The sequence below is a fragment of the Oceanobacter kriegii DSM 6294 genome (assembly GCF_000422845.1).
GTDB classification, from domain to species: Bacteria; Pseudomonadota; Gammaproteobacteria; order Pseudomonadales; family Oceanobacteraceae; genus Oceanobacter; species Oceanobacter kriegii.
Genome location: NZ_KE383935.1, coordinates 117318 through 169880, shown reverse-complemented (window position 1 = coordinate 169880; position 52563 = coordinate 117318). Strand labels below are relative to the sequence as shown.

The following is a 52563-nucleotide window of genomic DNA, read 5'->3' as shown; positions in this document are numbered from 1 at the left end:
GAGTCTGCGCCACCGCAGTCTTCAGCCAGCAGGTCTGCTTTGTTCAGGAATACTACGATGTAAGGTACACCAACCTGACGGGACAGCAGGATGTGCTCACGAGTCTGAGGCATTGGGCCGTCAGTAGAACCACATACCAGGATCGCGCCGTCCATCTGAGCGGCACCGGTGATCATGTTTTTAACATAGTCAGCGTGTCCCGGGCAGTCTACGTGCGCGTAGTGACGGTCAGTGGATTCGTACTCTACGTGGGAAGTAGAGATGGTGATACCACGCTCACGCTCTTCTGGAGCGTTATCGATACCGTCAAAAGCAACGGCTTGGCCGCCGAATACTTCTGCACATACGCGAGTCAGCGCAGCAGTCAGAGTAGTTTTACCATGGTCAACGTGACCGATAGTACCTACGTTTACGTGGGGTTTGGAACGCTCAAACGTTTCCTTAGCCATGACCTTCTCTCTCTTACGTGGTGGTAGATTTCAGACCGACACATACACAAAAAGGCAGGCCTATGGCCTACCTTTTTGCTGTTTAAATAATGGTGCTGATGGGCAGAATCGAACTGCCGACCTCATCCTTACCAAGGATGCGCTCTACCGACTGAGCTACATCAGCGAAACTTCTTGTTTCGACTGCCTGAAAACTGGTCAGGTCAGTAATACTGGAGCGGGTAGCGGGAATCGAACCCGCATCATCAGCTTGGAAGGCTGAGGTTCTACCATTGAACTATACCCGCGAACCTTTAGGCCTCAAGCCAGGAACCGCAGGCTCCTGCCTCGCTCCGAAGCACCGCCTTGGCAATGCTTTAAAATATGGTGGTGGGGGCTGGATTCGAACCAGCGAAGCTTTCGCGTCAGATTTACAGTCTGATCCCTTTGGCCACTCGGGAACCCCACCTAGTTGTTATCAAAGAAGCTGTAATAGCTGCTGGCCGTTGCCGCTGCGTCTTTGATGGCGCGTACTATATGTATGGAGCCTTGGGCCGTCAACACTTTTTTGAAATTTTTCTTATTTTTTATCAACTTAGCCGATTTCGAGGGAGATTTGAGCAGTTAATAATCAATCACGGCCATTTTTGTTCAAGGTTTGATCAAAAACCGTCTTGCTCGCTATTATTCCTGGCAATCGGTCATTTGCCAGGCCACATCGCGGTCATCCGCGAGGATACGTTGACGCAAACGCTCGCCGAATTCCGGACTGGCGTTCACTTCCAGCCAGTGTTCTTCCTTTATGTCGTTCTTGATGCGCACTTCAACCGGAATGTTGTAGGTCTTCACCTTATCGGCAACTTGCTGGGCCGACTCTTCCTTACGGAACAAGCCGAGGGAAATACCTTCCGCCAATTCACCGGCATTAATAATGTAGGAGTCGACTTTGCGTTGCTGCAGTTCACGCAGCACTTTGCGAGCTTCTTCGCGGCTGGCGCGAGGTGGAACAAAGACCCAGAACTCCTTGGCTTCCTGGGTCGGCAACTGCGTGGTCTGGGTGCTGCCGGCAACGCCCAGTGCTTCAGCACGGGCGCGGGCGTAATTGGCATCAACAATGTCCTGATACGGCCCCAGCAGGAAACAACGTTGCTGAGCCACCGCTTGAGCTTCGGGCTGGCGGGTAATACGAGGCAATGCCACCGTTGCTTCCGAGGTCAGCGTCAGCCGTTGGCCAGAGGCCATAACCACCGGCTCATTATTGGCCTGTGGTTGCTGCTGCTTACCCCAGTACAGGATCAGTACGGCAATGTTCAGAATTACCAGACAGAAGAATATCCAGCGCATAAAGCATCCAATCCATCGAAAATCAGTTCAGGGGAATAGGTCTGATCCAGGCTGCGTGCCAGCCACTCACCGTCACCGCCGGTAAAGAATGGCGTGTGATGACGATATTCCTGCATCAGTTGTTGCACCAACGCCACTTGCTGACGACGTACACCAGCACTGACACACCCTACGGTATCGGTGCCGGGTTGCAGTTTGTCGCTCATCTGCTCATCGGTATAAGGCCGTACCCGCTCGGTGTTCTGCCACAGCGACTGCTGCGCCAGCGTCAACCCCGGTACGATATAGCCGCCCAGATGTTGATTGTCGGCATCCATCAGGTCCAGCGTCAGCGCCGTTCCCGAGTCGACCACCAGTACCGGTCCATTGCAATGTTGACGCGCGCCCAGCATAGCCAGCCAGCGGTCTACCCCCAAACGCTCCGGGTTGGGGTAACAGTGTTTGAAATCAGGGTAGTCAGCCAGCGCTCGCGACAGCCACACCAGGCTGGCACCGAATTGCTGTTCCAACTGGTGGCGTAACCAAGGATTGTCGTGAACGCTGGATACCAGCACCCGGGCAACCTTCGGCCAGGCCTGATCCACGACATCCGCATGATCACAGCCACCGCGCACCATAACGCCGTCGTCGGCCTGATAACGCCATTTGATTCGGCTGTTACCAGCGTCAATTAACAGGACGGACACTTAATTCTCCAGCGACAATCACTTCCATACCACGGTCGGTGTGCAACAGCAGTTCACCCTTACGGTTAACGCCTTTGGCTACACCAATGCGCGGCTCACTTCCGCCGGACAAGATAACATCCTTCTTATAATAGATGTCGCGCTCGGCCCAGTGATTGATCCAGGGGCCAAAACCTTCCCGTTTGAATTCATCCAGAATACTGCCCAGCTGGTCCAGCAGAACACTGGCCACCTGATTGCGGGACACACCCGGCAAGTACTGTTTCAAGGCTGCCCACGGCTGCTCGATGCGCTCGGCATCGCGGTCGCTGAGCGCCACATTCAGGCCAATACCAATCACAATCTGGCAGAAGTCCGGCTGGGTTTGACGGCCTTCCAGCAGAATGCCGGCGACCTTGCGGCCGTCCAGATAGACGTCGTTCGGCCACTTCAAGCCGACACCGTCCATCCCCAGTCGGGCCAGTGCCCGCTCAACCGCAATGGCAATCATCAGACTCAGGCCTTCCTGATCATTGAGACTGCCCGGCAAGGTCACCAGATACGACAGGTAGATGTTCTTGCCAAAGGGGCTGACCCAATGACGGCCACGGCGGCCACGACCGCTGTTCTGCTTTTCCGCCAGCACGGCGTAGCGCTTGCCCAGATGATCGGGAGCGCGCTCAAACAGCCAGGTATTGGTGGAATCCACATCCAGCAGAATATCGAGGCAATCCAGACGTTGTGTCATGGATTCCTGAATGCCTTCTTTATCCAACAGTTCAATGGCATCGTGCAAGCGATAGCCTTTGCCTTTCACCGAAGAATAAGGGATGTCCAGCTCGTCGAGCTTTTTCATGTGCTTCCAAACCGCAGCTCGGCTGACGCCAAGGGCTTCACCCAACTCATCGCCGGAATGGAAACGACCGTCTGACAGTAATGCCAGCAACTGACCCAGCATTGTGGAACTCCGAAACCGTAATCTGGCGACTATAACAGAAGGTGTGCGGGGTCAGAATGGTCTGCCGGATTTGAAAAGAAACGAAATCGGAAGGGAAACGCTAGCGGGCGTCTTCAGGTACTAGCGGGCGTCTTCAGATGATTGTGGAAGTCGTTGCGGGAGAGCTTCTGACAATGATTGCCGAGGTGCCTGTGCGGCCCCGATACCAGCAGGTACCACCACACTCGGCTGCAAATCCAGAATCAACGCCGAGAGCGAAACCACCAGCGGCGGCAAATGCCCCTCCACCCGCGACAGCGCACAGTCATCACATGGGCTGTTGCTGGCTCCACTCAGCTGCTCGGCAATGCTGTTGACGCTGGCAATCATAATGACGGCCACGGCCAGCACCAGGGCGGCGGTTGAATGTCGGCGTTTGCGGTTCATGGCAGGCGGATCGCTCGGCGGTTATGAGTGATTCGACAGCCTACCCTGCTTCAGTCGAGATTAGCGAGGCGCTTATTGAAGTGGATCTCAATAGCGCTCTGAATGTCACGAACGGACGGTACTTTTTCAGTGTGCACCAGCACAATCAGCGATTGCGCCACCACTTTATCGTCACCATCCGGATGGGTATTCACCTCCCCTTCCTTGGTCACAAACGCCAGTGGAGTGCCCAGATTGCTTTGTACCACGGCGTTCACCACATCGGCCCAACGCTCTCCTTCGAGCCACACCGGAAAGCGTACCGCGTGGTCGTTGGCGTGGGTGAACATGTCCTCAATGATCAGCTCGACCCCAGGTGCCACCATCGCCCGCACCACCATTTCCGGGTAGGAGCGGATCGGCCGCAGCATGGTTTTGATCTTCAGCTTCTTGAGCCGCTCGCGGTTTTCGTCCTCAACCACTTCAGCAATTACCCTGTGCCCAAGGTGCAATTCAAACAGGCGGTGACACACATCGAAGGTAAAACTGTCGCTATCCGAGGAATACTCATCCCGCGCCAGCACCACAATATGGGTTGCCCGTTCGGCTGCCGCCCGTTTGAGGTCTTCCGGCCGACTGGCCGAACCCGTGACATGCACCACCCCCAACCGGCGCAAGCTGTCGGGCAGACCGTCAGCAAAGTCTTCGTTCAATAGCATGATGGGGGTTTCGCGGTATTCATCGCTCTGACGAATCTGGCTGATCATGCGCCAGAAATAGGCTTCCAGATTATTTTTCGGGGCGTTGATAATCAGAATGTGATCGGCCATGTTCCAGTCCCAATGTCCTGTGCGTATGCGTTCCCGACGGGCGATGCGAAAATCGACGTAATCACTGACCAGAAAAGTCATTAGCGTGATGCCGGCGAAGAAGATCAACACCACCGTAGCGATTTGCCCGGCCACGGTGCTGGCCGACAGGTCGCCATAGCCCACCGTCGTCAGCGTCGTCAGCGTCAGCCAGAGGGCTTGCCAGAGCGTCATGCCCTCCAGCCAGATCATCACCAATGCGTGCAACCCCACCAGGGCTGACAAGGTCAGACCAGTGCGTTTCAGTGAACGAATGATACCGAACTCGGTTTGATAGACCGCGTGGCGAACACGTTGGTGGTGTTGGATAAATCGGGATACAGAATTCATCGCTGCATCATAAACCCAAACATTGGCTTACGGGCAAGGGCACATGCAAGCGGCTGTGATTTGTTACACTTGGCCCAGACAATTAATACAGCTAACACAGCGTCATCAAGGTAGATAAAAATATGGGTTATCACATTTTCGGTATCGGCAACGCACTGGTCGATAAAGAGTTTGAAGTAGACGATGCCTTCTTTGAACAGGCGGGCATCGAAAAGGGCCTGATGACCCTGATCGACGAAGACAAGCAACACGAACTGCTGGCGCTGCTGAGCGAACAGTACGGTTTGAAAAAACGCGCCTGTGGTGGCAGTGCCGCCAACACCATTATTGGTGCCAGCTACTTTGGTGCCAACACCTACTACACCTGCAACGTTGCCAACGACGAAGCCGGTGACTTCTACGTTAACGACCTCAAGGCCGCAGGCGTCGACACCAACCTCGGCGACGACCGCGAAGAAGGCGTGACCGGCAAATGCCTGGTAATGGTGACCCCGGATGCCGAACGCACCATGAACACTTTCCTTGGCATTACCTCCGACCTGCACAGCCGTCACATCAACGAAGACGCCATTGCCCAGTCTGAATACGTCTATATTGAAGGCTACCTGGTTACCGGCGACACCTCCCGTGCGGCAGCGGTTGAAGTGCGCGAGCTGGCCCGCAAGCACAATGTGAAGGTTGCCATGACCTGTTCCGATCCAGCCATGGTGCAATACTTCCGCGATGGCATTCTGGAAGTGCTGGGGGACGGCGTCGACCTGCTGTTCTGTAACGAACAAGAAGCCATGCTGCTGACTGAAACCGACACGCTGGAAGCCGCCACCGAAGCCCTGAAGAGCAAGGTCAACAGCTTTGCCATTACCTGTGGCGCCGACGGTGCACTGGCCTGGGACGGTTCACAGCTGCACACCATTACCGGCCATGTTGTCACTGCCAAAGACACCAACGGCGCAGGTGACATGTTTGCTGGTGCCTTTATGTACGCCATCACCCACGGCCATGACTTCGCTGCCGCTGGTCGTCTGGCCTCTGCGGCATCGGCTCAGGTTGTCAGCCAGTTCGGTCCTCGACTGGACGCAGAGCAGCATGCACCATTGAAAGACCACTTGGGCTGATCGAACGACCTGCCACAGGCAGGTGATCGGCTAAACCGATCAGCCAAGCCGATCTTCCAAACGAGGCCCGCGATGACCGGGCCTCATCCCTGCTCACAAATCATCCGCCCTGCGCCGATCTGTTCATTTTTTAAACAATCCAACAACAAACGCCCTGCCTACTGCCACCCCCGCCGTTGTCTTCAACTTACCACCAATCTTATCCACAGATTCTGTGGATACCTTGCAACCCTTTCTTCATAAAACCTGCACAAATAACCAACAAAGTTTGAAATACCATTTGGAAATAAGAGCCCAGCAATGAACTCAACTGCAACAAACCCTACCACCTCGCCGCTCCAAAAGTCACAAGAGGCTGATTTTTAAGGCTATTTTTAGAGCGCTTGGATCGCCCCAAAAACGATCAACAATCGTTCAATAAAATGAAATTGTGCCACACCGGGCTGTGTACAAACGAGACAGCTTCTTGCACTTATTCACATACCACTGTGGATATCCACTGACTAAGCTGAGGAGCAGATATGGGCAACCTGGCTGTGGACGAATTTCAGCGTTTCATCGCTGTGCCCTTGGTGGATATGGGTTTGTTGTTATCGCAGCGGTATGCTGGCGGTTTTTGACGGGAAGTTACCCATGCTGAATGTCATCCGTTACATGCCCTTTAAGCGTGCGCCCAAAGGCTTCTCACCAGCGAGTTCGCCCAAGGCGATTTTGGCCAGCCTGCTACTGATTCTGTCCCTGCCGAGTACCGCCGGAGAAGACAACGCTGATGCTGAGCACATCAACATTGCCGTGGCCTCCAACTTTGCTGCGCCCATCAAGCAGCTGGTAAAGCAGTACGCGCAACAGCACAACATCGACATCAAGGTTTCTCTGGGCTCTTCGGGCAAATTGCTGGCGCAGATTCAACACGGCGCGCCGTTTCAGTTATTCCTGTCCGCCGACCAGCAAAAGCCCCAACGCCTGATCGCCAGCGGCGATGCCGACAGCGAATCACGAGTGACCTACGCCCGAGGCCAGCTGGCGCTCTGGAATGCTTCACCGGCTTCCGGGCAGCAACGATCACCCGAGCAGATGCAAAACCAACTACAAACCCAGCTGCAAGCTAGGTTACAACAAGGTGACTTTAACAAGCTGGCCATCGCCAACCCGCGACTGGCTCCTTACGGGCTGGCGGCTCAAGAGGTACTGCAATCCATGAGCTTATGGGACAGCACCCGGGACAAACGGGTGATGGGAGAGAACATCGGCCAGACCTGGCAATTTGTTGCCAGTGGCAATGCCCAACTGGGCTTTGTGGCGCTGTCGCAAATCCAGCAGCCGGGCAAGCCATATTCGGGCAGTGTCTGGGTCGTACCGCCAGCGCTCTACTCGCCGATTCTGCAAGATGCCGTGGTGCTCAGCCGTCAGGGCACAGACGCCCAACGACAGGCCGCCCATGACTTTCTGAAGTTTCTGATGTCTGCCGACGTCCAGCAGCAACTGGCACAGTACGGTTACTTACCCGCTGGCGATGTACCTGCCCGCTAATAACCTGACAGCCACTGATGCAGCATGGCGGCAGCTGTGGCCGGTTTACCAGCCCGGCCGGCCACCTTACTATGACGTACAACCCGGCTTATTAACGATGCCATGAACAAGCGCCTGAATGCCGGAGCCTTTCGTTGACCACTACCGAGTATCACCATGGGCCTGTCCGCCGCTGATATTGATGCCCTTTGGCTGACCCTGAAACTGGCCACCACGGTGACCCTGCTGTTGCTGCTGTTATCAACTCCTCTGGCCTTGTGGCTAAGCAGCGGTCACAGCCGCAGCCGTTCGGTGGTTCAGGCGGTAGTCGCCCTGCCGCTGGTGCTGCCGCCCAGTGTGCTGGGGTTTTACATGCTGATCGCCATGGGGCCGCACGGTCCACTGGGTTGGCTGACCCAGCAGCTGAACCTGCCGACACTGGCGTTCAGCTTTACCGGGCTGGTATTGGCTTCCCTGCTCTATTCCCTGCCCTTTGTGGTGCAGCCATTGTGCAATGCCTTCCGCGCTTTGGGACAACGTCCGATGGAAGTGGCCGCCACACTCGGCGCAGGCCCATTCGACCGCTTTTTCAGTGTGATTCTGCCGTTGTCCAAACCCGGCTATTTAACCGCTGCAGTGCTGGGATTTGCTCACACTGTCGGTGAGTTTGGCGTGGTACTGATGATTGGCGGCAATATCGAAGGAGAAACCCGGGTCGCGTCGGTGCAGATCTACGATCATGTGGAAGCACTCGACTACGCCAGTGCTCATACCTTATCGCTGTTGCTGCTGGGCTTTTCGTTTGTGGTGCTGCTGTTTTTGTACGCCCGTCCTGCGTCTGGAAAACACTCGACTTCCCGAGTCGCGCAGCATGACGGTTCAGATTCAAGTCGCTCTCCAAATCACGAGAGTGAAAACGCTGCTCACAAGGATAACTGGCTATGAGCCTGCAACTGGACCTGTCGATTGTCCGTGACGGCTTCGAGCTGGCGGTGAATACCTGCTTGCCGGGTGATGGCACCACGGTGATTTTTGGCCCCTCCGGCTCGGGGAAAACCAGCCTGTTGCGCTGCATTGCCGGGCTCGAAAACGCCAGTGGCAGCATCTGTTTTAACGACCAACCATGGCAAGGCCCGGGACAAAAGCCTCTGGCGGTACACAAGCGCCCCATCGGCTATGTGTTTCAGGAGGCCAGCCTATTTGAGCACCTGAGCGTTCAGGGCAATCTCGATTTCGCTCGCAAGCGGGCCGCAGTAGCCACTACCACACCGGCTACTGCGGGCAATAACAGCCATCACCTTGGCACAGCCAATATCATTGCCATGCTGGGCATTGAGCCACTGTTACAGCGCGCCCCGCAGCAATTGTCCGGTGGCGAACGCCAGCGGGTCGCCATTGCCCGAGCGTTGCTGAACCAGCCACAGCTGCTGCTGTTGGACGAACCACTGGCGGCACTGGACGATGCCCGCAAGGAAGAGATTCTGCCGTATCTGGAGCGTCTCAAGCGCCATCAGATTCCGATGCTGTACGTGACGCATTCCAAGGCCGAATTAAGCCGGCTAGCGGATCACCTGCTGTGTCTGGATCAGGGCAAGGTGGTGCTGCAAGGGCCGATGTCAGCGGTGTGCGATGCCCCGGAATTTCCACTCAACAGTGGCGAAGATGCTGGCGTGGTGTTGGATGCTCGTATCGATAACGTCGATGAACACTGGCAGCTGGCCAGCGCCCGAATCCAAACAGCCACCAGCACCGACTGCATTGCCCTGCGCAACATGCACTACCGGCCACAGCAAGCCGTGCGGCTGCGCATCATGGCCTCCGACGTGAGTCTGGCAGCAGATAACCCAAGCCAAAGCTCCAGTGTGAATAACTGCCTGCCCTGCACCATCGCCATGGAGTTGGCCGACAGCCACCCGGCCACCGTGCTGTTTGAATTGCACAGCCACGCCGGAACCCGACTGCTGGCCCGGGTAACCCGCAAGTCCGCTCATCAACTGGCGCTTAAACCCGGCAGTCAGGTATGGGCCATGATCAAATCCGTTGCGGTGCTTTGAGCAGGTCGGGTGTCGGGTGTCGGGTGTCGGAACAAGATTGTGGGAGAGAGCTTGCTCTCGATATAGCTTGTTCTCTGTAGCCTGAAACAAAACCGCCAACTCATTCCCCACAAACAAAAACCGGCGCTCGAAGCGCCGGTTTTGTTATTTGCAGTCTACTGTCTGACAGATCAAACGTAGGTCAGCCAACCATGACGGTCTTCGGTTTTACCCCACTGAATGTTGTTCAGCTCTTCACGCAGGGACTGAACCACAGGGCCAGGCTCGCCGGAGCCAATGGTGTGTTCTTCACCGTCGATAATCAGGGTGCCTACAGACGTCAGTACCGCCGCAGTACCGGACAGCGCTGCTTCACAGCCCGGCTTGCTGGCGCGTTCCACCAGTTCAGCCACGGTCAGTTCACGCTCGGATACGGTCATGCCGCGATCGCGTGCCAGCGTCAGGATGGAGCTACGGGTCACACCGTGCAGGAAGCTGGAGTCCAGTGCCTTGGTGATGATTTCGTTGCCGTCGATCAGCAGGAAGTTGGCCGCGCCGGTTTCCTGAACATCGCCACCCGGTGCAAACAGCACCTGGTCGGCATTGAATTGCTTGCGGGCTTCCATGGTTGGGTGCATGGCCGAGGCGTAGTTACCACCGGATTTCACCATGCCCATGTGTGGCGCACAGCGAGCAGCGCTTTGTTCAACCAGCAGACGCAGTGCCTTGGCACCACCGGCAAAGTAGTCACCCACCGGTGACAGCAACACAAACAACAGCGATTGCAGGGATGGCGCAGCGGCCTTACCAATACAAGGCTCAGTGCCCATATGGGTTGGACGAATGTAGAGGGATTCCGGTGGTGTCGGAATTTCATCGGCGTAGCGGGATACCGCGGTGGTGATCATGTCAGCCAGCGCCTGTGGCTCGAACTCTGGCAGGTACAGCAGGTGCGAGCTTTGCGCCATACGGGCAATGTTCTGATCCATGCGGAAGATGGCAATGCGACCATCTGGCTGGCGGAAGGCCTTCAAACCTTCAAAACAGGTGCTGGAGTAGTGCAGCACATGGGCGCCCGGGTGCAGGGTCAGGCGGTCACTTGGGACCCACTCTGGCGCTTGCCATTCAGAGCCATCAAAAACGGCGGAAATCATTTCCGGTAGAAAAACAGAACCAAAACTCGACATGAACGGAGTCCCAACACAAAGCCAAATAAAGAACCTGTTGCCGTAACCCTGTTACGCAACGGCCATCAGTTTATAGTTTTTTGACGCCGACGGCACGATCCCCATTGGTATTACACCCATTGTTGTTCTAAAAATTTGGGAAAAACCGTTGCAGTCAGCGTCCGATCACAGCCTCACGACTCTTCCGAATAGTTGATGATCGAAAGCAGCTGCAACGGCACTTCAATCAGCTTCTCGGGGCCGTGCGGGGTTTCGGCATCAAAGGTGAGGCTGTCGCCAGGGCCCATTTCGTACAAATGGTTGCCGTGGCGATAGACGATGCGGCCTTTCAATATATAGATGAACTCCTCCCCCGGATGCGAGAAGGTCGGGAACACTTCCGACAAATCGTCCATGGTGATCAGGAAGGGCTCAAAATTACGCTTGCCACCGCGCTGGTAGGTCAGCAGCTGATAGGTGTGGCCCTTGTCGGTACCACGACGCACCACCTCCAGCCCTTCGCCGGATGGCGTGAAATGGGCGCCACCGTCTGGCCGATCGTAATCGTTGAACAGTTTGGAGATGGGCAAACCAATGGCGGTACACAACCGCGACAGGGTTTCCAGACTGGTCGACACCTGGGCATTTTCGATCTTGCTGACCATGCCCTGACTGATACCGGAGATCCGCGCCACATCGGTAATTTTCAGCCCTTCTTCCAATCTGGCCTTTTTGACCTTCATGGCAATGTATTGGTCGAGATTAAAGCGCTCGCCGTTTTCGCTCATCACTACTACTCCTCATCCTCACCAACCCCTGCTATTGCCAGAAAACCGTGCTCAGTCGTGGTGCTTTTGCGTGCACTCTGATTTTTTTTGGGGCGCAAAATCCATCCATTCTGGCCCGCCGGACACTGAAATCGATTTTCTTAAGGGGAAAATTTCTTAACTAACTATAGGTATACCAAGGGCTGCAGAGCAATTTGAAAAAAATATTCCTGACAGGAAATAAGGTGGCACAGGCTATGCATTCACTTAAGGGAAAATAAATTTCCTATTGAGAAAACTTGATCGGTAGCTACACTGGTCAGCACTTAAGGAGCAAGACATGGCAAGTTCGAGTATGTCACTGAGCGAAGCGCAACAGTTTCTGGAAGACAACGAGATCAAGTACGTACTGGCTCAGTTCGTCGACATTCACGGTGTCGCCAAAACCAAGTCGGTTCCGGCTGCGCACCTGAAAAGCGTGGTGGAAAGCGGTGCCGGTTTTGCGGGCTTTGCCGTCTGGGGTCTGGGTATGGAACCACACGGCCCGGACTTCCTGGCCCGTGGCGACCTCAGCAGCATGAGCATCGTGCCATGGCAGCCTGGCTACGCTCGCATTGCCTGTGATGGCCACGTTAACGACAAGCCGTACGAATACGACAGCCGTGTGGTACTGAAAAATCAGCTTGGCCGTCTGGAAGATCGTGGCTGGACCCTGAACACCGGTCTGGAACCTGAGTTCTACGTTTTCAAACGCAATGACGATGGCTCACTGGCCACCGTTGATGATACCGACGTGCTCGACAAGCCTTGCTACGACTACAAGGGCCTGTCCCGCTCCCGCGCTTTCCTGGAAAAATTCGTCGAAAGCCTGCAAGCGGTAGACATGGACGTGTACCAGATCGACCACGAAGACGCTAATGGCCAGTTCGAGATCAACTACACCTACTCCGACGCGCTGACCTCTGCCGACCGTTTCACCTTTGTACGTATGGCAGCCGGTGAGATTGCCAACGAAATGGGCATGGTGTGCTCTTTCATGCCGAAGCCAATGTCTGACCGTACCGGTAACGGCATGCACTTCCACCTGTCGATTGCTGATGAAAACGGCAACAACCTGTTTGGCGACGACAGCGACAGCAACGGTATGGGCCTGTCGAAACTGGCTTACCACTTCTGTGCCGGTCTGCTGCATCACGCCAAGGCACTCTGTGCCATCGCCGCACCTACCGTGAACTCCTACAAGCGTCTGGTGGTGGGTGGCTCCGCTTCCGGTGCGACCTGGGCTCCGGCTTACATTTGCTACGGCGACAACAACCGTTCCGCCATGGTGCGCGTACCGTACGGTCGTCTGGAATTCCGTCTGCCAGACTCCGGTTGCAACCCGTATCTGGTTCACGCCGCCATCATCGCCGCCGGTATGGACGGGGTTGAACGCCAGTTAGACGCGGGTGCGCCAATTAACGAAAACCTCTACACCATGCCAACCGCCCAACGCGAAGAGCTGGGTGTGGAAATTCTGCCGCAGAACCTCGGCGAAGCGATTGAAGCGCTGGCCGCCGACAAGATTCTGACTGAAGCCATCGGCCAGCCGGTGATGGACGAGTTCATCAAGCTGAAGCGTGATGAGTGGATTGATTACTGCCGTCATGTGAGCGATTGGGAAGTGAAGCGTTACGCCGAGTTCTTTTAAGGGAACTTCGTGTGGCGGCCCTGAACGGCGTTGTGTCCTCGCAGAAGTTCGGCGCCTACCGGCTTGGTATGTCTTGAACATTCTGCTGCGGGACGCCTTGTTCAGAACCACCACACTGTGTTCCCGGTGAATTGTAGGAGGGAATTTATTCCCGATGCTTAATCGCGGTTAAAACCACTCCTGCAAATAACGGATAACGCAATACCAAACATTAAACAGGCTGTTTTTGCCTTGGCAAACACAGCACGGCTTCGTGCGGCCTGAATCTGCATATCGAAGCCAAAAAATGCGTCCGACGTCCGACTTACGGCGTCCGACAAAAGAAATAACCCGGCGCCAGTCTCCCGACCACTGACGCCCGACTTTTTACGAATTAACGAGGAAAACGCCATGTGTGGAATCGTTGGTCTTTACCTGAAAAATCCGGCTCTTGAGAGCCAGATCGGCGCCTTGTTCGAGCCGATGCTGATTGCCATGACCGACCGTGGTCCCGACAGTGCCGGCTTTGCTATTTACGGCGATGAAGTAGAAAACGGCACCAAGCTGACCCTGCGTCACGAAGACATGAACTATGACTGGGCGGCATTGGCCGAGTCGGTGAAAACCGGTCTGGATACCTCGGTGGATTTCTTCCAGAACGCCACCGTCGCGGTGTTCAAACTGGGTTGTGACGCTGCCACAGCGACCGCTTTTATCGAAGAGACTGCGCCGGAAGTACTGATCCTGAGTGCAGGTCACTCCATCGAGATTCTGAAAGAAGTGGGCCTGCCAGAACACATCGCCGAGACCTTCAACCTGAAGGGCATGAAAGGCTCCCACATCATTGGTCATACCCGTATGGCGACTGAATCTGCTGTGACCATGGCCGGTTCTCACCCGTTCTCGACCGGTGAAGACCTGTGTCTGGTACACAACGGTTCGCTGTCCAACCACAACCGTCTGCGTCTGGAGCTGAAGCGTCAGGGCATTCACTTCGAAACCGAAAACGACTCGGAAGTCGGTGCCGGTTACCTGATGCACCGTCTGCAGCAGGGCGACACCCTGACTGAAGCGCTGGAAAACGCGCTGAAAGAGCTGGACGGCTTCTTCACCTTCACCATCGGCACCCGCAACGGTTTCGCTGTGGTACGTGACCCGATCGCCTGTAAGCCAGCAGTACTGGCTGAAACCGACGACTACGTTGCCATGGCATCTGAATATCAAGCGCTGACCACCCTGCCAGGCATCGAAAACGCCAAGGTATGGGAACCGGAAGCAGCAAAAATCTACGTTTGGGAACGCAGCTAAGCGCGCGGATAGAGAGGAAATCACGATGAAAACTCTGGATTTGGCAAACACCTCGCTGCGCGAGATCAACCAGGCCCTGCACGATCAAGCCGGTGAATGCACCGAGCGTGAATGGAAAATTACCGGTGCCAAAGGCGATCACAACATTGCCTGTGGTCTGGACGCTTCGCTGAGCGTCGATATTGAAGGCCATGCTGGCTACTACTGCGCTGGCATGAACAAGAAAGCCCACGTGGTGGTGCACGGCAATGCCGGTCAGGGCGTGGCGGAAAACATGATGTCCGGCACCGTGCGCGTGAAAGGTCAGGCGTCCCAGTCTGCTGGAGCAACGGCCCACGGCGGCCTGCTGGTGATTGAAGGTGACGCCGGTGCCCGATGCGGCATTTCCATGAAAGGCGTTGAGATTGTGGTTGGCGGCAATGTGGGCCACATGAGCTGCTTCATGGGGCAGGCCGGTGCGCTGGTAGTGTGTGGTGACGCTGGCGATGCGCTGGGCGATTCCCTCTACGAAACCAAAATCTTTGTCAAAGGCAGCGTGGCTTCGCTGGGTGCGGATTGCATCGAGAAGGAAATGCGCGATGAGCACATCGAGTACCTGACCGACCTGCTCAACCGCGCTGGCATGGATGAAGATCCAAAGAGCTTCAAGCGTTATGGCTCCGCTCGCAACCTGTACAACTTCAAAGTCGACAACGCGTCTGCTTACTGATCACGCTGATTCGAGGATTCTGAAATGTCTGATAAAGAAAAAGCCCAAACTGCTCTGCGTGAATCGGCCACTTTCGACCACGCCACCATGGCTGAAATCCGTCGCGCTGCCGAAACCGGCATCTACGACATCCGCGGCTTCGGCGCCAAACGCAAGGTTCCGCACTTCGACGACCTGCTGTTCCTCGGTGCGTCCATGTCACGCTACCCGCTGGAAGGCTACCGCGAGAAGTGCAACACCCAGGTCACTCTGGGTACCCGCTTCGCCAAGAAGCCAATCGTCATTGAAACGCCCGTTACCATCGCCGGTATGAGCTTTGGCGCACTGTCTGCCAACGCCAAGGAAGCGCTGGGTCGCGGTGCCTCTGAAGTGGGCACCTCCACCACCACCGGTGACGGCGGTATGACCCCGGAAGAACGCGGCCAATCCACCAAACTGGTGTACCAGTACCTGCCATCCCGCTACGGCATGAACCCGGACGACCTGCGTAAGGCCGACGCCATCGAAGTGGTATTGGGTCAGGGCGCCAAGCCAGGTGGCGGCGGCATGCTGCTGGGTCAGAAGATCACCGACCGCGTTGCCAAGATGCGTACCCTGCCAATGGGCGTGGATCAGCGTTCCGCCTGTCGTCACCCGGACTGGACCGGCCCGGACGATCTGGCCATCAAGATTCAGGAACTGCGTGAAATCACCGACTGGCAAGTGCCGATCTACATCAAGGTGGGCGCTACCCGCACCTACTACGACGTCAAACTGGCAGTAAAAGCCGGCGCTGACGTGATTGTGGTCGACGGCATGCAAGGCGGTACCGCGGCAACTCAGGAAGTGTTTATCGAACACGTTGGTATCCCGACCATGGCTGCCATTCCACAAGCCGTACAGGCGTTGCAGGAAATGGGCATGCACCGCAAGGTTCAGCTGATTGTCTCCGGCGGTATCCGTAACGGTGCCGACGTCGCCAAGTGTATGGCACTGGGTGCTGACGCCGTCGCCATCGGTACCGCGGCTCTGGTGGCACTGGGCTGTAACCACCCGCAGTGGGACGACGAGTTCAAGAAAATTGGCTCTGCCGCCGGTTACTACGACGACTACCACGAAGGCAAGGACCCGGCCGGTATCTCTACCCAGGACCCGGAACTGATGAAGCGTCTGGACCCGGTAGCCGCCGGTCACCGTCTGGCCAACTACCTGCGTGTATTGACCATGGAAGCCCAGACGCTGGCCCGTGCTTGCGGCAAGAACGACCTGCGTAACCTGGAGCCGGAAGACCTGGTGGCCCTGAACGTAGAAGCTGCTGCGATGGCACGGGTGCCGCTGGCAGGGACCAGCTGGATTCCGGGTCAAGGCGGCTACTGATAAAAGGGGCTATCCGCGGCAAATAGGATGGGCACTCGTGCCCATCAACCGCCAAACCGGTTCGCGATTGAAATCGCTCCTACAGAACGCTGTTGTAGGAGGGAATTCATTCCCGAACAGCAGTGAATAAACAAGGAGCCGGAATGTTGATTCAATTTTGCGTTTTCATTCCGCGCCTTGAGGTTCGCCCTCTGGCACAAGATTGAGCAGGACCGACCGGCATGGATGCCGGAGAGCCGACTCTGGACATGGATGTCCAGTGAAGGCGGGTCCGTCGCGATATCGCAGAGCCAGAGGAATTAGCGAAACGGAAGCGCAAAGCGGGGGCTTGCCCGTCTGGCCTGGGGGTAAGACCCCCAAAGAAGACAATGGACGGCCTTCAATCTGGTTCTCAAGCCAAGGCATGAGAAACGGAACAAGCAGAACAGCGGATCGGCTCATCCCCGATTCAACCCGGCAGCCGCCGCTACCGGCTGCCGATAAAAGCTATAAGCGGGTCGTCTGAAGCCATGCAGTAAACCAACAACCCGCTAGCGTCCCAAGAGCGGAGCCATCCGCCAGGACGTCGGCTGAAGCACACAGTAAGCGCAGTACAGACCGACATTTTTTACACGATATAGCAGGGAGCCATCTCTGCGGGTGACGCTCGGCCGCAATCCACAAATCGGCGGTGTCATTCGGGGATTACTCCAATTGATTAATGCAAGGTGAACAAGATGCCACACCAGAACGAGAAGACCGAATACGTACTCAAAACCACCTGCCCGGCGGGCAGCGGCATTGTTGCAGCCGTGTCCGGCTTTCTGGCTGACAAGGGCGCTTATATCAGCGAGCAATCGCAGTTCGACGATCAGGACAGCGGCAACTTCTTTATGCGTACCCGCTTTCACTTTGAAGCGGCTACCGATATCGACAATATCCGCGCCGGTTTTGAAGACGTCGCCGCCAAATTCAGCATGAGCTGGAGCCTGCATAACGCCTGTTCGCCAGTGAAGACCCTGATCATGGTGTCGAAGGCCGATCACTGTCTGGCCGACTTGCTGTACCGCAAGAACAAGGGCGACCTGAACATGGAAATCACCGCGGTGGTATCCAACCATCAGGACCTGCGCCCAATGGCCGAGCGCGAAGGCATTCGCTTTGTGCACCTGCCGATCACCAAGGAAAACAAGCTGGATCAGGAGCGCGTGCTGCTGGATATCGTCGAGGAAACCGGCTCCGAGCTGGTGGTTCTCGCACGCTACATGCAGATTTTGTCGAACGGCTTGTGTGTTGAACTGGCCGGTCGCGCCATCAACATTCACCACTCGTTCCTGCCAGGCTTCAAAGGCGCTCGCCCTTACTACCAGGCCCATGATCGCGGCGTGAAACTGATTGGAGCCACCGCTCACTATGTAACGGCCGACCTCGACGAAGGCCCGATCATCGAACAGTCGGTACAGACCGTTGATCACACCATGGACCCGGAACAGCTGACCACCGCAGGCCGCGACACCGAAACCGTGGCACTGGCTCGCGCAGTGAAACTGCATACCCAGCACCGGGTGTTTATCGACGGCAACAAGACCGTGGTCTTCAAATAAGGAGACCATCATGGCTATTCGAATTGACGGAAAAACCGTCGCCGCCCAGGTACTGGATAACGTCGCCACCGCCGCCACCCTGTTCGAGAAAGACTTCGGTCTGAAGCCCGGACTGGCTGTGGTGCTGGTCGGCGAAGACCCGGCCAGCCAGGTGTACGTGCGCAACAAGATTGCCCGCGCCACCGAGTCCGGTCTCAACTCGATCGAACACCGACTGGCTGCCGACACCGACCAGCAAACGCTGGATCAGCTGGTGGCCGACCTCAACGCCGATCCCTCTGTGCACGGCATTCTGGTGCAGCTGCCCTTGCCGGATCACCTCGACGAGGACCGCATCATCCGCGCCATCGACCCGGCCAAGGATGTAGATGGTTTCCATCCGGTTAACGTTGGAGCCTTGCACATTGGCGAAGAATCACTGGAACCCTGCACCCCGCAGGGCTGCATGATCATGCTGGAACAGATTCATGGCGAGCTGAGCGGCAAACACGCCGTCATCGTCGGCCGTTCCAACATCGTCGGCAAACCTATGGCCGCCATGCTGTTGCGGGCCAACTGCACCGTCACCATTGTGCACTCCCGCACCCCCAACGCCGCCGAGCTGGCCCGCCAGGCTGACATCGTGGTGGCGGCTGTGGGCCGTGCCGAAATGATTGACGCCAGCTGGATCAAGCCCGGTGCCACCGTGATTGACGTTGGTATCAACGTGGTCGAGCGTCCGTCTGGCAACGGCGAAGCCCAACGCAAACTGGTGGGCGATGTGAACTACGCCGACGTAGAACCACAGGCCTATGCCATCACCCCGGTGCCCGGCGGTGTTGGCCCCATGACCATTGCTTGCTTGATGAAAAACACACTGATTGCTGCTCGTCGTTTACAGCGCAAGTAACGCCTGTTCGACGACACATCCTTTAGGAGAAGGCCATGCCTTTTGCACTCTTGAAATACGGGCTTAGCAATAACTACCCGTTCGAGAAAGACGCCGACTTGCCACCGCCAACAGCGCTGAAAAAGCGCTACGACGTGGTCATTATTGGCGGCGGCGGTCACGGTGTGGCCACCGCATACTACCTGGCCAAGTACCACGGCATCACCAATGTCGCGGTACTGGAAAAAGGGTATCTGGGCGGTGGCAACACCGCTCGTAACACCGCAGTTATTCGCTCCAACTACCTCACCTCGGACGGGGTGAAGTTCTATTCCGAATCCGTGAAGTTGTTCAAGGAGCTGTCGAACGAGTTCGACTTCAACATCATGTATTCCCAACGCGGCCAGCTGACACTGGCGCACACGGATTCTGCCATTCGGGCTTTCCGTCAGCGTACCGAAGTGAACACCCACTTTGGCGGCAACACCGAGCTGATTGATCCGCAGCAAATCCGCGAACTGGTGCCAACCCTGAACATGAACCCGGGCCACCAGCCAGTACTAGCCGGCCTCTGGCACAAGGACGGTGCGACCGCTCGTCACGATGCCGTGGCCTGGGGTTACGCCAAAGGCGCAACCCAGCGCGGCGTGGAACTGCACCAGCTCACCGAAGTGACCGACATCGTAGTGGAAGGCGGTAAGGTGACGGCGGTAAAAGCCAAACAAGGCAGCGCCGAACACACCATTGAATGTGGCATTGCCGTGCAGGCGGTGGCGGGCCACAGCACCCTGCTGGCCGAAAAAGCCGGTTTCCGCTTGCCAATTACCACCTATCCGCTGCAAGCCATGGTGACCCAACCAGTGAAGCCATTCCTCGACCCACTGGTCAGCTCACCCGCGTTCCACTGCTACGTGCAGCAAACCGGCCGTGGCGAACTGGTGTTCGGTGGTGGCTCAGACCCCTACCCGCTCTATAACAGCCGTTCGACCCTGGAACTGAAAGAGCAACTGCTGGCCCACGCGGTCGAGCTGTTCCCGTTTGTGGCCAACCTCAAGCTGATGCGTCAGTGGACCGGCCTCACCGACATGACCTCGGACTACTCGCCGATCATGGGCCTGAGCCCGGTCGAGAACTATTACCTCGATGCCGGTTGGGGCACCTGGGGCTTCAAGTCGACGCCAATTTGCGGCCAGACCATGGCCGAACTGGTCGCCACCGGCAAAGTACCGGAGTTGATCAAACCGTTTGGCGCCGACCGCTTCAGCGAATTCCGTCAGGTTAACGAGATGGGTGCCACCGCGGCGTCGCATTGACAGGACGTCAGGCGTCGGGAGACCAGAGTCGGGAGCCAGGGCAATTCACACCAGACACCAGACACCTGACACCTGACACCTGACACCTGACACCTGACACCTGACACCTGACACCTGACACCTGACACCTGACACCTGACACCTGACACCTGACACCCGACTCCAGACCTTCAAACCATTCGAGAAGGCTTTATGAAAATCATGAATTGCCCGCTTAACGGGCCACGCAACATCAGCGAATTCGTTTACGGCGGCGAAGTCACCGAGCTGCCGGATGTGGATAACGCCCCCGACAAGGAGTGGGCCGAACACACGTTTTACGCCTACAACGGCACCGGTGTGGCCAAGGAATGGTGGTATCACGTGGCTTCCGGCTACTGGTTCATTGCCGAGCGTCACCGGGTAACCGACAATATTCTGGCCACTTACGATCCGTCGGAAGATCCGGCGTTTTCAGTAGCACCAGCCACTGCCAACACAGCCAGCACACCCCCAGCGGAAACCGTCAGCGCCAACAACAGCGCTACAGCCAAACCCGAGTCCGAAGGAGTGACCGAATGAGTACCGCTTCCGTCTCCAGCTTGCCTTACGCCACCGCAGGCCACATGGGCCAGCAGCGCCTGCCAGAACCGATGGGACTGATGCTGGACCGCAAACACACGGTGGAATTCCAGTTTGAAGGCCAGACCATTCGTGGCTACCAGGGCGACACCATCGGCAGCGCCTTGCTGGCCAACAATTTCTGGATGTGGTCCCGTTCGTTCAAATACCACCGCCCTCGTGGCCCGCTGACCATGGCTGGCCACGATGCCAACTCACTGGTGCAATTGCCAAGCGAACCCAACGTACTGGCCGACCGCATCAGTGCCGCCAGTGACATGGTTGTGACTGCCCAAAACGTCAACGGCTCGCTGGCCAAAGACAAGGACGCCATTCTCAACCACTTTGGCCGTTTTATGCCGGTGGGCTTCTACTACAAGGCCTTCTACAAGCCAAAGGGCATCTGGGAATGGTGGGAAAAGAAAATCCGTGAAAAAGCCGGGCTTGGCATCGCCGACCTCGACTTCAAACCGGAATACTACGACAAGCAATTTCTTCACCACGACCTGGTGGTGGTTGGTGCTGGCCCGGCAGGCATGAGTGCCGCCTTGAAAGCTGCCGATGGCGGCGCCAACGTGCTGCTGCTGGAAGAAAACCCGATTCTGGGCGGCGCACTGGCATACGCCGATTTTGACGACGTGTCCGACCCCGAAGCCCTGCGTCGGGAACTGATCCACCGGATTCAGTCGCATGCCAATATCAGCGTCATGACCAACGCCGTGTGCAACGCCTGGTTTGCCGATAACTGGCTGCCCGTGCTGCAAGGCAAGCGTCTGTTCAAAGTACGCTCGAAGCAATGCATCATGGCCACCGGCAGCTACGAACAGCACGTGGTATTCCGCGGCAACGACATTCCCGGTGTGGTGATGTCATCCGCCGCCATGCGCATGATGAAACTATACGCCGTCAAACCCGGCAACAACGCCGTGGTACTGACCGGCAACGACGACGGCTACCTGACCGCGCTGGCGCTGCACGCCCAGGGCGTCAAGGTAAAAGCCCTGATCGACATGCGCGAGAGCCGTGCTTCCCGTGCCAACAGTCCACTGACCAAGCAGGTCGAACAAGCCGGTATTCCAATCCGTACTGGCTACACCGTATACGAGGCCTTGGGTCACCAGCACCTGGAAGGCGTTGATGTCCGCCTGATTACCGGCAAGGGCGAAGTGGCTCCGGTGGGCGACACCATCCGCTGCGACCTGCTGTGCATGAGCGCAGGCTACATGCCCGCCTACCAGCTGCTGTGTCAGGCGGGCGGCCAGCTGTCGTACGACGACCAGCGTGCCGAATTCAACATCAGCAACCTGCCAGACAACCTGCACATTGCCGGTTCAGTGAACGCCAAGCACGCCATCAAGCAGGTTATCGCCGACGGCGAACAAGCCGCCATCAAAGCCTTACGCTTGCTGGGCCTGAACGACGCCGTCGAACAGCCGGTAGAGTGCGGCAAGCTGGTCAACTTCGAGTGGCCAATTTTCAAGCACCCAAAGGGCAAGGATTTCGTTGATTTCGACGAAGACCTGCAAGCCAAGGACATCATCAACGCCACCCGCATGGGCTACCGCGATGTGCAGCTGGTAAAACGTTTCTCGACTGTCGGCATGGGCCCAAGTCAGGGCCGTCACTCGGCACTGCCGACCGCGCGCCTGGTCGCCAAGGCAACCGACCGCAACGTCACTGAAACGGGTGTTACCACCGCGCGTCCACCGTTTACCCCGGAGAAACTGGCGTATATGGCGGGTCGTAATTTTGACCCGTACCGTCAAACCGCCATGCACCACCGCCATGTTGAGCTGGGTGCCAAGATGATTCCGGCCGGTGTGTGGGCGCGTCCGGGCTTTTATCCACCAGCCGGACAACTGCTGACAGGGCCGGAAGGCAGTCCGTTGAACCCGAAAGCCAAGGCCATTCGCAACGCCTGCATTGAAGCCGAGTCCCTCCATGTACGCTCGAAAGTCGGCCTGATCGACGTATCGACCCTGGGCGGCATTGAAGTACGCGGCCCGGATGCTGCCGAGCTGATGAACCGCATCTACACCTTCGGTTTCCTCAAACAGCCGGTTGGCAAAACCCGTTACGCCATTCTGACCAGCGATCAGGGCGTGGTGGTCGACGACGGTGTGGCTTGTCGCTTTGCCGACGACCACTACTACGTCACCGCCACCACCTCCGGCGTGGACGCGGTATACCGCCTGATGACCTTCTGGAACACCCAGTGGCACTTGCAGGTCGATATTACCAACGTCAGCACCGCCTTTGCCGCAGTCAACCTGGCAGGCCCGGACTCCCGCAAGGTATTGGAACAACTGACCGACCTCGACCTCAGCCCGGAAGGCTTCCCGTATCTGGCCTGTCGTGAAGGCAGCATCAAGGTACCTGCGAAAAACGGCCAGCCTGAACGCAGCATTCCTGCACGCTTGCTGCGAGTTGGCTTTGTCGGCGAGCTGGGCTACGAAATTCACGTACCAACGCGCTACGGCGAAGCCCTGTGGGACCTGCTGATGGATGCCGGACAGCCGTTCGATATCAAACCTTTTGGGGTCGAAACCCAGCGTCTTCTGCGACTGGAAAAAGGCCACATCATCATCAGCCAGGACACCGACGGCATGAGCCACCCGGGCGAACTGGATCTGGGCTGGGCGGTGAGCAACAAAAAGCCGTACTTCAACGGCAAACGGGCCGTCGACATCGTGATGAAGCGACCACAAAGCCGCAAACTGGTGGGCTTCAAACTGCCATCCAGCGTTGTTGGTAAAGGCACCAAGCCGGAAGAAGGCCACATTGTGCTGGCGGAAAACCTCGCAGGTGCCGACATCACCGGCAACGTCACCTCCTGTGAATACTCCCCCACCGTCGACGCCGTGATTGGCATGGCGTACGTCGGCTATGGCGTCAAAGGCGACCAGTCGCAGCCAGGCAGCCTGATCCCGATACGGGTTGACGGCGGCCAGATGGTGATGGCCGAAGTGGTTGAATTGCCGTTCTTCGATAAGGAACAGAAACGGCAGGAGATGTGAGGCTCTGCCGGAGCATGAGCATTGGTGTAATACGGCTTCGCCTATTACACCCTGCAGAAATCGAAGAGCAGCCTCGCGGCAACAGCAGTGCGCATTAAGGTGAGCCCGCTACCGCAAAATCGAACAGGACCGACCGGCATGGATGCCGGGAGAGCCGATTCTGGACATGGATGTCCAGTAGAGGCGAGTCCGTCGTGAGATTGCAGCGGTAGCGGATTAGCGAACCGGTAGCGCGAAGCGGAGGGGGCCCGCCGGCCGGGAGGTAAGACCTCCCAAGAGGCAACGCGGTCGGCCCTGCAAAACAGCAGAGCCATTGGGCGAACCTCAAGGCGCGGTGAAGAAGACGCAAGTCCGTGTGTAAAACATCCTACGGGTTTCTTGTAGGAGGGAATTTATTCCCGAACCCCACAGACAACCGGCGTCGCCAACCCGATAACGTAGGTTGGGCCACGCCCAACAGCAGCATTTAATAAGCAGGAGACACCCATGTCTGAACTGTACAAAACCGAACAACCGGCCCACGTAGATTGGGCGGAGCAAGACATCGCCCGCAGCGCCAACTATCGCCGTCTGGCCCAAGCGCAAACGGTCACCACCGCTTCCGGTGCAGCGGTAGTCAGCCGCGTTGATCACAACGACGAAGAACGTGCCCGCAACGGCGGTGTACTGGAGCTCAGCATGCTGCCCCACACTGGTTTCCGCGGTGCTGGCACAGCCGACTGGCTGTCGTCGATGGAATACCCGATTCCGCTGAAGCCCAACATGGCGACCGCCTGTTCGGAAGGTAACTGGGTACTGCGCCTTAGCAAAACCGAGTACTGGCTGCTGGCGAACCCCAACGATCTGGGTAAAGCCATCGAGAGCCTGCCAACCGATATGGCCGACACTCCGAACGCCTGTTACCCGTTGTTCTGCAAGGATTCCCACGCCTGGCTGATGCTGACTGGCGAGCACACCGGCGAGATTCTGTCCAAGCTCAGTGCTGTTGATATGCGCGAGTCGGAATTTCCTGTGGGCAGCATTGCCCAAACCTCAATCGCTCGTATCAACGCCATTCTGGTTCGGCAGGAAGTTAACGGACTGGCTGCGGTGTCGATTTTGTGTGATATCGCGTCCAGTGATTACTTGTGGACGGTATTGATGGATGCCGTGCAAGAATTTGACGGCGGTGCCGTTGGCCTGGATGTATTGACTAACGGCTGAACCCGGCTATTGAACTCAATTACGGGTCAGGCATCCGGCTTGTCTGGCCAGGCAACGTTGCTGGTGTAACTGGACACCAGTTCGGCAAGGCGGCTGTCATCCGACAGCACGTCTTGCTTCAGCAAATAGCCGGCAATCATCTGATCGTAGGCGGCTGCCATATCGCAAGCGTTATCAGACGTGCTCAGCACAAACACCGGCGCTCGCTTTAGCGCCACGTTCTCACGCAACGCCTGTAAGAACTCCAGGCCGTTCATCCGTGGCATATTGATATCCAACAGGATCAGCGCAGGCCACACGCCTTCGTCTGCTTGCAAATGCTCCAACGCTTCCACGCCATCACGGGCTTCAATCAGACTGTTTTCCAGCGCCACCTTACGCAGGCAACGACGCACCGCCAGTCGATCGATATCGTCATCATCGACCAGTAAAATCGCTGGGGAAGATCGTGTTTCCATCTGACGTACAGCCATCATTGGCGGCTACCTTGGCAAACGCACCGGTCATTTATACTGGCACGTGATTAGGGTACTGCAAACAGAACGTGGTGCCTGATTGCGCGGTTTTTTCCTGTGAATCTGCTCCATTGTGAACCGATTCAGCCTGCGACACCATCGAAAATGGACATAACTTGTCCACAACCTCTACAGTGCCACCTACCAGCTGCATCGACTTCGCCACCAACGCCAATCCCATGCCACTGCCTTCCACTTCATCCCGTGGTTTCAGAGTAGTGAAAATATCGAATACTTTCTGACGGAACCTTGGCTCAATACCCGGACCGTCATCGGCAAAATACACACACGTTGTATCGTCTGCCGGTTCCACCCACACCCGGATATGACCAGCATCGAGATGGTGGTGTTTCACTGAGTTCATCAACAAATTGCGCGCCACCAGTTCAAACTGGGGCCTAGCCGCGAACACCTTACGGGTGTTACCCAGCACCTCGATGGTAAAGCGGTTGTCGGGCAAATACAGCTGCCGCAAGCCATCAATCACATCGTCCAGATCCAGCCATTCCGGCCTGGAGGCCGTGCGCCCTACGCGGGAATATTCCAGTAGGTCATTCAGCAACATATCCATGCGCTTGACCCGTCCTTTCAGCAGACTGAAATGCTCGGCGGTTTCACCTTGTAGCTGGTCACCCAGGTCTTCCTCAATAAAGCGAGTCAGGCTGGTGATTGCCCGCAACGGCGCCCGTAAATCGTGAGAGGCAATATAGGCAAACTGGTCCAGTTCCTTGTTGCTACGCTCCAGACTATCAAGATGGTGCTGAACCTCGGTGCGGTCGCTGATCGCTAACAGGGTTTGTTGGCCATCCAAGGTGGCAATGGGGGTATGGCTTACCTCAACCGGAATTTGCGTCCCGCTGCGCGCCGTTGCCACCAGTCGCTGCTGGCTCTCATGGCTGTTCGTCTGGTTATTACCAGAATCGAGATCGTAGCCCGAATCAGATTCCGCCTGTTGCTCAATGGGAGCGGTATCACGAATAAACGCCTTGCCATCGGGCACCAGACTGTCGACCGACATGTTGTGCAGTTCGTCACGGGGGGTATCGAACAGCTTTTCCGCTTCATGGTTCGACGACACCACCCGGTTTTTCTTATCCAGTAGCAAAGTGGCAATGGGCGAGTATTCGAACAGGTCCCGAAACTGCGACTCGCTGACCCCCAGCTGCTGGATACTGCTTTTCAGATCGTCCTCAAAACGCCGCAAACGCAACATGGAATAGGATATCAGCGTCACACTGAACCACATAAACGCCACCATCACGATGGCAAACAAACTCGACACCTCGCGGGTTTGTACAAACAACACGCCGTAGCCCACAAACAACGGGAACGACAAACTGGCCACCAGCTGAATCTGCCCCACCCGCGACACACTGGTGTTGCCCAGCAGCACATTCATTACCCAGCTATCGGCTGTTAGAAACAAACAGGAAACACCCATCCACAGCGTCAGCAAACAGGTGATCGGCGACATTTCGCCATAAAAATCCTGCAAGCCGTAGGAATACCCCGCCAGCGACGTCACCGGAAAAAACAACGACCCAAACGCCCCCAACTGGGACATCCGCGCATGACCGAATGAACGCATCAACAACGACGCCGCCAGCAGCATCATGGTGATGGCCGTATTGGCCCCCATCGCATTCGACTTACCCGCCGCCAGCTCTTCATCCACCAGCTGCTGAAACGGCGTAATGGCATGCAGAATAACGGTGCCGGAAACATCCTCAAGCAAGCGCACCAGCGCCACCAGCAAAGCCGCAAACGCCAGCCCCCGCGCCGCCGCAAGACTCAACGAATGCCCGTCCGAAACCGAAGGACGAGCTACCGGAACACACTCCAACAACACCGCCACACCACAGCCCAACAGCGTCAGCGCCGTTAGAGGATGCGTCGCCACCCCATCTGCCAACGGCCGATACAAAGCCTCAATACCAGCGACGTAGCCAACCAGGCTCAGCAACACCAACACACACACGCCTAACGCCAGCGCAACGGCGAACAATAAGGTTTTTGGCATAAGAAAGAGTCCTGGCTAAGGCGGGATGGCTCAACGCTAAAGGGCATGACGGGTTGTGGTCAATATCAAATGCAACTGCCGTCCCCCTTTCCTCGTGGAGATTCAGTACGGGGGGCTCACCCCGTAAAACACATCAGCACCCGCCTGAAAGCCTGTACAAAGATTACAAATTGAGCCAACTGCATGGGATTGATTGACCACGATTCATACAGCCGATATTAATTAATCATAATTATTTGGATTATTCGGTTTTTTTTAAAAAGGAAGCACGATGACCAGCAGCGTACCGAGAAGAAGAAAGCCCAAACTTTCAGACCTGATTGTCGAAGAAGTGAAGGCAATGATTGTTGCTGAAAAGTTATTGCCAGGGGATCGCTTACCGAGTGAGAAGGATCTGATTGAGGGCTTCGACTGCTCCAAGGGTACTGTTCGTGAAGCTCTAAAGGCCCTCGAAGTAGAAGGGCTCGTCACCACAAGACCAGGCCCCGGGGGTGGAGCCTGGCTGTCCGAAGTCCGAACAGACCCAGCCAGTAAGGCGCTACGTAACTACCTCTACTTCAAGCATCTGACCGCAGAGCAGGTTTATCAGATGCGAAAGCTGATCGAAGTAGAAGTAGCAGCTTCAGTAATAGGGCACCTTGGTGAGGACGACTTTGCCTTGATGGAAAAGTACATCAATGCCTGTAACCAGCCACCAACGACGGAAGAAGAGCAGCGTGAGCAACGCATTGCTGAACTTGAATTCCACAACGTGTTGGCAGACGCATCCCCAAATCCTCTTTTGGGATTTTTCGCTCGTTTCCTCAACGAAACCCTGCGCGATCTGGTGGTTTTGAAAAAGTCATACCAGATCGATGCCTACGAATTCACCCGCTCCAACGTCGACTACCACGTTGAGCTAATGAAGGCCTATCGCAACAACGATGAGCATCAGGTTCGCAGCCTGATGGGAGATCACATGTGTGAAGCCGAAGAGCATTTCGTCGCCCTTGACGGCCGGATCGCTCGAAAGATGTAAGGCAATAAGAAAGAGGCCCTTATCAATGGAGCCCCTCAGCCCTAAGAGCAAGAAGAAAGAAACTACCAATTTAGAGAGAGGTACACAGAATGTGTTTTTCAAAGATGAAGAAGTTACTGTCGCTCGCCGTCCTGTTTTCGGCATCATCAGCGATCTGCTCAGCTGAAGAGGTCACCATTTACGGGGTTAAATCCTTGTCCGGATCTTTTGCAAGCTACGGTAAATACGCCGATATGGGCTCCAGGCTGGCTGTTGAGAACTACGGTGATTTACTTGGTCAACCCGTCAAGTACTCAGTCATAGACACTGAAGGCAATGCGGGTAAGGCTGTCCGAAAAGTACAGGAGGCGATCCGTCAGCAAGGCGCTCTCTTTTTCGATGGAGCAACGCTTTCTTCTACAGCTCTCGCCATCGGTAAAGAGGTGGATAAGGCCGGAGGCGTATTCATGACCCCTGCCGGGGCCGATGAACTGACAGGCAGTGAATGTAACAACGCAACATTTCGTTGGTCTGTCCCAACTTATGGCGCTATCCATGAAACCGTGGAACCACTGATCAAGGCCCATCCTGACTGGAAGCGCTGGTACACAATCACACCTCAGTATGTCTTCGGCGAAGCCCTGCTCAATAACGCCAAAGCTGTTTTCAAGGCAGAAGGTATCGAGCATGCTGGAAACAGCTATCACTCTCTGCAGGAGCAGGAATTTTCCGGTTATCTGACCAATGCCATGGCAGCCAAGCCAGACGTATTACTGCTGCTTAACTTCGGCGGTCAATCATCCAATGCACTGCGTCAGGCTGTGAATTTTGGCCTCAAGCATCAAATGAAGATTTTGGTCGCGTGGTCCTCCGGACTCGACCAACTCCAAGAGCTGGGACCACAAGTAGCTGAAGGGGTCTATTTCGGTGCTCAATACTGGCACACCGTTGATACACCAATGAACAAAGAGCTGGTGAGCAATGTGCAAGCGGCCTACAACATGAACCCGAACTACCCGATGGCAGCCGACTACATTGGTACCCGAATTATCCTGGATGCGATCGCCAAAGCAGGTACGACGGATGGCAAGCTGGTTGCCCAAGCGATGGAAAACAGCCGCTATCAAGGACCAACCGGCGAAGAAACGGTCAGAGCCGCCGACCACCAGGTTCTCAAAAACTACTACTTGCTGAAAGGCAAAGCAGCGTCTGACATGCAAGATAAAGACGACTACGTAGACATCATCAGTTCCGGCCAATCCTTCCCGGACGAAAGCTCTCTGGACTGTCATCGCGGCTAAGCCTCCAGAGCACCCGCGCCTGTAACAGGCGCGAATCTCTCTCACCCATCCGGGAGTCATAACAATGAGTCTGTACCTTTTTCAGGCCCTTAACGGTATCGGTCTGGGGATGATCTATTTTCTGATTTCAGTCGGATTAACAATCATTTTCGGCCTGCTGAACTTCGTGAACTTCGCTCACGGCGCTTACTATCTGCTGGGTTCCTACCTTGCATTCACCATCGTTTCCCTATCGGGCAACTTTTGGCTTGCACTGCTACTTGCTCCAATTGTGGTTGCTGCACTGGCCTGGGTCACTGAAAAAACCCTCATTCAGCGGGCCTACCACCTGCCTCACACCTTCCACATTCTGATCACTCTGGGAATTGCCCTGATTATTCAGGAGCTGAGCATCTCAATCTGGGGGCCGATCGGAAAAACCGTCGCCGCCCCGCCGTCTCTGGCCGGAGTTATTCAGTTAGGCGACTTTTTCTATCCCAAGTACCGACTGTTCGTCATCGCCTTCACCGCCGTTATTGCGCTGGCACTGTGGTTTCTGTTGGAGCGAACCCGCTTCGGAGCATTGGTACGTGCCGGGAGTGAAGACGCGCAAACCGTCTCCCTACTTGGTACGCACATTCACAAATTATTCGCCCTGACATTTGCTTTGGGCGTTGGCCTCGCAGGGCTCGCCGGTGTGCTGGCAGCCCCCATTCGTGGAGTGCATCCATTTATTGGGCCCGAGGTACTTGGCCTTGCCTTCGTCGTTGTTGTTATTGGAGGAATGGGCTCATTTGTGGGTGCGCTGGTCGGTGGCATCACCGTAGGCCTGGTTCAAAGCATGATGACCACCCTTTGGCCCCAAGGCGCCAGCCTGATGATCTATGGCGCCATGGCAATCGTTATTTTGATGAAGCCATACGGCTTGTTCGGGAGGGCCTGAGTATGAATACCACCTCAAAAACATCGATATACAAAGGCATCACGCCTGCTGCTCTGATCGCAGTCATTGTCATGCCGATGGTTCTGCCGTCGACCACTCTGGCCACAGAGATTCTGATTTTTGCCCTGGCCGCATTGGGCTGCAACTTGCTACTGGGCTACACAGGATTACTGTCGTTCGGGCAGGGAATCTTTTTCGGCGGTGGCGCTTATGCCGCTTCGCTCAGCATGATCCATTTGAACTTTGGTCTGCTCAGCGCCCTGTTGTGCGCCATGATTGTGGGAGCCCTGCTCGCGGCCCTTGTGGGCGCTCTGGCAATTCGCCGAACTGGTATCTACTTTGTGATGCTGACTCTGGCGTTCAGTCAAATGGCCTACTTCCTGGCCTACACGCTCAGTGACTGGACAGGAGGTGACAACGGCCTGCTTGATGTTCCACGTCCAGCCCTGGAAATTTTCGGAATCCAGCTGGCAGACCTGACCTCCAGTCAGGCGTTCTATGGCTTTGTCGCCGCTCTGTTCATGTTGATTTTTATTTTTGCCCGCCGGGTTATCCACTCGCCATTTGGCAGCACGCTGGTCGCCATCCGGGAAAATGAAGGTCGCGCTTCTGCCATCGGCTTCTCTACCAGCCATTTCAAACTGCTGGCCTTTGTGATCTCAGGCGCGATCACCGGAATAGCAGGTGCCTTGTACGCCATGCTGCTGAACTTCGCCCCGCTCTCCAATATTGAGCTGATGATGTCAGAGAACATTCTGATCATGACCATTATTGGCGGCACCGGATCATTACTGGGCTCTCTTCTGGGCGCTGGCACCATCGTCATGCTCGGCGACATTCTGTCTTCCATCTGGCCACGCTGGATGATCATTCTGGGCATTGCTCTGATTGCAGTGGTGCTGTTCATGCCAGCCGGATTATGGGGCGGCATCGAATCGTTAATGAAGCGCTTCCGGGAAAGCAAAACATCCGAGCCAGACCCCAAACTGCAACAGGAGGCCAAGTCATGAATGACTACATTCTGGAAACCCAAAATTTGGGACTCCGCTATGGTGCGTTTGCGGCACTGGGCAGCGTAGATCTGAAGATACGCAAAGGCACGATTCACACCGTCATCGGGCCCAATGGCGCCGGTAAAACCACACTTTTTCACTGCCTGACAGGAGAGCGTACGCCCTCGAGTGGCTCTATCCGTTTTGCAGGCAAGGACCTGACCCGTCAGCCTCCACACAAGCGGGTGGCAACCGGTATGTCTCGCTCGTTTCAAATTACCAGCCTGTTCCAGAACCTGAGCGTTAGAGAAAACCTGCGACTGGCCGCTCAAGGACGGGATGGGCTGGCCGCACTGGCATTCTGGTATTCAGACAGCCAGCGCCAACAGCATCTGCAAAAAGCCGATGAAATACTTGAAAGAGTCAAGCTTACGGCACTGGCAAATACCTGTGCAGGGGACCTGTCGCATGGGCAGCAACGGGTGCTGGAAGTTGGCATGTCTCTTTGTGGCGACCCTGAGTTGCTGCTGCTCGATGAGCCGACTTCCGGTATGGGGATTGATGATATCCCGATCATGACGGATCTGATTTCAGAGTTAGGCAAACAGCACACCGTGATGCTGATTGAACACAACATGCGACTGGTGATGTCCATCTCAGACCAAATCACAGTGATGCACCAAGGCAATATTCTGGTGGAAGGCGAGCCCGATCAGGTACGTGGGGATGAGCGCGTCAAGAAGGCCTATTTGGGGGAGAGCGGCTCATGAAACTGGAAATAAACGGCATACATTCCTACTACGAAAAGAGCCATGTACTGGAAGGCGTTTCACTGCAAGTAAACCCGGGAGAATTGGTCACCTTGCTGGGACGAAACGGTGCAGGGAAAACAACCACACTGCGCAGCATCGCGGGAATCGTCAAGCCAGCCAAGGGCTCAATCATGTTCAACAATGAAGAACTGATTGGCCGGGAAATCTTTGATATCGCTCGTAAAGGGGTACTGCTGGTTCCTGAACACAGAGGCATATTTGGCATTCTCAGCGTTGAAGAGAACCTCGCTATCGCAGTGCGCTCCAGCAGCCGTTGGAGCCTGGCAGATATCTACGAAATGTTCCCACGGCTTTATGAGCGCCGAAAAAACGGCGGCAACGCTCTGTCCGGTGGCGAACAGCAAATGCTGGCAATTGCCCGTGCTCTGGTAAACGACCCGAAGCTATTACTGCTGGACGAGCCAACCGAAGGTCTGGCACCCGTAATCGTCGATGAAATCGTCCGAATTCTTCAAAAAATCCGCTCCGCCGGCGTTTCCGTACTGCTGGTCGAACAAAACCTCGCTGTCTGTGAAAAATTGGCAGACCGGCATTACGTGATTGAACAGGGCCGCGTTGTGTACAGCGGGAGCGGCGAACAGTTCCGTCAGGAACAGGAAATCAAAAACCGCTACCTGGCGGTGTAACACAGTTTCTGGAGTAGATGATGGATATGCAAGCCGATAAAAATCCCGCTGCTGAATGGCTAACGGCCAATAGAGATCGCCTTTGGCAGAGCCTTATGGATCAAGGGAAGATTGGAGAAACCGCCAAAGGTGGACTCAACCGACAAGCACTAACCGACTTGGACCGACAAGTACGGGAACTCTTGATTCAGTGGGGCAAAGACGCAGGCTGCGACATTTCGATCGATAAAATTGGCAATATTTTTCTTCGCCGCGCCGGCATGGACAATACCTTGCCACCCGTGATGACAGGCAGTCATATCGATACCCAACCGACGGGCGGCAAATTTGATGGCTGCTTCGGGGTTATGGCAGGCCTTGAAGTAATACGCCGATTAAATGATCTCAACATAACAACCCGTGCGCCGATCGAAGTGGTTGCCTGGACAAATGAGGAAGGCTGCCGGTTTCCTCCGTGCATGATGGGCTCAGGCGTATTTACCGGTGAGTTCACACTGGAAGAAGCCCTGGCAACGCGTGACGCCAAAGGTATTTCAGTCGCAGAAGCCTTGGACAGCATCGGATTTGCTGGAGAAAAAACCGTTCCGGGACATGCCGTTGGTGCTTACTTTGAAGCCCATATTGAGCAGGGCCCTATTTTAGAGGATGCGCAAAAAACGATTGGTGTTGTTCTGGGGGCATTAGGCCAAAGATGGTTCGATGTAACCATTGAAGGCGTAGAATCTCACGCAGGCCCGACACCAATGCAACTACGACATGATGCAGGCCTTGTCGCTGCAGAGCTGATTACCTATGTAAACCGCATTGCTCTGGAGCATGCACCACACGGCAGAGGCACGGTAGGCTGCCTCGATCTATTCCCCGGGTCGCGCAACGTAATCCCAGGCAAGGTCAACATGACCGTCGATTTACGCCACCTTGATAGCCATTCACTCAACCTCATGGTGACTGGCCTCAAGGCTCGTATCCATGAACTGGAAGAGCTGCATGGTGTCACCGTCACACTGACACCAACCGCTGACTTTGCGCCACTCTACTTTGCCGACGCATGTGTCTCCGCAGTTCGGCAAGCTGCCGAAGCGCTTGGATATGAGCACATAGACATCGTCAGTGGTGCAGGCCACGACGCTATCTTTCTGGCCGAACAAGCTCCGGCTGGAATGATTTTCGTCCCCTGTGAGGGCGGCATCAGCCACAACGAAATGGAACGCGCTGACCCCGACCATCTTGCCGCAGGCGCATCTGTATTGCTCAATGCCATGCTCAACGCCGCAGGCAAGGAGGCATAACAATGGCTCATTCACACTTTGAAGAGATCGCCGACTTTGATGCCGTTACGCTATCCAGACTGTATGGTCGCGGAGAGCTATCACCAGTGGAAGCAACCAAAGCCGCACTGGCCCGAATCGAAACCTGCAATTCATCCGTAAATGCGTATTGCCATATTGCCGAAGAGTCGGCTCTGGAATCCGCAAGGAAGTCAGAGCAACGTTGGCTAGCCAAGGCCCCACTAAGCCCGATTGATGGCGTTCCTTCCTCAATAAAAGATCTGACCAAAGTGGCTGGAATGCCACTTCGCAGCGGCTCACTCACCAGCAATACCGAACTTGCCAAGGAAAACGCCCCCTTTACTGAACGCATGCAGGAGGCTGGAGCCGTCATCCTCGGTAAAACCACCACCCCTGAGTTTGGCTGGAAAGGGGTAACCGACAGCCGCCTGACAGGCATCACCACCAACCCATGGGATACTCGTAGAACCGCAGGCGGATCATCCGGAGGCGCAGCGGCGGCGGCAGCGCTGAATATGGGAGTGCTGCATCAAGGCAGCGATGCCGGAGGCTCAATTCGCATTCCCGGCGGTTTTTGTGGTGTGTTTGGCATCAAACCCACCTTTGGATTTGTACCCCAATGGCCAGCCAGTGCCATGACAACACTTTCCCACCTGGGGCCGATGACGCGCACTGTCAGCGACAGCTTGCTAATGATGGATGCCGTCGCACATCCGGACGTGCGCGACTGGTACTCTGATCGCCGCTTTAACGGCAATTGGGCAGATATTCCTGAACGTACTTTTAACAACCTCAAAGTCGCCTACAGCCCGACTCTGGGATACGTACAGGTAGACCCTGCTGTACGCCAGTGTATCGACGCAGCCGTTGCCCGCCTGGCGGAACTGGGCGCACAGGTTGAAGAAATTGATCCGGGCTTCAAAGACCCTGCTGAGGTTTTCTCCACCCTCTGGTTTGCCGGAGCTGGCAAGGTGATCAGTGGTATGAACGAAGCGGAGCGCGAGCTGCTCGATCCCGGATTTCGCCATATCGCAGAACAAGGTATGAGAATCGACATCGTCGATTACATGAGAGCGGTCGACGCCCGTGCAGAGCTGGGCATGCATATGCAGCAGTTTCATCAACAATATGACCTGCTGGTCACCCCGACATTGCCAATCACCGCCTTCGAAGCAGGCCGAGACACCGCCAAGGACCAACAGACCTACTGGATGGAATGGACCCAGTTTTCCTACCCGTTCAACCTCACCCAACAACCAGCCGCCACACTGCCCTGTGGACAAGTAGACGGTCTCCCCGTTGGCTTGCACGTCATTGCGGCAAAGGGCAACGACGCACTGGTATTGAAAACATGCCACCAGCTTGAGAAATTTTTTGAAAGCGAGTGGCTGCAACGGCCGCTGATGAAACCAGCCTAAATTGTCATGTTATCGATCGGGGACCTGCACAGCAGCTGGCAGACGACAACCCTGGGCAGGTTCCGCGATTAAATGTATGTACGGGAGAAGTCAGCCAGACAGCACAAAGGCATAACGCTCATATGGTTGCGGCAAGCACTCTGAGATGCCAGAACACTTCAAATTTGGTCTTTTGAAGCACCAGGCAGAGTGCTACTGTCCCCCATCGATCAACGGAATTGAAGTACCCGTATGGACACACGACCCACTATCCTTCACCGCATAAAACAGCTTAAAACCGCTCAGGTTGGCGGTAAGCGCGCACCGCACAAGCCGCTACTGATATTGCTGGCGCTGGCTCAATATCAGCAAGGCCGACACATCGTTCGTTTTGCCGACATTGAACAACCTCTGACTCAGTTGCTGCGCTGCTGGGCACCGCCGATAAAAAGCGCTCCCAACCCGACCAAGCCGTGGTGGCATCTTAAATCAGACGGTTTCTGGGATATTCACGACCTGGAAAAACTGGGCTCTGAACAAACCATCAAAGCCTATCGCCAGTCCACAGCCAGCTTCAGCCCCGATGTGCGTCATTGGCTGGATACCGACGACAGCGCGCTCACCAGCATCGCCTGGCTGGTATTGCAGGAAAACTTCTTTGAATCGACCTGGGACGATGTGCTGACCCAATGCGAACTGGATATACCTGCCCCATTTGCACTGAATAGCTCACCGTCATACACCGCCAAGGGAATACAGGACTCCGCCAGCGTCGCCAAACGCTACCGCGCAAGCCACTTCCGCCGCGATGTATTGAAAGCCTACGACTACCGCTGTGCCGTCAGCGACTTCCAACTCAGCATCGGCGGTGTTGCCATCGGTTGCGAAGCCGCACACGTCAGAGCCCACAGCTTTGAAGGCCCGGACAGCGTCGACAACGGTCTGGCGCTGGAGCCAACCCTGCATCAACTGTACGACCGCGGCATCTGGACGTTAACCGACGACTGCCGAGTACTGGTATCGCAGGAATTCAGTGGCTCTGGCAGTGCGCTGGAACGCATTCGAGCCTTGCATGGACAGCCAATCCGCAACCCGATGCCTGGCCAACCGAAGCCCAATATTGAGCATATTCGCTGGCACCGCGAAGCCAAGCTGGGTGGAGTGTTCCGAGGACCTGCGTTGCCGCTGTAAGGCCTATCCAGTTCAGAACCATAAACTGGAAATGAGGTATCAAAAATTTTGATCCTCGCAGATATGATTACCAGCAAGTTAATGACTTAAGGACAGCCAGATGCCTCAAATACCATCAGAATACAATCAACTGGAACTATCAGATTGGTATCTGACCAATCCTCTCTTGATGGCACTTGCTTGGAAAAAGTCACATGAATATATCCGCTCAACCAACTGGTACGCGGACAATTTTGAACTAGACAAGTCTGCTCTGTACTTGGCAGAACGCTGTAATCAATGGACAGCAGAAATAATTGACCAAAGCGTCTCCTTCTCTAACTTGAATTTGGTTCCGGCTCCAAAATCATCGGCATGGACATTCATACCTAATAAATGCCCCACTGAGTGCGATGAAATACTCGATGTTTCTATTGAAGAGTTTGGAAATTCCTGTTATTGCCTGAAGTGGGTTCCAGAATCAAAACCAAATTCCAAGAAACCTAAAAACATTAAATTACGGCCACTTGCCCATATAGGCATTAAAGAACAGACCATGATGACCTTGGTGATGATGTGTCTCGCCAATGAGGTCGAAGCTATTCAAGGTGATCCATCAACCAAATATGAAGATGTACATAAAAAGAAAGTTGTTAGCTATGGCAACCGTCTTTACTGTAAATACCAAGAGAATAATGAGGGAAATGTAACCGCAGAACATAACTACGGTGCAACAACGATTTACAGCAAATACTTCACTGATTATCGTAATTTTATTCAACGTCCTTATTTTTTCGCATCCAAGGCTTTACCCGAGAAAGCCCCTAATGAAGAGATTTATCTAGTCGATCTAGATTTGAGCCAATTTTTTGATCGTATTAATCGAAAAACCTTGATCGAGAAGATCCAGAACATCACATCTAACAACCAACAAAATAAAATTAAGGAAAATATTGCCACCGACAACTTGCTGAATATATTCCATAATTGGTCTTGGTCTCAGTGTGCTAAAGACAATTATGAAGTCTGCAAAACCAAAGACGTACCAGAATTACTTAATGGATTACCACAGGGATTAGTTGCTTCTGGTTTCCTGTCGAATATTTATATGCTCGAATTCGACAAAGAAGTACAAAATAGTATTGAAACCGAAGTGTCGAAATCGATCAAACTGATCGATTACTGCCGCTATGTAGATGATATGCGTTTGGTTGTAATCGGTCCAAAACGAAGCAAGGATAATAAAAACCCGATAAAAACAGTTCAGGAAAAGATCAACCAATGGATTGAGCCACAGCTCAAAGAACTTAGCCTTATACTTAATCCAAGTAAAACTAAAGTTGAGGTTTACCGAGGTAAGTCCAAAGGCATATCCAGCACTCTAGAAATGATCCAAAGCAATATGAGTGGCCCACTAAGCATGGAAAGTGCGGATGAAATGGTCACTCAGCTTGAGTCTTTGTTAATGCTTTCCGATGGAAATGTTCCAGACCAGGATGGTCAAAATTGCATTCCTAATGGCCTCGCCGCCATTGAAAAAAGTGTATTTGATATTCGAGAAGATACCTTAAAACGCTTTGCTGCAAACAAGATCTCCAAGGTTTTGAACAACAAACGCCACTTTACACCCAGGAATATAGACGAAAATGGCGCCCCGGTTGCTGGGGAATGGGATTATTTACAAGAACGAATGGCCAGACGCTTTATAGCCAATTGGTCACATGACCCTGCATTGGTTCTTCTTCTGAAAAAAGGCCTGGAGTTATTCCCAAGCCCCAAAATATTAAATGCTATACTGGATCAATTGAAAGACGTTTTAAAGAGAGAGGGAGGGATTAAAGAAGAGAAACAAGCATCAGTCGCCCGATATTGTTTATCTGAAATATTCAGAAATTCAGCGATGGTTATTCATCGAAAAGACCCTCAAGCCATTCCCGCCCACGCTGATATTGATAGCTACTTTGAATTACTGCAAAACACAGCAGCAGCGGCTCTTTCAGGTTCACTTGGGGGGAAACCGAAGTCTTCAGATGAATTCGACTTACTCGGTGAACAAGCAAGATTTTTATTGCTAGTAAGGCTTGATACATCACTCGAAAGCTCATGTGGAGATCTGGAGCAGGATCTGATTTTCATGCTGATCCAAGGCTATCGGAATATTTCAATAGAAAGACTATTCAAGGAAGTAAATATTGTTGATCGTTTCAAGATAGAGCCAGAAATACTTGCTTCTTGCATTCTTATAGCAGCACAACTAGCAGCTGATCAAAAACCAGTGATCCGTGCAGTTTGTTGCCTATTTGATAGATTAAAATTCAGTACTCCGTCAATCCTGAAAAAAATCTCGGCTCAAAATCCTGATCTGATGCGAGCAATTTATTACCATGCACGGGCAATGAAATACACTTGGTATTACAGGGATAAACACTCACTCAATGATATTGCAGAAAGGCTTTATCTGAACATTCGGCCATCAGCCAAACCTTTGGATCAAATAACAGGATTCACTGGTATCTATCAGTTATGTAGCCGTGCAGATAATCCTTTTGCAAATGAAGTAATGGCATTGAAGTTATTTCAAGCTCTACTTGAAAAACTGCCAGTGTCTGATTTCAAAGACTCAGAATTGGTAGACCTCAGCAGAACAAAAGTAAAATCCATTGGGTACAAGGTTCCGCCAGTTTTTTCTGCATTCGATGACGACCTGATAATAGAAAAGCTCGTAATGCATGAAGCAATTGCAGAAATGTCACCTCATTTCAAAAAAACGGAAGATAAGTCAAATGAAAATGATGAGACAATCCAGCTTCAACGCGTTGCACTGGCAATGCGAGCTGTTTTGGCTGGCTCTGCCGATCCAACCGGATTTGGTCAGTCATTCACTCCCAGAGCCGGCTATCGAGGCGTGAAATCCACCAGCTTCAAACGTCAGTTAGGCATGATGACAACTCCAGAGTCGCTTGCTGGTGAAGCAGCGCAGTTCTCAACCTGGCTGTCTACTCTGTTGGCCAAACTTCTACGTTGGCCCGGTATTCATGTGAACGATCAAGGTTTTGATTGGCCACGAGAGCTGACGAAAGATGCAGTTAGAGATTTAGTCATAAATCGGTTAACAGAACTCAAAGCATCTTACTGTCAGTTATCGGAAATGCCGGTTTTGCCTGAATTGATCAGGCCTGATTGGGAAAAAGGCAAAACATCTCTGAGTGTTGCAATGGTTCAATCCAAGCTGCCTTCCAAGTCTGATTTTGCCAAAGCAGGTACTTTACTTGATGTTCCAGAGTATCGAGTGAAACATCGTCGCCATGTTGCACGGGTAGCTGAACTAGTCGTAAAGCATATTGATGCTCAAAATATTGAAGTAGACAAAAAGCAAGAAGTAGATTTGATTGTTTGGCCAGAGTTGGCGGTTCACAAAGACGATTTAGATATTCTTATCCACCTATCTCGAAAAACACATGCAATTGTTCTGGCTGGTTTAGGATTTATCAACCAGCTTGGAGTACCTGGCCCCAATAACTGTGCAATTTGGATCGTTCCAAGAAAACATAATGGCAATCAAAACGAACTTCTTCGCTTTCAGGGTAAGCATCATATGATGGCAGGAGAAAGAGATTTAAAAATTCAACCTTGGCGTCCCTATCAGCTAATGATCGAACTGAAACACCCAGACTTCAAAAACAAATCAGGCTTCAAGATAACCAGTGCCACTTGTTTCGATGCAACAGACATCAAACTCAGCGCCGATTTAAGAGATAAATCAAACGCATTGTGCATTCCTGCCCTCAATACTGATGTCGGATCTTTCGACACAATGGTTGAAGCACTGCACTACCACATGTACCAACCTGTAATTCTTGTAAACAGTGGTGAATTTGGTAGCTCATATGCAATGGCTCCATACAAGGAGCGCCACAAACGATTGATTGCTCACGCTAGCGGGAATAATCAGGTGGCAATCAATACTTTTGAAATGAACATGTTCGATTTCAGGCGAGATGGTGTTGGTCAATCAATGACATCAGGAATAGATCCCAAAACACCGCCTGCGGGAGTCAAAATAAAAATTTAAGGCTTACCAAAAACTTTATGACTCAGGGGAGAGGTCAAAACCACGCCTACCAACGACACTGGATGGGTCACCGTTTGGTCGCCGAGCAAGACATATTAGTAAGCACTATCGCCAGAACGGCTTAAGAAATGGCCCGCCCGAGAGGATTACTTTCTCCCTTCGGGCAATCGTCGCAAGCTCCGATGTTTTCTCCACTCGCAGGCTCGCTACGAATCGAACCCGAGATTAAGCACCAAGTCACTCACACGCGGTAAACAAAAAAGCTTCTGAATCTGTTCACGTTTCATAAGCAGATTCAGGAGCTTTTTCGTATATTGCCCGCCCGAGAGGATTACTTTCGCCCTTCGGGCCATCGTCGCAGGCTCCGATGTTTTCTCCACTCGCAGGCTCGCTACGAATCGAACCAATCAGAGGTTCTCGTCCATCTCGGGCTAAACGGTGTGTTCAAATGCAGAGGAGAGGTATTTGAAGCAGGACACTTCGGACACATAAAAGAAATGGCCCGCCCGAGAGGATTCGAACCTCTGACCTTCGCCTCCGGAGGGCGACGCTCTATCCAGCTGAGCTACGGGCGGATGCTTCCGCAAGGCGCGCATTGTACCCACGTTACCGGGCGTTGACCAGTGATGTAACGTGGTAAAAGCTCACAATTGAAACCGATAGCGATGATCAACCGACCTTCGCCTCCGGAGGGCGACGCCCTATTCCCTCTCTGTACCGGGGTCACTCCTCGAGATTTCATGAATTTTCCTCACCAGCCCTGCCGAATTATCCCGGCTAATCAATAAACCACTTCAGGCGTACAGTCTTTTCATCACCCTCATGCAGGCAGTTGTTGTTCTGCTTTTGGGTCCTGTACTGGAGGAAATTTGAATGCCATTTGAAATCAAAGCCATTGGCGCGGTTAACAGCGCTGAACCCATGCACCTGCTGAACATCCCACGCCGCGATTTGCAGTCTGACGATGTGCAGTTCGATATTTTGTATTGCGGCATCTGCCACTCGGATTTGCATCAGGTAAAGAATGACTTTGGGTTTTCCAACTACCCGATGGTGCCGGGCCATGAGATTGTCGGCCGGGTAACGGCGGTTGGTGAAGATGTCACCCGTTTCAACGTCGGTGACTTGGCTGGCGTTGGATGTATTGTCGATTCTTGTGGTGGCTGCCCGGCTTGCCAGCGTGATTTGCAGCAGTTTTGTGAAAACGGCACCACGCTGTCATTCAATACCCCGGACAAACACCTGGGCGGTATGACATTCGGCGGTTTTTCTCAGACGTACGTGTGTAAGGAAAGCTACACCTTGCAGATGCCCGAGTCGCTGGATCTGGCTGCTGCGGCACCACTGCTGTGTGCCGGTATTACCGTGTATTCCCCGCTGAAGCACTGGCACGTTGGCCCGGGTAAGAAAGTTGGTATTTTGGGCATTGGCGGGCTCGGCCACGTTGCCATTCGTATTGCCAAAGCCATGGGCGCCGAGGTTGTGGTGCTGACGTCGTCCGATACCAAGGTAGAAGACGCCAAACGTCTGGGAGCCGATGCTGCGGTTCTGACCAAAGACCCGGAGCAAATGGCAGCCTATGCTGGCAAACTCGATCTGGTGTTAGACACCGTGTCGGCCCAGCATGATATCAACACCTATCTGAACCTGCTGGCCATCGACGGCTCGGTGGTACTGGTGGGCTTGCCAGCGGAGCCATTGGAGGTAGGTGCGTTTAATGTCGTCCACGGCCGTCGCAGTTTCTCCGGCTCGAACATTGGCGGCATCGCAGAAACCCAGGAAATGCTGGATTTCTGCGCCGAGCACGGTATCACCGCCGATATTGAAATGGTCAACGCCAACGAGGTGAACGAAGCCTTCGAGCGACTGGAAAAAGGCGACGTGAAGTACCGCTTTGTTGTTGATATGACCACGCTGAAATAAGCCGGTAAGAGCGCTGTCGGATGGGCAACAGTGCCCATCCTGTTTGCTTTCGGCAATAAATTGCCTCCTACAGAGTGAATTGCAGGCAAGCCAGCTCACTTTTGTTAAATCAGCCCTGTGACGCCAACACCGCCTGATGCTCTGCAATCCAGGCTTCAAGCGTGCGTGGCGCGTTACCGGTGAGCTGCTCTACCGCATCACTGACCGCCGCCGTCCAACCCATGCGTACCGGTGCAAAAATGGACGCGAGAAAACCCGCGTAGTCGGCAGGCACTCCGGCCTGGGTCAGCATGGCGATAAAATCATCATCGCTCAGCGGCTGATACGCCAGCGAACGACCAATGGCCTCGCCAATCAACTCCGCGGCATCGGCATACCCCATCGCCTGCGGGCCGGTGAGGTTGAACTGCTGATTGTCAAACGCCGAGCTGGTCAGCGCCGCTGTAGCACTGGCGGCGATGTCGCGGGCATCAATAAAGGACGACTGCCCCTCCGCCGCAGGCACCGCAATCACATCGTGCTGAATGCCCGGCAGCCAGAAGTTGACGAAGTTATCCATAAACCAGTTCGGGCGCAGCACCACCGACGCCACCCCGCTGTTGATCAGCATCAGCTCTACCTGGCGGTAGGGAATGCTGTCGTCGGCATCCACACCCAGCACCGACTGAAACACCACCTTGATGCCGCGATCGATGGCCGCCTGCGCCACCGGCGCCAGTAACTCATAGCTGTTGACGTAGCCGGTTGGCAGCATCAAAAACAGACGGTCAACGCCATCCAGCAATGGCTCAATAGCGCCTGTGGCGGTTGTAAAATCGAACGCCACCGCCTCGGCGCCTTCCATCGGTGTGGCATTGCGGCTGGCGGCCTTGACCTGTTCACCACGGGCCAGCAGCTCAGCTACCAGGTGTTTACCCACGGTACCATTGGCACCCAGTACCAGAATTTTCTGACTCATTGGAATCTCTCCCATGCAAACGTTGCTTTGATTTGATAAGTTTTCAATGGGAATCAAGGTAACTATTGGAAACCATGGTTTCAAGAAGGCACCTTGGCGTTATCTGGTTACTTTGGGGTAACCGGCAAGCGACCAATGAGCAAGCTGGAAGGTGGGAAAAACACCCGTTAGACAAGATTCTGTCCGAACTGATAGTGGAGCGCCCATGAGTGCAGACGAGCAACCGCCATACGATGTGTACAACCGCAACTGCCCGGCCCGCATGGTCTTTACACGGCTGGCGGATAAGTGGAGTTTGTTGATTATCCGGCGGCTGAAAACCGACGCCGTGCGCTTCAACCAGCTGCGACGCGACCTCGACGGCGTCTCAGCCAAGATGCTGACGCAAACACTGCGCAACCTGGAACGCGACGGCCTGATCCAGCGGCAGATTTTTGCCACCGTGCCCGTCACCGTCGAATATTCCCTGACCGGACTGGGCCAGACCCTGGCCGACACCATCGACGAACTGGCGCTATGGGCTGAAAACCACATCGAAACCGTACTGGAATCCCAACAGCAGTTCGATCAGGAGCAAGGCTGAAGAATCAGGAGTCACCGACAGGCCCTGCGCCCATACCAGCCAAGTTATTCAAAGCCGCGGGTTGATGAGCACAAGTGGCCATCCTGTTTGCTGTCGGCAATAAATTGCCTCCTACAAAGTGACTCGCAGGCAAGCATGTAGGGTGCGCACTGCGCACCAGTTGCTTCGGCAAATAACCATCGTGGAGGATCAAGGTCACCGCAACGACACTCACCGTAACGAAAGTGCCTGAAACTGTTCTGCCATAAATTCCACGCAGGCGCGCAGCCGCCCGGACGTTGCCAGCCGCTGCGGGTACACCGCCCATACGTTGGCGCTTTGGCCGTATTCGGGCAGTACCTGTTGCAGCTCACCGGAGTCTAACAGGTGTTGGATATCCCATAAGGAGCGCAACATGATGCCGCGTCCCAGCAGTGCCCATTGCAGTACGATCTCACCACTGTTAGACGACAGCGGTCCGGTGACTTTGATGGTGACGCTGCTTTCGCCATCGCGGTCCAGTTGCCAGCTGCCCTGAATGCTGTTGCGTTCTTTCAGTGTCAAACAGTGATGCTGGCGCAGATCGTCAAGGCTGGTCGGGACTCCATGTTCGGCCAGATAACCCGGTGTGGCACACAGCACCCGGCGGTTGTGCACCAGCTGCTTGCAGATGTGTTGTTCGGGCAGGTCATCGCCCACGCGGATTTCCAGATCAAACCCCTCACCGACAATATCGACCACCCGGTCGAACACTTCGAAGCGTGCTTCCAGCTGAGGGTAACGCTGGGCCAGTGCCGCCAGCATCGGGGCAACATGGGCTCGGCCAAAACCAAAGCTGCTGCACACATGCAGTTGGCCACGAGGCTGCTGACGGGCGCTCGACAAGGTATCGACCAGTTCATCCAGATCGCTGAGCAGCAGTTGCGCCCCCTCAAAGACAATTTCGCCTTCGCGGGTCAGCCCCAGCGAACGAGTGGTCCGGTGCAGCAACCGGCAGCCTAACGTCTGTTCAAGAATGCCAATACGCTTGCTGACGTAGGCAGGAGACTGCCCCAGGGTACTGGCCGCCGCGACAAAACTGCCTTTCAGCACCACGGTAACCAGCACGTTGAGGTCCTGGGGCAGCGGAAATTGTTCACGAACTGTGTGGTCTGTCTTCATATCTGGCCAGTTTAACCATCAAAGTGTTGTCAGTAATCTAGCCCTCGTCGAGTGAGTTGGCCAGCTCAAAAATTTATTCAGAGCCCACACGATGATTTCAACACTGTTGCTTGCCATGCTGCCACTGATCGCATTAATGCTGGTCGGGGCTATTCTGGCCAAACGAACCTCCTGCCTGGATGGCCCTGCGATGAACCAGTTGGTGTCACTGGTTGGTATCCCTGCCCTGTTGCTGCACTCGATGCAGACTATGGAAACCAGCTTGACTGAACTGACGAACCTGATGCTGGCAGCCTTCCTGTTTTTGATCAGCATGGCGACGTTCGCCATGGCCTGGCTGATGCCTTTTTTGAAAACGCCTCAACGCTATCTGCCAGCGGTGGTGAACCCCAATGCAGCCTATCTCGGCTTGCCGGTCTGTGTGGCGCTGTTTGGTGACGAAGCCATCCTGCCGGTGATGGTATTTTCCAGCATGATTCAGGTCAGCCACTTTACGCTGGGCACCGCCTGTCTGAGCAGTCGCTGGCAGCCCGCGACCTTGCTGAAGAACCCGCCAATCATCAGCATGGTGATTGCCCTGACCTTATTGGCACTGGACCTGAAACTGCCAAAACCGGCACTGGATACACTGTCTACTCTGGGGCAGATCACTCTGCCCTTGATGCTGATGCAACTGGGAGCTGCCATCGTGCGCTTGCCATTCGCACAGGGGATAAGTTGGCAACGGCCGCTGGGATTGGCGCTGTTGCGCACCATCGGCGGTGCGATGATCGCAGCGCTGGTGTTTTCTGGCTGGCCGATGGCCTATCGGGATTATCTGATTTTTGTGATTCTGTCGGCGATGCCGGTGGCCGTCATCAGCCACGCCATGGCGCAGCATCACCAAGGGCCTGCCGACGACATTGCGCTGACCATTTTGCTGTCGTTACCGCTGTCGCTGTTCAGCGTTGGGGCGATTCAACAGTTGCTGTAACCTTGAGCCTGTTTGCCATTTTGCCCGGACCCCAAGCCAACTCATGAACGCCACCCGCCTGCTCTCTTACCTCAAGGGCTACAGCCCGGAACTGCAACGCCAGGCGCTGGCGCTGCTGCAAGCCAACAAAACCGGCGAGCTGCTGTTGAAGAAGTACCCTCGCCCGCACGATCTGGCCTCCGAAAAAGCCTTGTATGTGTACGCGCAGGACATCAAAAACGAGTTTATGCGCAGCTCGGCGCCGATCAGCAAGGTGATTTACGACGACAAGATTCACGTCATCAACAACGCGCTGGGGCTGCACACGTATGTCTCGCGGGTGCAGGGCAACAAGCTGAAAGCCAAGAATGAGGTGAGGATTTCGTCGATGTTCCGACGAGTGCCGGAACCCTTGTTACGCATGATTCTGGTTCATGAACTGGCGCACCTGCGCGAGAAAGAACACAACAAGGCTTTCTACAAGTTGTGTACGTATATGGAGCCGGATTACTTCCAGCTGGAGTTCGACCTGCGTTTGTACCTGTGCCACAAGGACGAATACGGCGAGCTGTGGGGATAAGCCGAAGTTCTGCCTACTCATGCAAGTTATTCATTAAGAGAAGAAACGGCAGCTGGTTTTTCCATGAATGACAGCTCCGTACAGTGATGCCATTACGTTCTTTTTCAAGGATTCTGAATGGCCAAATCTTCTCACAACCCAGCTTCTCATCACCCAACTTCTTATAACCCAGCTTCGTCTGGCTCTGCTTCGCCAGAGCCTTTTCCCCTTACCCCCACAAGAGCCCCCACACAAAGAGCAGCTATAAATAAAGCCCCCGACAGCACCGAGACAGCGCCCGCCTGGAGTGCGGTTATTGCCATGTCGATGTGTGTGGCCTTGCTGATTGCCTCGGAGTTTATGCCCGTCAGTTTGCTTACTCCCATGGCTGCCGGTCTGAACGCTTCGGAAGGGCAAACCGGCCAGGCCATTTCTGTCAGTGGTTTGTTTGCTGTGATCGCCAGCTTGCTGATGTCGACCGTTGCCGGGCGGTTGAACCGCAAAGGCGTATTACTGGCCATGAGTGCGTGTTTGCTGGTATCGCTGGTCATGGTGGCAACGGCGTCCAACTTTGCCTTGCTGATGGCCGCCCGGGCGCTGCTGGGTGTGTGCGTTGGTGGTTTTTGGGCCTTGGGCACCGCGGTGATTATGCGTTTGGTACCAGCCGACCGGGTATCGAAGGCACTGGCGGTGATGTTTACCGGGCAGTCCGTTGCGGCGGCGTTTGCCGCGCCATTGGGAAGCTATTTTGGTGACATCATCGGCTGGCGTGGAGTGTTCTGGGGGCTGGTGCCACTGACGTTGGTGAACCTGCTGTGGTTGTCGTACGCGCTGCCATCAATGCCCACGGAGCAAAAGCAATCGTTCGCCAGCCTGTGGGCGCTGATGCGTGAACGCTGGTTCGGCCGCGGAATTCTCGCGGTAGTACTGGCGTTTGCATCGGCGTTTTCGATGTTCACCTATTTACGGCCATTTCTGGAGCAACACGCCCATACCACGGCGAACCAGTTGTCGATATTGCTGCTGGTGCTCGGCTGTTGTGGGTTTATCGGCACCTGGCTTGGCGGCAAGCTGTCGCAAACTCGCTTGATCGGGTTACTGCAGGCGCTGCCAGTGGTGATGGCGCTGGTGACTCTGGGTCTGCTGGTCAAACCGGACATGCTGCCACTGACGGCCATGCTGCTGGCGGTGTGGGGCATTTGTAATACCGCGCTGTCGATCGCCTGGATGGCCTGGTTGTCGCGCCATGCCCAACACATGCCGGAAGCCGCTGGCAGCATCATGGTGGCTTCCATTCAGGCGGCCATTCTTGTCGGTGCAGCATTGGGCGGCGTGCTGGTTGATCATTTCAGCGTGCAAACCAGCTTTACCACCAGTGCTTTGCTGGGCGCTCTGGCGTGGTTGGCGATCGGCTTTCGCCGGGCCATTGAAAACCCACAGTATGCAACTGTGGCCATTGCTCGATAGCAAACGATAGGCTCGCTAGCCGGCAGTAGGCTCGCTAACCAGCAGTAGGGGCAAGCAGATTTCGCAAAGGGAACGCCCGCGGTCGCTTTTGGCGGCGCAGTGGCGTTGCCTTTGTGGTTTCTTCGCTTATTCGTTTCTTTTCCTGATGCACCGCCGAGGTAATGCCCATGATGATTGTCGACCTGCTGGATCTGGACGACCTGATCAGTCAACTGATTGACCAAGGGCTGAATCTGCCTGCCACCGCGGATACCGACGCGGTATTAACCGCCGTAACGACGTGGCAGCAGCAAGCCAACGCTACCCAGCAGGCTGAGTTATGTCGTTGGGCTGAGCAGCTTCTGATTCAACACGAAGGCATGGTACTGCCCGATGCCAAACGGGTGCTGCTGGCCTGCTCTGTCAAAGAGTAATCATCGCTGCATCACCGGTTGCATCACCTTATGAATGCGGCTCATTAATGGCCGCATTACGCTCCAATCCAGACGCAATAAGGCCCAGGGCACGGTTAGCAATAGAGCAACAATCTGATCCGACGGTGGCACTCTACGGAACAATCGCTGTTGCTAAGATGGTTGGCTTGAGATTACTGACTTTTCGGAGCCTTCGCCTTGCTGAATCTTGTGCTGAAAACCCTGCTGGTACTGGTCGGACTGGCCGCTGTGCTGGCCATCGCGATCTGGCTGTATCTGCAACAAGCTCAATTTGCCGATCCCAAGGTGGATACCGAACGCCTGTCAGGCGAGGATTCCGCCACTGGCACCACGCGCTACCGCGACGGTAAGTTTGAGAACCTCGAAACCACCGAAGTGATGGTGGAGCAGCCACAAGACCCCGCGCAACCTCGCTCCCAGAGCGGCTTGTTCCGTACCCTGTACAAGTTCCTGTTTGAAGAAATCCCCGGTGCCGTGCCCGCCGAGCCGCTGCCTTCGGTGAAAACCGATTTGGCCAGCCTCGATCGTAACGACAACCTGGTGGTGTGGATGGGCCATTCCAGCTATTACATCCAGCTGGATGGCAAACGCATTTTGATCGATCCGGTGTTCAGCAGTTATGCCTCACCAGTACCGGGCACCAATGTGGCGTTCAAAGGTTCCAACATCTACACCGCTGACGATATTCCCGAACTGGATTTCCTGTTAATCAGCCATGACCACTGGGACCACCTGGATTACCCCACCATCAAGGGACTGGAAAACAAGGTGAAACAAGTGGTCGCGCCGCTGGGCGTCGGTTCTTACTTCACCCAATGGGGCTGGCCAAAAGAGAAGGTATTTGAAGGTGAATGGGGTTCCGTCTTCGACGACAACAACGGCATGCAGGTGCATATTCTGCCGTCCCGTCACTTTTCTGGACGCTTGTTAGATCGCAATCGGACGCTGTGGGCATCGTTCGCCCTGATTACGCCGCAACACCGCTATTATCTCAGCGGCGATACCGGCTACGGCGAGCATTTCCGCAACATTGGTGAAGCGCTGGGGCCGTTTGATCTGGCGGTGCTGGAATGCGGCCAATACAACGTGCAGTGGGCCAATATTCATATGATGCCCGAGCAAACCGCCCAGGCCGGTGTGGACTTGCAAGCCAAAGCCGTGATTGCAGCGCACAACAGCAAGTTCAAGCTGGCTTACCATCCCTGGAAAGAACCACTGGATCGGGTCAGCAAGGCCAGTGAAGGCAAGCCCTATCGGTTGCTGACGCCGTTGATTGGCGAACGGGTCGATACCGACAATCCAAGCCAGACCTTTGGCAAGTGGTGGGTTAACACCAAATAAGCCAGCGAACAGCTGGAAGTATGGGCGCCTCAAGCGCCCTGATAACGAATAAATTCCACAAACAGCCTGAACGCGTGTGAGGTTTCCCGGCTGGGGGAATACAGATAGTAGCCGGGGAATGGCTCACACCACTCCTCCAGCACCCGCACCAGCTGGCCATTGTCCAACGCCTCGGCAATGGCGTCTTCTGGCAAATACACCAGCCCCAGGCCTTCGATGGCGGCCTGACGGATCGGCTTCAGGTCGCTGAATACCAGAGAGCTGTTAACGTTCAGATTGACCTTTTGCCCCTGCCGTTCCAGATCCCACACCAACAGGTTATTCATGGTCGGCAGTCGCAGGTTAATGCAACGGTGTTCGGTCAGGTGTTCCGGCTGTGTCGGCGTACCATGTTGCTCGAAATACCCGGGTGATCCGGCAATGGCCATGCGCAGGTCGGGGCCAATGCGCGTAGCCACCATGTCTTTCTCCAGCTGCTCGCCAATACGTACACCGGCATCAAAGCGGTCGGCGACAATATCAACACGGTTGTAGTCGGTGATGACCTCAACCTGAATGTCCGGGTAGAGCCGATGAAATTCGCGCACCTTGGGCCACAGAATGGATTCGGCGGCATGGCCTGCGGTGGTGATGCGAATGCGTCCGGTCGGCGTGGCTTTCAGTTCACTCAGACCGTCCAGGTTGCGTTCAATGTCATCAAAGCTGCCCTCAATGGCCGACAACAAACGCTGCCCCGCTTCGGTGGGTGATACCGAGCGGGTGGTTCGCGTCAGCAGCCGCACCCCCAGCTGGCTTTCCAGCCCTCGCAGGGCATGACTCAAGGCCGATTGTGAGACCCCAAGTTGCGCTGCCGCGCGGGTAAAACTGCCTTCTCGGGCAACAATGATGAACGTATGAAGGTCGTTGAAATGGCGTTTTTGCTGGCTCATAAAAGGTTTCCTGTGGATCACCTCAGTGTGAAGCAAACGTCGGGCAAGAATTACCGCGTCTGCTTGCTAGGCCACATGAGTAGAACTCATTAATAAAAGCCCTGTTTTCTTGATTCAGCCGCCCAGCCAAGCACTCGGGCCATATTGATGGAAAGGTTCCGTGAGCACCGCTCATAAGCCCTTGTGGATTAGCCCCACAGATGAACGGTAGCAAACCTGCCAGCATGATGTTTTATTCAGCGTCGGGGCCAGCCAATGCAAACACCAATCCTCCGCCAGCCCAAAGGGGCCAGCCTGCTGTTCGGACTGTCTGCGTTTCTCAGCAGCGAGATCAACGCCGAACCCAGCCGAGCCACATTGCCCGATAGCTTTGACGGTTATGAACACTACACCACCGTTCGGCGTGGTGAGTCGACCGAGCACATCATGACCGAGCCGAACACCATCGAAGCCTTGCAACAGGGGCTGGAAGCACCGGATGGCAGCCGTTTTCTGCTGGTCGACTACCGCAACGAAGCCATTTATCGGATTTTTGTGATGGAAAAAGGCCCCGGCTGGGGCCGCGATTACGCCAACAACGAACCTGCTGGCGATTGGCATTTTCAGTGGTACTGGCCGGATGGCTCAATCAACGAGGAGCGCGACACCAGTTGGTGCCGCAACTGTCACAACAACCGTGAAGACGAGCAGTTTCTGTTCACCTACGACGAGCTGATGAGCCATCGGCAGGGTCACCTGGATTGATCTCAACCGTGGTGTGGGCCAGCTCGTGAATGCCAGCCAGCGCTTGCTTGATGGCGTCCGGGGTAACGCTTGCAGCGGCGTCGTTAGCAACGGATACCGCAATCACGCAGGAATAATGCTGTTTGCCCACCCGCCAGATGTGCAGGTCGGTCAGGGTGGTGTCTTCCAGCGCCGCCAGCGCGTG

General features: G+C 54.9%; 46 protein-coding genes and 4 tRNA genes (1 of these 50 cut by a window edge). 32 read left to right on the top strand and 18 right to left on the bottom strand.

All coding sequences use genetic code 11. The features are described from left to right. The 9 genes from G516_RS0120360 to G516_RS0120320 form a co-directional block, all read right to left on the bottom strand. Positions 1-449: GTP-binding protein (locus G516_RS0120360; protein WP_028295213.1), on the bottom strand; the 449-nt coding region annotated here is incomplete at its 3' end. A gap of 90 nt (positions 450-539) precedes the next feature. Beyond that, positions 540-615: transfer RNA gene (locus G516_RS0120355), tRNA-Thr, on the bottom strand. A 47-nt stretch (positions 616-662) separates the two neighbouring features. Beyond that, positions 663-736: transfer RNA gene (locus tag G516_RS0120350), tRNA-Gly, on the bottom strand. Between the two features lie 77 nt (positions 737-813). Continuing rightward, positions 814-897, bottom strand: a tRNA-Tyr gene (locus tag G516_RS0120345). Between the two features lie 215 nt (positions 898-1112). Continuing rightward, the gene (locus G516_RS0120340; RefSeq protein ID WP_028295212.1) at positions 1113-1772 is read right to left on the bottom strand and encodes an SPOR domain-containing protein; all 660 of its coding nucleotides are present in this window, start codon (positions 1770-1772) and stop codon (positions 1113-1115) included. Beyond that, complete coding sequence (locus G516_RS24205; protein WP_051219665.1) at positions 1745-2458, bottom strand: type III pantothenate kinase; 714 nt, start codon at positions 2456-2458, stop codon at positions 1745-1747. The genes G516_RS0120340 and G516_RS24205 overlap by 28 nt, the downstream gene beginning before the upstream one ends. Further along, positions 2439-3395 (bottom strand): bifunctional biotin--[acetyl-CoA-carboxylase] ligase/biotin operon repressor BirA, encoded by a 957-nt coding sequence (gene birA / locus G516_RS0120330; protein WP_028295211.1) that lies wholly within the window; start codon positions 3393-3395, stop codon positions 2439-2441. Before birA ends, G516_RS24205 begins: the two co-directional genes overlap by 20 nt. 120 nt (positions 3396-3515) lie before the next feature. Further along, complete coding sequence (locus tag G516_RS0120325) at positions 3516-3821, bottom strand: hypothetical protein (protein WP_028295210.1); 306 nt, start codon at positions 3819-3821, stop codon at positions 3516-3518. A gap of 50 nt (positions 3822-3871) precedes the next feature. Next, entirely contained in the window at positions 3872-4999 is a 1128-nt protein-coding gene (locus G516_RS0120320; RefSeq protein WP_028295209.1) for a potassium channel family protein, read from the bottom strand. Positions 5000-5121: 122 nt separating this feature from the next. On the opposite strand from G516_RS0120320, the gene G516_RS0120315 reads away from it, so the two are divergent. The 4 genes from G516_RS0120315 to modC all read left to right on the top strand — a co-directional run bounded on the left by G516_RS0120315 (position 5122) and on the right by modC (position 9677). Beyond that, positions 5122-6114, top strand: coding sequence for an adenosine kinase (locus G516_RS0120315; RefSeq protein ID WP_028295208.1), 993 nt, complete (start codon positions 5122-5124; stop codon positions 6112-6114). A 633-nt stretch (positions 6115-6747) separates the two neighbouring features. Further along, positions 6748-7644: a molybdate ABC transporter substrate-binding protein gene (gene modA, locus G516_RS0120305; RefSeq protein WP_051219664.1), complete on the top strand. Its 897-nt coding sequence runs from the start codon at positions 6748-6750 to the stop codon at positions 7642-7644. 156 nt (positions 7645-7800) lie between these two features. Further along, the gene (gene modB, locus G516_RS23560; protein ID WP_084645282.1) at positions 7801-8568 is read left to right on the top strand and encodes a molybdate ABC transporter permease subunit; all 768 of its coding nucleotides are present in this window, start codon (positions 7801-7803) and stop codon (positions 8566-8568) included. Further along, positions 8565-9677 carry a molybdenum ABC transporter ATP-binding protein gene (gene modC, locus G516_RS0120295; RefSeq protein ID WP_036537660.1) on the top strand — a complete coding sequence of 371 codons (1113 nt, stop codon included), beginning with the start codon at positions 8565-8567 and terminating at the stop codon, positions 9675-9677. The genes modB and modC overlap by 4 nt, the downstream gene beginning before the upstream one ends. Positions 9678-9847: 170 nt before the next feature. Here modC and G516_RS0120290 read toward each other — a convergent pair whose 3' ends face one another. Both G516_RS0120290 and G516_RS0120285 read right to left on the bottom strand, forming a co-directional pair. Next, entirely contained in the window at positions 9848-10843 is a 996-nt protein-coding gene (locus G516_RS0120290) for a branched-chain amino acid aminotransferase (RefSeq protein ID WP_028295205.1), read from the bottom strand. Between the two features lie 173 nt (positions 10844-11016). Beyond that, complete coding sequence (locus G516_RS0120285) at positions 11017-11610, bottom strand: helix-turn-helix domain-containing protein (protein ID WP_084645281.1); 594 nt, start codon at positions 11608-11610, stop codon at positions 11017-11019. Between the two features lie 319 nt (positions 11611-11929). Between G516_RS0120285 and glnT the strand changes: the two genes are divergently transcribed. From glnT to G516_RS23550, 10 genes are all read left to right on the top strand, one after another. After that, complete coding sequence (gene glnT, locus G516_RS0120280) at positions 11930-13279, top strand: type III glutamate--ammonia ligase (RefSeq protein ID WP_245582710.1); 1350 nt, start codon at positions 11930-11932, stop codon at positions 13277-13279. A gap of 390 nt (positions 13280-13669) precedes the next feature. Then, the gene (locus tag G516_RS0120270; protein WP_028295201.1) at positions 13670-14566 is read left to right on the top strand and encodes a class II glutamine amidotransferase; all 897 of its coding nucleotides are present in this window, start codon (positions 13670-13672) and stop codon (positions 14564-14566) included. Positions 14567-14591: 25 nt separating this feature from the next. Next, positions 14592-15275 carry a GltB/FmdC/FwdC-like GXGXG domain-containing protein gene (locus G516_RS0120265; protein WP_028295200.1) on the top strand — a complete coding sequence of 228 codons (684 nt, stop codon included), beginning with the start codon at positions 14592-14594 and terminating at the stop codon, positions 15273-15275. A gap of 24 nt (positions 15276-15299) precedes the next feature. After that, a complete protein-coding gene (locus tag G516_RS0120260) occupies positions 15300-16631 on the top strand; it encodes an FMN-binding glutamate synthase family protein (RefSeq protein ID WP_028295199.1) in 1332 nt (443 codons plus the stop codon). Positions 16632-17347: 716 nt separating this feature from the next. Beyond that, entirely contained in the window at positions 17348-18214 is an 867-nt protein-coding gene (purU, locus tag G516_RS0120255; protein WP_028295198.1) for a formyltetrahydrofolate deformylase, read from the top strand. Positions 18215-18224: 10 nt separating this feature from the next. Beyond that, positions 18225-19103, top strand: coding sequence for a bifunctional methylenetetrahydrofolate dehydrogenase/methenyltetrahydrofolate cyclohydrolase FolD (folD, locus tag G516_RS0120250; RefSeq protein WP_156879125.1), 879 nt, complete (start codon positions 18225-18227; stop codon positions 19101-19103). A gap of 35 nt (positions 19104-19138) precedes the next feature. Continuing rightward, positions 19139-20395, top strand: coding sequence for an FAD-dependent oxidoreductase (locus G516_RS0120245; RefSeq protein ID WP_028295196.1), 1257 nt, complete (start codon positions 19139-19141; stop codon positions 20393-20395). Between the two features lie 192 nt (positions 20396-20587). Next, a complete protein-coding gene (locus tag G516_RS23555; protein ID WP_051219663.1) occupies positions 20588-20956 on the top strand; it encodes a sarcosine oxidase subunit delta in 369 nt (122 codons plus the stop codon). Next, on the top strand, positions 20953-24012 hold the full coding sequence (locus tag G516_RS0120235; protein WP_245582709.1) for a 2Fe-2S iron-sulfur cluster-binding protein: 3060 nt from the start codon (positions 20953-20955) through the stop codon (positions 24010-24012). Before G516_RS23555 ends, G516_RS0120235 begins: the two co-directional genes overlap by 4 nt. Positions 24013-24498: 486 nt before the next feature. Continuing rightward, the gene (locus G516_RS23550; protein ID WP_051219662.1) at positions 24499-25215 is read left to right on the top strand and encodes an aminomethyltransferase family protein; all 717 of its coding nucleotides are present in this window, start codon (positions 24499-24501) and stop codon (positions 25213-25215) included. Between the two features lie 26 nt (positions 25216-25241). Here the strand turns inward: G516_RS23550 and G516_RS23545 are convergent, their stop codons facing one another. Both G516_RS23545 and G516_RS0120220 read right to left on the bottom strand, forming a co-directional pair. Further along, positions 25242-25691 carry a response regulator gene (locus tag G516_RS23545; RefSeq protein WP_051219661.1) on the bottom strand — a complete coding sequence of 150 codons (450 nt, stop codon included), beginning with the start codon at positions 25689-25691 and terminating at the stop codon, positions 25242-25244. Positions 25692-25722: 31 nt separating this feature from the next. After that, positions 25723-27750, bottom strand: a complete 2028-nt coding sequence (locus G516_RS0120220; protein ID WP_028295194.1) for a sensor histidine kinase — start codon at positions 27748-27750, stop codon at positions 25723-25725. Between the two features lie 271 nt (positions 27751-28021). Between G516_RS0120220 and G516_RS0120215 the strand changes: the two genes are divergently transcribed. The 10 genes from G516_RS0120215 to G516_RS0120170 all read left to right on the top strand — a co-directional run bounded on the left by G516_RS0120215 (position 28022) and on the right by G516_RS0120170 (position 41349). Next, positions 28022-28768 (top strand): FadR/GntR family transcriptional regulator, encoded by a 747-nt coding sequence (locus G516_RS0120215; protein ID WP_028295193.1) that lies wholly within the window; start codon positions 28022-28024, stop codon positions 28766-28768. 104 nt (positions 28769-28872) lie between these two features. Continuing rightward, positions 28873-30048, top strand: a complete 1176-nt coding sequence (locus G516_RS0120210; RefSeq protein ID WP_051219660.1) for an ABC transporter substrate-binding protein — start codon at positions 28873-28875, stop codon at positions 30046-30048. Positions 30049-30112: 64 nt separating this feature from the next. Then, entirely contained in the window at positions 30113-30970 is an 858-nt protein-coding gene (locus G516_RS0120205) for a branched-chain amino acid ABC transporter permease (protein ID WP_028295191.1), read from the top strand. Between the two features lie 2 nt (positions 30971-30972). Continuing rightward, the gene (locus G516_RS0120200; protein WP_028295190.1) at positions 30973-31980 is read left to right on the top strand and encodes a branched-chain amino acid ABC transporter permease; all 1008 of its coding nucleotides are present in this window, start codon (positions 30973-30975) and stop codon (positions 31978-31980) included. Beyond that, entirely contained in the window at positions 31977-32732 is a 756-nt protein-coding gene (locus G516_RS0120195; RefSeq protein ID WP_028295189.1) for an ABC transporter ATP-binding protein, read from the top strand. The genes G516_RS0120200 and G516_RS0120195 overlap by 4 nt, the downstream gene beginning before the upstream one ends. After that, on the top strand, positions 32729-33421 hold the full coding sequence (locus tag G516_RS0120190; protein WP_028295188.1) for an ABC transporter ATP-binding protein: 693 nt from the start codon (positions 32729-32731) through the stop codon (positions 33419-33421). Before G516_RS0120195 ends, G516_RS0120190 begins: the two co-directional genes overlap by 4 nt. Before the next feature lie 20 nt (positions 33422-33441). Then, complete coding sequence (locus G516_RS23540) at positions 33442-34710, top strand: Zn-dependent hydrolase (protein ID WP_245582708.1); 1269 nt, start codon at positions 33442-33444, stop codon at positions 34708-34710. Between the two features lie 2 nt (positions 34711-34712). Continuing rightward, positions 34713-36128 (top strand): amidase, encoded by a 1416-nt coding sequence (locus G516_RS0120180; protein WP_036537654.1) that lies wholly within the window; start codon positions 34713-34715, stop codon positions 36126-36128. A 231-nt stretch (positions 36129-36359) separates the two neighbouring features. Next, on the top strand, positions 36360-37298 hold the full coding sequence (locus G516_RS24200) for a phosphorothioated DNA-binding restriction endonuclease (RefSeq protein WP_028295186.1): 939 nt from the start codon (positions 36360-36362) through the stop codon (positions 37296-37298). 100 nt (positions 37299-37398) lie between these two features. Next, on the top strand, positions 37399-41349 hold the full coding sequence (locus G516_RS0120170) for an RNA-directed DNA polymerase (protein ID WP_028295185.1): 3951 nt from the start codon (positions 37399-37401) through the stop codon (positions 41347-41349). A gap of 498 nt (positions 41350-41847) precedes the next feature. Here G516_RS0120170 and G516_RS0120160 read toward each other — a convergent pair. Further along, positions 41848-41924: transfer RNA gene (locus tag G516_RS0120160), tRNA-Arg, on the bottom strand. A gap of 298 nt (positions 41925-42222) precedes the next feature. Between G516_RS0120160 and G516_RS0120155 the strand changes: the two genes are divergently transcribed. Further along, on the top strand, positions 42223-43272 hold the full coding sequence (locus G516_RS0120155) for an NAD(P)-dependent alcohol dehydrogenase (protein ID WP_028295184.1): 1050 nt from the start codon (positions 42223-42225) through the stop codon (positions 43270-43272). A 109-nt stretch (positions 43273-43381) separates the two neighbouring features. Here G516_RS0120155 and G516_RS0120150 read toward each other — a convergent pair whose 3' ends face one another. Beyond that, complete coding sequence (locus tag G516_RS0120150; protein WP_028295183.1) at positions 43382-44230, bottom strand: NmrA family NAD(P)-binding protein; 849 nt, start codon at positions 44228-44230, stop codon at positions 43382-43384. A 205-nt stretch (positions 44231-44435) separates the two neighbouring features. Between G516_RS0120150 and G516_RS0120145 the strand changes: the two genes are divergently transcribed. Continuing rightward, a complete protein-coding gene (locus G516_RS0120145; protein WP_028295182.1) occupies positions 44436-44813 on the top strand; it encodes a winged helix-turn-helix transcriptional regulator in 378 nt (125 codons plus the stop codon). A gap of 210 nt (positions 44814-45023) precedes the next feature. On the opposite strand, the gene G516_RS0120140 is transcribed toward G516_RS0120145, so the two are convergent. Next, positions 45024-45953, bottom strand: a complete 930-nt coding sequence (locus tag G516_RS0120140) for a LysR substrate-binding domain-containing protein (RefSeq protein WP_028295181.1) — start codon at positions 45951-45953, stop codon at positions 45024-45026. A 91-nt stretch (positions 45954-46044) separates the two neighbouring features. Here G516_RS0120140 and G516_RS0120135 point away from each other — a divergent pair, with 91 nt between their 5' ends. The 5 genes from G516_RS0120135 (at position 46045) to G516_RS0120115 (ending at position 50706) form a co-directional block, all read left to right on the top strand. Beyond that, the gene (locus tag G516_RS0120135) at positions 46045-46926 is read left to right on the top strand and encodes an AEC family transporter (protein WP_028295180.1); all 882 of its coding nucleotides are present in this window, start codon (positions 46045-46047) and stop codon (positions 46924-46926) included. A gap of 43 nt (positions 46927-46969) precedes the next feature. Beyond that, the gene (locus G516_RS0120130) at positions 46970-47485 is read left to right on the top strand and encodes a M48 metallopeptidase family protein (RefSeq protein WP_028295179.1); all 516 of its coding nucleotides are present in this window, start codon (positions 46970-46972) and stop codon (positions 47483-47485) included. Positions 47486-47785: 300 nt separating this feature from the next. After that, the gene (locus G516_RS23530) at positions 47786-48931 is read left to right on the top strand and encodes an MFS transporter (protein ID WP_211225158.1); all 1146 of its coding nucleotides are present in this window, start codon (positions 47786-47788) and stop codon (positions 48929-48931) included. A gap of 167 nt (positions 48932-49098) precedes the next feature. Further along, a complete protein-coding gene (locus tag G516_RS0120120) occupies positions 49099-49344 on the top strand; it encodes a hypothetical protein (protein WP_028295178.1) in 246 nt (81 codons plus the stop codon). Positions 49345-49542: 198 nt separating this feature from the next. Then, entirely contained in the window at positions 49543-50706 is a 1164-nt protein-coding gene (locus tag G516_RS0120115; RefSeq protein ID WP_211225157.1) for an MBL fold metallo-hydrolase, read from the top strand. Positions 50707-50735: 29 nt separating this feature from the next. Here G516_RS0120115 and G516_RS0120110 read toward each other — a convergent pair whose 3' ends face one another. Beyond that, a complete protein-coding gene (locus tag G516_RS0120110) occupies positions 50736-51635 on the bottom strand; it encodes a LysR family transcriptional regulator (RefSeq protein ID WP_036537650.1) in 900 nt (299 codons plus the stop codon). Positions 51636-51890: 255 nt separating this feature from the next. Here G516_RS0120110 and G516_RS0120105 point away from each other — a divergent pair, with 255 nt between their 5' ends. Next, positions 51891-52379, top strand: coding sequence for a cytochrome P460 family protein (locus tag G516_RS0120105; RefSeq protein WP_028295175.1), 489 nt, complete (start codon positions 51891-51893; stop codon positions 52377-52379). On the opposite strand, the gene dmeF is transcribed toward G516_RS0120105, so the two are convergent. Continuing rightward, on the bottom strand, positions 52333-52563 hold the final stretch of the coding sequence (dmeF, locus tag G516_RS0120100) for a CDF family Co(II)/Ni(II) efflux transporter DmeF (RefSeq protein ID WP_028295174.1). The gene runs 807 nt beyond the window's last position; only the last 231 of its 1038 coding nucleotides appear in the window; its start codon lies off the right edge, out of view; its stop codon occupies positions 52333-52335. The two genes, G516_RS0120105 and dmeF, sit on opposite strands and share 47 nt — an antisense overlap.

Coding starts and splice junctions, on each gene's coding strand:
- G516_RS0120180 (WP_036537654.1), top strand. CDS start 34,713: ATGGCTCATTCACACTTTGAAGAGATCGCCGACTTTGATGCCGTTACG.
- G516_RS0120130 (WP_028295179.1), top strand. CDS start 46,970: ATGAACGCCACCCGCCTGCTCTCTTACCTCAAGGGCTACAGCCCGGAA.
- G516_RS0120260 (WP_028295199.1), top strand. CDS start 15,300: ATGTCTGATAAAGAAAAAGCCCAAACTGCTCTGCGTGAATCGGCCACT.
- G516_RS23555 (WP_051219663.1), top strand. CDS start 20,588: ATGAAAATCATGAATTGCCCGCTTAACGGGCCACGCAACATCAGCGAA.
- G516_RS0120220 (WP_028295194.1), bottom strand. CDS start 27,750: ATGCCAAAAACCTTATTGTTCGCCGTTGCGCTGGCGTTAGGCGTGTGT.
- G516_RS0120200 (WP_028295190.1), top strand. CDS start 30,973: ATGAATACCACCTCAAAAACATCGATATACAAAGGCATCACGCCTGCT.
- G516_RS0120315 (WP_028295208.1), top strand. CDS start 5,122: ATGGGTTATCACATTTTCGGTATCGGCAACGCACTGGTCGATAAAGAG.
- G516_RS0120215 (WP_028295193.1), top strand. CDS start 28,022: ATGACCAGCAGCGTACCGAGAAGAAGAAAGCCCAAACTTTCAGACCTG.
- G516_RS0120270 (WP_028295201.1), top strand. CDS start 13,670: ATGTGTGGAATCGTTGGTCTTTACCTGAAAAATCCGGCTCTTGAGAGC.
- modC (WP_036537660.1), top strand. CDS start 8,565: ATGAGCCTGCAACTGGACCTGTCGATTGTCCGTGACGGCTTCGAGCTG.
- G516_RS24200 (WP_028295186.1), top strand. CDS start 36,360: ATGGACACACGACCCACTATCCTTCACCGCATAAAACAGCTTAAAACC.
- G516_RS0120150 (WP_028295183.1), bottom strand. CDS start 44,230: ATGAGTCAGAAAATTCTGGTACTGGGTGCCAATGGTACCGTGGGTAAA.
- G516_RS0120190 (WP_028295188.1), top strand. CDS start 32,729: ATGAAACTGGAAATAAACGGCATACATTCCTACTACGAAAAGAGCCAT.
- G516_RS0120155 (WP_028295184.1), top strand. CDS start 42,223: ATGCCATTTGAAATCAAAGCCATTGGCGCGGTTAACAGCGCTGAACCC.
- G516_RS0120120 (WP_028295178.1), top strand. CDS start 49,099: ATGATGATTGTCGACCTGCTGGATCTGGACGACCTGATCAGTCAACTG.
- G516_RS23550 (WP_051219662.1), top strand. CDS start 24,499: ATGTCTGAACTGTACAAAACCGAACAACCGGCCCACGTAGATTGGGCG.
- G516_RS0120205 (WP_028295191.1), top strand. CDS start 30,113: ATGAGTCTGTACCTTTTTCAGGCCCTTAACGGTATCGGTCTGGGGATG.
- G516_RS0120265 (WP_028295200.1), top strand. CDS start 14,592: ATGAAAACTCTGGATTTGGCAAACACCTCGCTGCGCGAGATCAACCAG.
- G516_RS0120195 (WP_028295189.1), top strand. CDS start 31,977: ATGAATGACTACATTCTGGAAACCCAAAATTTGGGACTCCGCTATGGT.
- G516_RS0120140 (WP_028295181.1), bottom strand. CDS start 45,953: ATGAAGACAGACCACACAGTTCGTGAACAATTTCCGCTGCCCCAGGAC.
- G516_RS0120170 (WP_028295185.1), top strand. CDS start 37,399: ATGCCTCAAATACCATCAGAATACAATCAACTGGAACTATCAGATTGG.
- modB (WP_084645282.1), top strand. CDS start 7,801: ATGGGCCTGTCCGCCGCTGATATTGATGCCCTTTGGCTGACCCTGAAA.
- purU (WP_028295198.1), top strand. CDS start 17,348: ATGCCACACCAGAACGAGAAGACCGAATACGTACTCAAAACCACCTGC.
- G516_RS0120325 (WP_028295210.1), bottom strand. CDS start 3,821: ATGAACCGCAAACGCCGACATTCAACCGCCGCCCTGGTGCTGGCCGTG.
- G516_RS23530 (WP_211225158.1), top strand. CDS start 47,786: ATGTCGATGTGTGTGGCCTTGCTGATTGCCTCGGAGTTTATGCCCGTC.
- G516_RS0120105 (WP_028295175.1), top strand. CDS start 51,891: ATGCAAACACCAATCCTCCGCCAGCCCAAAGGGGCCAGCCTGCTGTTC.
- G516_RS0120135 (WP_028295180.1), top strand. CDS start 46,045: ATGATTTCAACACTGTTGCTTGCCATGCTGCCACTGATCGCATTAATG.
- glnT (WP_245582710.1), top strand. CDS start 11,930: ATGGCAAGTTCGAGTATGTCACTGAGCGAAGCGCAACAGTTTCTGGAA.
- G516_RS0120290 (WP_028295205.1), bottom strand. CDS start 10,843: ATGTCGAGTTTTGGTTCTGTTTTTCTACCGGAAATGATTTCCGCCGTT.
- G516_RS0120235 (WP_245582709.1), top strand. CDS start 20,953: ATGAGTACCGCTTCCGTCTCCAGCTTGCCTTACGCCACCGCAGGCCAC.
- G516_RS0120110 (WP_036537650.1), bottom strand. CDS start 51,635: ATGAGCCAGCAAAAACGCCATTTCAACGACCTTCATACGTTCATCATT.
- modA (WP_051219664.1), top strand. CDS start 6,748: ATGCTGAATGTCATCCGTTACATGCCCTTTAAGCGTGCGCCCAAAGGC.
- G516_RS0120210 (WP_051219660.1), top strand. CDS start 28,873: ATGAAGAAGTTACTGTCGCTCGCCGTCCTGTTTTCGGCATCATCAGCG.
- G516_RS0120340 (WP_028295212.1), bottom strand. CDS start 1,772: ATGCGCTGGATATTCTTCTGTCTGGTAATTCTGAACATTGCCGTACTG.
- birA (WP_028295211.1), bottom strand. CDS start 3,395: ATGCTGGGTCAGTTGCTGGCATTACTGTCAGACGGTCGTTTCCATTCC.
- G516_RS23545 (WP_051219661.1), bottom strand. CDS start 25,691: ATGATGGCTGTACGTCAGATGGAAACACGATCTTCCCCAGCGATTTTA.
- G516_RS0120285 (WP_084645281.1), bottom strand. CDS start 11,610: ATGAGCGAAAACGGCGAGCGCTTTAATCTCGACCAATACATTGCCATG.
- G516_RS0120320 (WP_028295209.1), bottom strand. CDS start 4,999: ATGAATTCTGTATCCCGATTTATCCAACACCACCAACGTGTTCGCCAC.
- G516_RS23540 (WP_245582708.1), top strand. CDS start 33,442: ATGGATATGCAAGCCGATAAAAATCCCGCTGCTGAATGGCTAACGGCC.
- folD (WP_156879125.1), top strand. CDS start 18,225: ATGGCTATTCGAATTGACGGAAAAACCGTCGCCGCCCAGGTACTGGAT.
- G516_RS0120145 (WP_028295182.1), top strand. CDS start 44,436: ATGAGTGCAGACGAGCAACCGCCATACGATGTGTACAACCGCAACTGC.
- G516_RS0120245 (WP_028295196.1), top strand. CDS start 19,139: ATGCCTTTTGCACTCTTGAAATACGGGCTTAGCAATAACTACCCGTTC.